At 69.8% G+C, this 57,671-nt stretch carries 39 protein-coding genes and 1 tRNA gene (2 of these 40 cut by a window edge); 10 read left to right on the top strand and 30 right to left on the bottom strand.

The window, feature by feature from the left end; genetic code table 11:
• The 17 genes from HEP73_RS13905 to HEP73_RS13985 all read right to left on the bottom strand — a co-directional run.
• Positions 1-915, bottom strand: partial view of a family 43 glycosylhydrolase gene (locus HEP73_RS13905; RefSeq protein ID WP_185820432.1) — the 5' portion only. Its footprint begins 678 nt before the window's first position; 915 of the gene's 1,593 nt are visible here — the first part of the coding sequence; it begins with the start codon at positions 913-915; its stop codon lies off the left edge, out of view.
• Entirely contained in the window at positions 912-5,246 is a 4,335-nt protein-coding gene (locus HEP73_RS13910; RefSeq protein WP_185820433.1) for an Ig-like domain-containing protein, read from the bottom strand. The genes HEP73_RS13905 and HEP73_RS13910 overlap by 4 nt, the downstream gene beginning before the upstream one ends.
• Positions 5,243-8,077, bottom strand: a complete 2,835-nt coding sequence (locus HEP73_RS13915; protein WP_185820434.1) for a TonB-dependent receptor domain-containing protein — start codon at positions 8,075-8,077, stop codon at positions 5,243-5,245. Before HEP73_RS13915 ends, HEP73_RS13910 begins: the two co-directional genes overlap by 4 nt.
• A 313-nt stretch (positions 8,078-8,390) precedes the next feature.
• The gene (locus HEP73_RS13920) at positions 8,391-10,760 is read right to left on the bottom strand and encodes a glucosidase family protein (RefSeq protein WP_185820435.1); all 2,370 of its coding nucleotides are present in this window, start codon (positions 10,758-10,760) and stop codon (positions 8,391-8,393) included.
• A gap of 660 nt (positions 10,761-11,420) precedes the next feature.
• Positions 11,421-11,729 carry a flagellar basal body rod C-terminal domain-containing protein gene (locus tag HEP73_RS13925; protein ID WP_185820436.1) on the bottom strand — a complete coding sequence of 103 codons (309 nt, stop codon included), beginning with the start codon at positions 11,727-11,729 and terminating at the stop codon, positions 11,421-11,423.
• A gap of 40 nt (positions 11,730-11,769) precedes the next feature.
• Entirely contained in the window at positions 11,770-13,314 is a 1,545-nt protein-coding gene (locus HEP73_RS13930) for a DUF5597 domain-containing protein (RefSeq protein WP_255423797.1), read from the bottom strand.
• Between the two features lie 143 nt (positions 13,315-13,457).
• A complete protein-coding gene (locus tag HEP73_RS13935) occupies positions 13,458-15,791 on the bottom strand; it encodes a S9 family peptidase (RefSeq protein ID WP_185820438.1) in 2,334 nt (777 codons plus the stop codon).
• 114 nt (positions 15,792-15,905) lie between these two features.
• On the bottom strand, positions 15,906-17,477 hold the full coding sequence (locus HEP73_RS13940; protein ID WP_185820439.1) for an APC family permease: 1,572 nt from the start codon (positions 17,475-17,477) through the stop codon (positions 15,906-15,908).
• Between the two features lie 451 nt (positions 17,478-17,928).
• Positions 17,929-19,755 (bottom strand): DUF885 domain-containing protein, encoded by a 1,827-nt coding sequence (locus tag HEP73_RS13945; RefSeq protein ID WP_185820440.1) that lies wholly within the window; start codon positions 19,753-19,755, stop codon positions 17,929-17,931.
• Positions 19,752-21,581, bottom strand: a complete 1,830-nt coding sequence (locus tag HEP73_RS13950; protein WP_185820441.1) for a DUF885 domain-containing protein — start codon at positions 21,579-21,581, stop codon at positions 19,752-19,754. The genes HEP73_RS13945 and HEP73_RS13950 overlap by 4 nt, the downstream gene beginning before the upstream one ends.
• A 64-nt stretch (positions 21,582-21,645) precedes the next feature.
• A complete protein-coding gene (locus HEP73_RS13955) occupies positions 21,646-22,854 on the bottom strand; it encodes a M24 family metallopeptidase (protein WP_185820442.1) in 1,209 nt (402 codons plus the stop codon).
• Positions 22,851-24,443, bottom strand: a complete 1,593-nt coding sequence (locus HEP73_RS13960; RefSeq protein ID WP_185820443.1) for an aldehyde dehydrogenase family protein — start codon at positions 24,441-24,443, stop codon at positions 22,851-22,853. The genes HEP73_RS13955 and HEP73_RS13960 overlap by 4 nt, the downstream gene beginning before the upstream one ends.
• A 1-nt stretch (position 24,444) precedes the next feature.
• Positions 24,445-25,350, bottom strand: coding sequence for a dihydrodipicolinate synthase family protein (locus HEP73_RS13965; protein WP_185813247.1), 906 nt, complete (start codon positions 25,348-25,350; stop codon positions 24,445-24,447).
• Positions 25,351-25,354: 4 nt separating this feature from the next.
• Positions 25,355-26,695 carry an NAD(P)/FAD-dependent oxidoreductase gene (locus HEP73_RS13970; protein ID WP_185820444.1) on the bottom strand — a complete coding sequence of 447 codons (1,341 nt, stop codon included), beginning with the start codon at positions 26,693-26,695 and terminating at the stop codon, positions 25,355-25,357.
• Positions 26,688-26,924 (bottom strand): (2Fe-2S)-binding protein, encoded by a 237-nt coding sequence (locus HEP73_RS13975; RefSeq protein WP_185823428.1) that lies wholly within the window; start codon positions 26,922-26,924, stop codon positions 26,688-26,690. The genes HEP73_RS13970 and HEP73_RS13975 overlap by 8 nt, the downstream gene beginning before the upstream one ends.
• Positions 26,925-26,932: 8 nt before the next feature.
• Positions 26,933-28,033: an NAD(P)/FAD-dependent oxidoreductase gene (locus HEP73_RS13980; RefSeq protein WP_185820445.1), complete on the bottom strand. Its 1,101-nt coding sequence runs from the start codon at positions 28,031-28,033 to the stop codon at positions 26,933-26,935.
• Positions 28,030-28,971 carry a 4-hydroxyproline epimerase gene (locus HEP73_RS13985; RefSeq protein WP_185820446.1) on the bottom strand — a complete coding sequence of 314 codons (942 nt, stop codon included), beginning with the start codon at positions 28,969-28,971 and terminating at the stop codon, positions 28,030-28,032. The genes HEP73_RS13980 and HEP73_RS13985 overlap by 4 nt, the downstream gene beginning before the upstream one ends.
• Positions 28,972-29,148: 177 nt before the next feature.
• Between HEP73_RS13985 and HEP73_RS13990 the strand changes: the two genes are divergently transcribed.
• The 4 genes from HEP73_RS13990 to HEP73_RS14005 all read left to right on the top strand — a co-directional run bounded on the left by HEP73_RS13990 (position 29,149) and on the right by HEP73_RS14005 (position 32,974).
• Entirely contained in the window at positions 29,149-29,856 is a 708-nt protein-coding gene (locus tag HEP73_RS13990; protein WP_185813251.1) for an AraC family transcriptional regulator, read from the top strand.
• A gap of 162 nt (positions 29,857-30,018) precedes the next feature.
• On the top strand, positions 30,019-31,371 hold the full coding sequence (gene ftsY, locus HEP73_RS13995) for a signal recognition particle-docking protein FtsY (RefSeq protein ID WP_185820447.1): 1,353 nt from the start codon (positions 30,019-30,021) through the stop codon (positions 31,369-31,371).
• A 232-nt stretch (positions 31,372-31,603) separates the two neighbouring features.
• Positions 31,604-32,665, top strand: coding sequence for an A/G-specific adenine glycosylase (gene mutY / locus HEP73_RS14000; RefSeq protein WP_185820448.1), 1,062 nt, complete (start codon positions 31,604-31,606; stop codon positions 32,663-32,665).
• A 30-nt stretch (positions 32,666-32,695) separates the two neighbouring features.
• Positions 32,696-32,974, top strand: a complete 279-nt coding sequence (locus HEP73_RS14005) for an oxidative damage protection protein (RefSeq protein ID WP_185813254.1) — start codon at positions 32,696-32,698, stop codon at positions 32,972-32,974.
• Positions 32,975-33,109: 135 nt separating this feature from the next.
• On the opposite strand, the gene HEP73_RS14010 is transcribed toward HEP73_RS14005, so the two are convergent.
• On the bottom strand, positions 33,110-33,565 hold the full coding sequence (locus HEP73_RS14010; RefSeq protein WP_185820449.1) for a DUF6491 family protein: 456 nt from the start codon (positions 33,563-33,565) through the stop codon (positions 33,110-33,112).
• Between the two features lie 176 nt (positions 33,566-33,741).
• On the opposite strand from HEP73_RS14010, the gene HEP73_RS14015 reads away from it, so the two are divergent.
• A complete protein-coding gene (locus HEP73_RS14015; protein ID WP_185820450.1) occupies positions 33,742-35,547 on the top strand; it encodes a vWA domain-containing protein in 1,806 nt (601 codons plus the stop codon).
• A 95-nt stretch (positions 35,548-35,642) separates the two neighbouring features.
• Here the strand turns inward: HEP73_RS14015 and HEP73_RS14020 are convergent, their stop codons facing one another.
• Both HEP73_RS14020 and HEP73_RS14025 read right to left on the bottom strand, forming a co-directional pair.
• On the bottom strand, positions 35,643-36,560 hold the full coding sequence (locus HEP73_RS14020) for a M48 family metallopeptidase (protein WP_185823429.1): 918 nt from the start codon (positions 36,558-36,560) through the stop codon (positions 35,643-35,645).
• A gap of 75 nt (positions 36,561-36,635) precedes the next feature.
• Positions 36,636-38,543, bottom strand: coding sequence for a formylglycine-generating enzyme family protein (locus HEP73_RS14025; RefSeq protein ID WP_185820451.1), 1,908 nt, complete (start codon positions 38,541-38,543; stop codon positions 36,636-36,638).
• A gap of 103 nt (positions 38,544-38,646) precedes the next feature.
• On the opposite strand from HEP73_RS14025, the gene rnd reads away from it, so the two are divergent.
• Positions 38,647-39,732, top strand: a complete 1,086-nt coding sequence (gene rnd, locus HEP73_RS14030; protein ID WP_185820452.1) for a ribonuclease D — start codon at positions 38,647-38,649, stop codon at positions 39,730-39,732.
• A 277-nt stretch (positions 39,733-40,009) separates the two neighbouring features.
• Here the strand turns inward: rnd and HEP73_RS14035 are convergent, their stop codons facing one another.
• The gene (locus HEP73_RS14035) at positions 40,010-40,414 is read right to left on the bottom strand and encodes an H-NS histone family protein (protein WP_185820453.1); all 405 of its coding nucleotides are present in this window, start codon (positions 40,412-40,414) and stop codon (positions 40,010-40,012) included.
• Positions 40,415-40,673: 259 nt separating this feature from the next.
• Between HEP73_RS14035 and HEP73_RS14040 the strand changes: the two genes are divergently transcribed.
• Positions 40,674-40,749 (top strand) — tRNA-Ala (locus HEP73_RS14040).
• A gap of 130 nt (positions 40,750-40,879) precedes the next feature.
• Here the strand turns inward: HEP73_RS14040 and HEP73_RS14045 are convergent.
• From HEP73_RS14045 to HEP73_RS14060, 4 genes are all read right to left on the bottom strand, one after another.
• Entirely contained in the window at positions 40,880-41,047 is a 168-nt protein-coding gene (locus tag HEP73_RS14045; protein ID WP_185813261.1) for a hypothetical protein, read from the bottom strand.
• Between the two features lie 230 nt (positions 41,048-41,277).
• Positions 41,278-41,796: a chemotaxis protein CheW gene (locus HEP73_RS14050; protein WP_185813262.1), complete on the bottom strand. Its 519-nt coding sequence runs from the start codon at positions 41,794-41,796 to the stop codon at positions 41,278-41,280.
• 10 nt (positions 41,797-41,806) lie between these two features.
• Entirely contained in the window at positions 41,807-43,468 is a 1,662-nt protein-coding gene (locus HEP73_RS14055) for a methyl-accepting chemotaxis protein (protein WP_185820454.1), read from the bottom strand.
• Between the two features lie 484 nt (positions 43,469-43,952).
• Positions 43,953-48,320 (bottom strand): DEAD/DEAH box helicase, encoded by a 4,368-nt coding sequence (locus tag HEP73_RS14060; protein WP_185820455.1) that lies wholly within the window; start codon positions 48,318-48,320, stop codon positions 43,953-43,955.
• 235 nt (positions 48,321-48,555) lie between these two features.
• On the opposite strand from HEP73_RS14060, the gene HEP73_RS14065 reads away from it, so the two are divergent.
• From HEP73_RS14065 to HEP73_RS14075, 3 genes are all read left to right on the top strand, one after another.
• A complete protein-coding gene (locus HEP73_RS14065) occupies positions 48,556-48,894 on the top strand; it encodes a hypothetical protein (protein ID WP_185820456.1) in 339 nt (112 codons plus the stop codon).
• Positions 48,895-48,910: 16 nt separating this feature from the next.
• Positions 48,911-49,225 (top strand): DUF3175 domain-containing protein, encoded by a 315-nt coding sequence (locus HEP73_RS14070; protein WP_185813266.1) that lies wholly within the window; start codon positions 48,911-48,913, stop codon positions 49,223-49,225.
• 119 nt (positions 49,226-49,344) lie between these two features.
• Positions 49,345-50,718 carry a sensor domain-containing phosphodiesterase gene (locus tag HEP73_RS14075; protein WP_185813267.1) on the top strand — a complete coding sequence of 458 codons (1,374 nt, stop codon included), beginning with the start codon at positions 49,345-49,347 and terminating at the stop codon, positions 50,716-50,718.
• 256 nt (positions 50,719-50,974) lie between these two features.
• On the opposite strand, the gene pnp is transcribed toward HEP73_RS14075, so the two are convergent.
• From pnp to infB, 5 genes are all read right to left on the bottom strand, one after another.
• A complete protein-coding gene (pnp, locus tag HEP73_RS14080; RefSeq protein ID WP_185820457.1) occupies positions 50,975-53,083 on the bottom strand; it encodes a polyribonucleotide nucleotidyltransferase in 2,109 nt (702 codons plus the stop codon).
• A 164-nt stretch (positions 53,084-53,247) separates the two neighbouring features.
• A complete protein-coding gene (gene rpsO / locus HEP73_RS14085) occupies positions 53,248-53,508 on the bottom strand; it encodes a 30S ribosomal protein S15 (protein ID WP_003467392.1) in 261 nt (86 codons plus the stop codon).
• Between the two features lie 215 nt (positions 53,509-53,723).
• Entirely contained in the window at positions 53,724-54,650 is a 927-nt protein-coding gene (gene truB, locus HEP73_RS14090; RefSeq protein ID WP_185820458.1) for a tRNA pseudouridine(55) synthase TruB, read from the bottom strand.
• A 245-nt stretch (positions 54,651-54,895) separates the two neighbouring features.
• A complete protein-coding gene (gene rbfA / locus HEP73_RS14095; protein WP_185813270.1) occupies positions 54,896-55,303 on the bottom strand; it encodes a 30S ribosome-binding factor RbfA in 408 nt (135 codons plus the stop codon).
• Positions 55,304-55,417: 114 nt separating this feature from the next.
• On the bottom strand, positions 55,418-57,671 hold the 3' portion of the coding sequence (infB, locus tag HEP73_RS14100) for a translation initiation factor IF-2 (protein WP_185820459.1). The gene runs 461 nt beyond the window's last position; the window shows 2,254 of its 2,715 coding nt (coding positions 462-2,715); the start codon falls outside the window, past its right edge; the stop codon is at positions 55,418-55,420.

Raw genomic sequence — 57,671 nt, forward strand, 5'->3', positions numbered from 1 at the left:
GCCCTTGAACTGCACGATGCCCGAATGCGAGGTGGTGGAGGACACCGGCGGCAGGATCACCCCGCGGTAGGTCCATGGCCCCAGCGGCGACGGCGCGCTGCCGTAGGCGATGCAGGCGTGATACAGCGTCGGCGTGCAATCCGAGTCCGGCCCGGCACGATTGCCGGCGTAGGCCATGTAGTAAGTGCCGTTGCGCTTGAAAAGCCACGGCGCCTCGAAATAGCCGTCCAGCGTGGTCACCGCCACCGCCGCGCCCTTGGGCGTGACCATGTCGCGCTCCAGCTCGATCCCGAACAGCTTGCCGAAGGTGCCCCAGTACAGATACACGCGGCCGTCGTCGTCGACCAGTACGGTCGGGTCAATGTTCTGGATCGTGTTCTTCACCGGCAGCGACTGCGACAGGATCGGCCCTTGCGGATGCGCATCGCGCCACGGCCCCAGCGGGCTGTCGGCGACCGCCACGCCGATCGCGAACGGATCGGCGTTGGGCGAGTGTTTTTCCTCCACCGGCGCGTACAGGTAGTAGCGCCGGTCCGGTCCCTGCACGATCTGCGCGGCATAGGCGCGGCCCGCGGCGGCCCAGGCGAAGACCTGTTCCGGACGCAGCAGCGAGGGATAGTGCGTCCAGTTGCCGCTGCCGACATCGTCGGTCGCCAGCATTTGCCAGCGCTGGATCACGAAGTCGTTGACGTCGGGCGGCGCCTCGTCGCGGCCGGCGATGATGTACAGCTTGCCGTCGGCGACCAGCGGCGCCGGATCGGCGGAATAGTCGCGGCCGTCGGCCAGGATCGGATTGCCGGCGCTGTGCACGCTGCGCGCGGGCAACGGTGCCGCCTGCGCGACGGCAACGGCAAGCGCCAACAGCAGGCAGGCACCGATGCGCCGGGCGACACGCGCGGCGCGGCGCAGGCTCATGGCGCCACCGCCGCGTCGACCACGATCTGCAGCCGCACCGGCAACTGCCCGCTGCCGCCCCGCCCCTGCGCGCTGCCGACGATGCTGCTGGTGCCCGGCGCGGCATACGCGGCCGGCGCCAACGGCGGCCACTGCACCGGCACCCGTTCGCGCGAGCCGTCGTTGTACTGCACGCCGACGAAGGCCGGCAGCGCCGGCACCTGGCCGGCACGCACGTGCAGCGGCGGTGGCGCCTGCACCGTGTTGATCTGGCCCGGCGCGGTGGCGCGCACCCAGATGCTGGCGGTCACCGGCAGGCCGCCATCGGCCAGGCCCTGCACCTGCACGCGGCCTTCGCCGGCCAGCGACGACGCGTCGAGCTGCGACCAGCGCACGCCCAGCCAATCCCAGCTGCCGTCGGCGAAGTAAGCGGCGATGCGCTGCGGCAGCGCCGGCGTCTCGCCCGGCGCCACCCGCACGTCGATCGGCTCGACCGCATCGGCGCGCTCGGCGAACACCTGCCATTCGTCGATGCCGACCGCAGCGTGGCCGTCGCCCTGCACCGCGGTTTCCAGCACCGCACGCAACGCGCTGGTGGTCACCGCTGCGAACGCCACGCGGCTGGCTTCGCCGCGCGCGGCGAGCGGATAGCCGCCGCGCACCCCGATGTCGCGCCACTGCTCGCCATCGCGGTATTGCAGCTTCCACGCGCGCGGCGGCGCTACGCCGCCATTGGGTTGGTCGTCCCAGAAGTAGACGGCGGCGCCGTTCAAGCGCTGCGGTTGCCGCCATTGGTACTGCACCCACACCGAAACCGGTTGCGCGCGGCCCCAGCTGCCCCAGCGCCGATCCGCGGACGGCGCTTGATCCGGCGCCGGCAGCAGCCCGTCGTTGAGCGCCTGCAGCCGGTGATGGCCGGCGGTGACCTGCGCGCTGGCCTCGGCCTCGCCCTGCACTTCCAGGCCCTGCCCGGCCGGCGTCGGCGCGGCGACCACGGCCACGTCGGCATGGCCTTGCAACGCGCCGTCGTCGGCCTGCAAGCGCAGCGTGTAGGCGCCTGGCGCGGTGAAGCGCACGCTGCTGCTGGCCGCCTGCGGTTCCTCGAAGATCGCCGCGCCGCCCGGCGGCGCCTGCAGCACGCTCCAATGCAGCGCCAAGCTGCCGTTCGGCAGCGCGTCGTCGCCGACGCGGCCAACGACACGCAGCGCGCCGCCGACACCGTCCTGCTGCCAGGCCTCGACCTGCGGCGCCCGATTGGGGTCGGCCGTCGGCACCCGCGCGCCGCTGGCATAGGCCTGGATTTCCTTGATCCCGGTGCGCAGCGCGCCGGCATGGGTCACCAGCACGCGCAGCCGCTGCACGCGCAACGCGGGGAAGCGCACGCGGTTGCGGTTGCCCAGCGCGATCGGCGCATCGCGCACCTGGCCGGGCACGGTCTTCCAGGCATGTCCGTCGAAATACTGCAGCACGTACAGCCACGGCGGCGCGTAGCCGGCGCGGGTGCCGGAAGCAAAGCCGTGCTGTTCGCCGGGCGGCGAGGAGCTGCGGTAGAAGTACAGGCGCACGTCGTCCAGCAGTTGCGGACGGCCCAGGTCGAGTTCGATCCAGTCGCTGCGCGACGGCGACCCGGCGGTGCCCCAGAACGGTTCGTTGGCGGTGCTGCCGTCCACCGCCGCACTGGCCGCGAAACCGTCGGCGGCATAGCTGGCGCTCACCATCGCGCCTTGCGCGAGATTTCGCGCGGTTGCCGGCAGCGTGGTGTCCACGCCGGCGTTGGCCAGTACCGCGGTGATCCGCGCATCGGCGGCGAAGCGCACCTGCGCCGGCATCTGCACGGCGATAGCCTTCGAACCGAGCACACGCAGCTGCGCGGCATCCGCATTGAGCGCATCCGGCAGCGCCTGCACGCGGCCGCTGGCCGGGTCGTAGAGCACATGCGCCAGGCGATCGACGGTGAATGCCAGCTTCCCGTCCAGATACAGCGAATAGCCCTTGGGCACCGCGCCGCCGTAGTGGCGGCCGTCGCGGTCCCAGACGATGGACAGGTCGCGGTCGCGGTAGCGCACCGCGTCGGCGGCGAAATGATCCCAACCGATGTCGATCGGATACAGCTCGATCTGCGCGTCGCTGCGCGGACGCAGGCCCATCGCGTCCTCGATCACGGTGAAGTTGGTCGCGCCGAGCTGGGTGTGGTGGATCCACGAGCGGTAGCCGATGCTGCCGCCGTCGGCGGCGCTGCCCTGCGCCCAGAACTCGTTCTGGTCCGGGTAGCGGTTGTCGCCGTCGATGTAGTGCGCCCAGGCGTTCCAGTACAGCAGCTTGCGGTAGCTGCCCGCGTCCAGGTACGGACTGGGATAGTCGCGCAGCGCGCTGCCGAGCAGGCGGAAGGCGACGGTGGAGTTGATCACCGAGAAATTGTTGCTGCCGCCGGCGCCGCGCGCCTGCCGGTCGGCCTGGTTGGCGGTATAGAACGGGAAGATCGGGTACTGCCGCGTATCGGCGAACAGGCGCAGCGCGCGCACGTACTTCGGATCGTAGTCGGCATCGCCCTGCTTCGGCATCAGGCCGACGCTGAACGGGTAGTAGTTGTTGGTCTCCTTCCAGTCCACCGGCAGCCGCGCGCCATCGGCCTGGCGCTGCTTGAGCAGGTCGCCGTGCAGTCCCATGCCGTCGGCGGTGGCGCTGTGGTCCTGCCACAGCACGGCGAGCACGGCGCTGCGGATCTTCGCCGCCAGCGCCTGCATGCGCACCGCGGTGCCCGCATCGCCGGCGAGCTGCGCGGCCTGCGCCGCGGCCAATGCGTTGGCGTAGACGTAGGCGCTTTCGCTGCGGTCCATGCGGATCTGGCCGTGCTGCTTGGCCCAGTCGAAGGACACCGCATCGGCGTCGTTGCCGGTCATCGCTGCCCAGTCGTACTCGATCAGGCCGTTATTGTTGCGGTCGTAGGCGCGCAACAGCGCGTCCACGTCGGCGCTGGCGTAGCGCGCCAGCTGCGCCGCCACCGCCGGCGGCCCGCCGTGCAGCTGGTAGGCGCGCCAGGCGGCGGCGCTGAGGTATTGGGCGTAGGAATTGGACCAGTTCTCCGGCGCGCCGGGATTGTCCACGTACTTGCCGCCGCCGGCGGTCTCGCCGGCGCCCAGCCACGAGCCGTAGGCGTAGCTGGGATCGCGCAGGTACTTGAGGTCGTCGATGAACATGCCGGTGGTCAGCACGATCGCATTGTCGTAGCCGAGCACGCCTTCGATCGCCACCGGGAACTGGTAGTCGTTGCCGGGCACCGCGGCGTCGAGGAAATTGAAGCGGAGCAGCCACCAGCGATAGAACAACGTCTTGTCGATGTTGTCCTCGGGCGTGTCCAGGTACGGCAGGTTGTCGGCCCACCAGCGGTTGTAGGCGACCACGTGCTCGCGGTACGCCTGCTGCGGCGACTGCGCGGCGATGCGCCGGTATTCGCTCAGCGACGCCGGCAGTTCGCGCGTGACCAGCCCGAGCTGCACCTTCAGCGTGGCCGCTTCGCCGCTCGCCGGCAGCGCCACGCGGCGCGCGATGGAACCGCCCTCGACCGCGAAGCCGTCGCCCGACAGGCGCGGGAACACCGTGGTGATCGCGTTGTGGGTGGCGAACGCACCGGTGAGCTCGGCGCCGTCGGCATGCGTGGCCATCGGTGAGATCGCACGCAGGGTCAGCGTGCGCGCCACGCCGTCGCTGCTGGACAGCGTGGCCTCGGCCACGGCCACGTTCTGCTCGCTGATGAACTTGACCAGGCGCAGCCGCACGCCTGCGCCGGCATCGGCGTAGACGCTGCTGAAATAGCTCGGCGTCTGCCGCCGCTGCGCGCTGTCCTCGACCAGGTGCAGCGGCTTGCCGTCGATCTCCGCCTGCAACCGGAACAGCGCATCGTGGCCGGTCTTGTGCGCATAGGCGACATCGCCGACGAAACCCGGCTGCTGCGGCTGGTGGGTGTACATGTACGCGGCGCGGCCGCGGCTGAACAACCAGTTGTTGTCGTCGTCGAACCCACCGCCGGTGCCGCTGCGCGCGAGCATGCGGTCGATCCAGAAATCCTTGCCCGGCGCCGTGCCGGCGCCGGCCGCCAGATCGGCGGCGAACACCCGCTGCAGATGCCCGCCCGGCGCGAAGGCCACGCCGCTGTCCGGAATCGGTGTCGGCGTACCCTTGAAATGCGGATAGCCGAGCGCGGCGTTGCTGGCCTGCAACGCTTCGCCATCCGCGGCGGCGATGGCGCTCGCCGCCACCGCGCCGCACGCCGCGCCCAGCACCACCGCGAGCAATGCGGCGGCGGCGCGCGGCCGCCGCCATGCCGCGGCCACGCCGCCTGCCCGCAACCTCAAAACTCGGTCCTGAGCCGCGCCCAGAAGTAGCGTCCCAGCGTGTCGTAGGTGAACGCGTCGGTATTGGCCGCGCTCGCATAGCCGTAGTACTGCGGCGGCTTGCGGTTGCCGACGTTGTTGGCGCCGGCCGACAGCGTGGTGTGCAGGCTCTCGAACTTCCGGCTCAGCGAGACGTCGTGGTAGGTGACCGTGCCGACCTTGAAGTAGACGCAACTGCCGTCGGCGGCGGTGTTCACGCAGAAGTCCTCGTAGGCGCTGCCGACCGTGGTCGGGCCGAGCAGGCGGGTGTTCCAGCTCGCGTGCCACGGCCCGTTGTCCCAGCCCAGGTTGAAGCTGGCGCGCCAGCGCGGCATGTTGCCCCAGCTGGACATCTCGCCGACGTAGTTGTGGTCGTCGCCGCTGAACTTGTAGCTGGACAGGAAGGTGGCATCGACGCCGGCCTGGAAGTTGCCCCAGGCGGTATCGCGCAGCGCGTACTTGATGCCGATGTCGTAGCCGCGGATATCGACCTTGCCGCTGTTGATCGCGAACGGCACGGTCACGTTGACCAGTTGCCCGCTGGCGTTGCGCTGGATCAACGGGCAGTACGCGTTCTGGCCGTCGTAGCAGTTCTGCAGCACCAGGTCCAGGCCGGAGCTGTTGATCATGTCGTCGAGGGTGACCCGCCAGCTGTCCAGGTTCAGCGACAAGCCGTCCGCCCAGCCAGGATCGTAGACCGCGCCGACGTTGTAGGACCGGCCCTGCTCGGGCTTGATCGCGAAGCCGGCATTGGCCGAGCCGGTGGTCAGCACGTTGAACGAGGAGGTGTTGACGAAGCTGCCGTTGGTCGGCACGTTGGCGCAGGCCGCGGCGTTGCCGCCGCCGGTATAGCCGTTGCACGGGTCGGTGTAGGTGCCGGTATCGTCCACCACCGATTTGAACGGCGAGCCGTACAGGTCGCCCAGCGCCGGCGCGCGGAACACTTCCGAGCCGGTGGCGCGGATCAGCAGGTTGTCGATCGGGCGCCATTCCAGCGCGACCTTGCTGTTGGTGGTGTTGCCCCAGTAGTCGTACTTGGAATAGCGCGTGCCCAGGTTGAGGTTCAGCGCCTGCGCGCCGGGCACGTCCTTGAGCAACGGGATCAGCACTTCGGCGTAGGCTTCCTTGATCGTCTCGTCGTGGCCCTGGTTCATGATGCAGCCGTCGTTGTAATCGCAACTGCCTTCGGGATCGGCGGCGGCGACCGGATTGCTGGTGCCCTGCGAGAACCCGTTCTTGCGGAACGACAGCCCGAACGCGGCCTGCACCATGCCCGCCGGCATCGCGAACAGGTCGCCGTTGACGCTGGCCTCGGCGAACTTCATGGTGCTCTCGTCGATCAGGTCGACCGCGCTCTGGGTGGCCTTGATCCCGGCGATGGTCGCCGGATCGTCCGGGTTGAACACGTTGATCGGAGTACAGCCGGAGATCACGTTGCCCGGCGTGCCGCACTTGACCACGCCGTCGCTGTCCAGGAACGAGGCGCCGACCGCGTTGTTCAGCGCCGAGGTGATCGAGAAGCCGTTGCGCACCAGGGTGTCCTTGTAGCGCGCATAACCGGCCGCCGCATCCCATTGCCAGCTGGTGTCGGCGAACTTGCCGCGCAAACCGGCCACGATGTTGGTCTGGTACATGGTCGAGGTGTAGACGCGGGTGTTGGCCGCCTCCGAGCGCAGCAGGTAGCGCGACAGCTGGCTGCCGAACGGGTTGTAGTAGTTCTGCGTGGCGTTGGGCTGTTCCAGGCCGTAGGCGGTCAGCTGCGAGGTGGTCTCGCTGCGGGTCCAGAACATGTCCAGGTAGCCCTGCACGTTCGGGGTGAAATCGAAGCTGGCGTGGGCGGAGAAGTTGGTGCGCTGCACCGGGGTGATCAGGTACTGGCCGTAATAGGAGTTATAGCCGTCGGTGGCGATGTTGTTGGTGTGGAAATCGCCGGCATCGACCGCGCCTGGCGCCAGGCCGCTGTTCGGAGTCAGCACGCTGCCGTCGCCGAGGATGGCGCGGGTGCCGTTGCCGCGGCGTTCCACCACTTGGCCGTTGAGATAGTTCACCGCGGTCTTGGCGTAGCTGCGGTCTTCGTCGTACAGCGCGTTCATCGAGCTGCGGCTCAGACCCAGGATCAGCCCGCCGCGCTCCCAGGTCTTGCCCCACTCCACGCCCACCGATCGGCGGTTGCCGTCGCCGTGCGTGCTCTGGCCGTAGTCGACGGTCGCGGCGGCGCCGTCGTACTTGTCCTTGAGGATGATGTTGACCACGCCGGCGATGGCATCGGAGCCGTACACCGAGGACGCGCCGTCGGTCAGCACCTCGATGCGTTCCACCATCGCCGCCGGGATCGCGTTGATGTCCACGCCGGGCGCGGCGGACACGCTACTGGCCGGTCCGGCCATGCGGTGGCCGTTGACCAGCACCAGGGTGCGCTCGGCGCCGAGGTTGCGCAGCGAGACCAGCGCGCGGCCGTGGCTGAAGCCGGAATTGAGCGAGATGTTGGGCATGTTGCCGGCCATCGCCGGCAGTTGCTGCAGCAGCTGGCCGAGCGTGTCCTGGCCGCTGTCCTCGATCCGCTGGCGGTCGATGGTGATCACCGGGCTGGCGGTCTCCGCATCGACGCGGCGGATATGGCTGCCGGTCACCGTGACCTTTTCCAGCGTGGTGGCGGCCGCGCCATCGGCGCTGGCGTCCTGCGCCAGTGCGGCCGGCGCGGTGGCGGCCAGCGCCAGTGCGGTACAGATCGCCGCTGTCAGCGGGCCCGGCCGCTGCGCGCGGCGCCACGAAGACGGGAAGAGCGGCGCAGCGCGTTCAGACAAAGACGACATCGGATTCTCCTGGGCGGCGACGCGTGGCGATCGGCAGGGCCGGCATGCCCTTCCCCGGGCTGCCATCCCCATCGCCAGCGGTCGTTGGCGGGGCGGAACAGGGCGTCGTATGCAAGGCGCGACGGCAGCGCGAGCTGCCGCCGTCGCCGCTGCGTGCGGCGCTGCATCGTGCAGGAATCTCCCCCGGAGACTTCATTGCACCGACACAATGTGCGCGTACTGTGATGGCGTCGTCTTGTCGTATTTATCGGTTAAACGTGCGGAATATCGCACTGCGCGACGCGCAACGGGACATTTCCGACTTTTTCGCCACTCAGCCGTAGGCGGCCGAAATCGTCATTTCCCGCGCCGCGCCGGCGGGCACCTGCACGCGCTCGTCGCGCGGCCCGGACAAGGCCACCGCCCGCCCGTCGATCAGCACCTCGCGCAGCTGCGTGCCGGCCGGCACGCGCAGGGTCAGCCAGGTCCGCGCCGGCGCCTGCGCCGGCAGGGTCAGCGTGCCGTCGATGCGCTTGCGCGCCGGATCGCCGCGCAGCGTCAGCGACACCGCGCCCCAGCGGGTCGGCGCGGCGGCGATCGCGATCTCCTCGCCGCTGCCCAGCCACTCGCGCGGCAGCGCACGCGCCAGGAACAGTTCTTCGCCGGCGCTGTCCTCGAACACCAGCATCCAGCGCAGCAGCAGCGGGATGGTCATCTGCGCCGGGATGCAGAACAGCGGCATGCCGCCGGTGATGCCGCTGACCTCGCCCGCGGTCCAGCTGCCGCGCGTGTGCACGTGGTAGCGGTGCGCGTACAGGAACAGCAGGTATTCCTCGATCCGGTCCAGGCGCAGCAGTTGCTGCGCGTAGCCGTAGGAAATGAAACCGAGCAGATCGCGCCCTTCCGGCGTCGGCGGCGCGATGTTGCCGACCACGCCGAGGCTGGTGCCGCCATGGCCGCGCACGCAGTCGATGACCAGGTGTGCGAGGTCGGCAGGCAGCACGTCGGCCTGCAGCAGTTCGGCATAGGCGCGGTGCGGCCAGCCCTGCTCGCTGGGACTCTCCTGTTGCAGCGACTGGCGGAAAGTCAGTTTCACTCCCGGCAGCGGGCCGATGTAGGCCGGCTTGAGGTCGCGGCGGATATTGGCGCGCAGGGTCTTGTGCAGTTGCGCGGTCAGTTGCTGCGCGCGCCGCTGCCACTGCGTCGCGACAGCTTGCGCGCCCGGCCCGGCGATCGCGGTCCACACCGCGGCGATGTCCTGCCAGCCGCGGATCGCCAGCGCGCTGTTGGCGTAGTACGGCTTCCACCACAGGGTCGGATCCGGGAACAGACACGCATCGGATTCGTTCCAGCCATGGATCAGGCCGTACCCGGGCGTTTTGGTTGGCAGCTTCAGGCTGGCGTCGTGCAGCTCCAGCAGCACCTGCACCGTCGCTTCGATCTTGCCGCGGTGCTTGCGCAGCAGCGCCGCATCGCCGGTGTAGCGCAGGTAGCGCGCCAGCAGCGACAGGGTCAGGCCGAACTGGCCGGTCTCCGCGCCGCGCATGTTGACCATGCCGTCGGGCTGCACGAAGTCGCTGAAGTAGCCGTCCAGCACCGCCGCGGCCTGGGCGAAGCGGCCCCACTCCAGGTTCGCGTACAACGAACTGGTGAAGGTGTCCTGGAAGCCGTCGTATTCGTTGCCGTAGTAGTCGCGATCGACCGCGCCGTACTTCGGATAGGTGCCGCCGGGGCGCACCACCAGTTCGCGGGCGAAGGCGAAGCGCGCCATGTCGCTCCAGCTGGTGTCGGGCAATTGCGCCTGCACGGTGTCGGCGAGCAAGCCCTGCCAGTAGCCGGCGAAGGCGAGCAGGCCGCGGTAGAAGTCCTCGGCGCTGCGCGGGCCGCGCCGCGGCGGGTAGTCGGGATAGCTGTAGCCATACACCACCTTGATCACCTTGCCGTGCTCGACCAGCGCGCTGCGGTGCCAGGTCTGCACGATGAAGCGGTCGGTGGCGAGCACGTCGGCGAACAGCAGCACGTCGTAGTAGCGGCCCTCGCCGGCCGGCACCACCTTGCGCACCGCCGGCATCCAGCCGCCGATCAGGCCTTCGTGGCGGCGCGCGACCAGCTCGGCCTTGCCCAACTCGGGAAAGGCGTGCAGCGCACGATAGGCGCGGGTGCGCCCGTCCGGATACACCGGCATGGTGTCGGCGCATTCGCGGGTGCCGACGAAGGTGGTCCACGGCAGGCGCCCGTTGTAGTCCTTGGGATCCAGTTGCGAGGCCGGCGGCGGCGCCGCATCGCGTACTTCGTCCATGCGCGGATCGCCGTCGCGCAGCAGGCGGTCGGCGAGCAGGTCGGCTTCGGCCATTGCGACGTCGGCCAGCTTCATGCCGAAATACGGCGCCTGCGCGCTGGGGTAGACCGCTTCGGTGCGCTTGCCGAGCACCAGCGCGCCGCTGGGGCCGAGCAGGGTCAGGTCGCCATCGGCGCTGCGCAGGTCTTCGTACACCTGCCACTGCGCGCCGGCCTCGGTGAAGCGGCATTGCAGGGTGTGGCCGGCGAGCGCATCGGCGGCCAGCGGCTGCAGGCGTGGCGCCGCCGGCGTTAGCGGCGTGGCCGGCGCGGCGTTGGCGGGTGCGGCGATGCCGCCGGCCAGGGCTTCGACACCGGCGACGGCGCCGACCGCCAACCCCTGACGCAGGAAATCTCTCCGATCCATGTACCGTCCCCCGATGAGCAATAGCGCATCATCGTGCGCCGCAGGGACGGCGACGTCTTGTGCGCTGTGTCGAGGATCGGTGCGGAAAATTGCATAGCGTTGGGTGGCGCAACGGTGGCTGCACCGGGCTTCGCGGGTACTTTCAGGGTTAAACAGGAGCAGGTGCGCGAGGCTGCGCCCGGACCCTCATCCGCCCCTGCGGGGCACCTTCTCCCGAGGGGAGAAGGAACGGCGGGCTAGCCCCTCTCCCACCGGGAGAGGGGTTGGGGTGAGGGTACGGCGCGAAGCGTCTTGCGGAGTTTGGGTGCACGAGGCTTCGCCCGGACCCTCATCCGCCCCTGCGGGGCACCTTCTCCCGAGGGGAGAAGGAACGTCCGACTAGCCCCTCTCCCACCGGGAGAGGGGTTGGGGTGAGGGCCGGCGCGAAGCGTCTCGCGGAGTTGGTGCGCGAGGCTGCGCCCGTACCCTCATCCGCCCCTGCGGGGCACCTTCTCCCGAGGGGAGAAGGAACAGCCTTAGCCCTCTCCCACCGGGAGAGGGGTTGGGGTGAGGGCCGGCGCGAAGCGTCTTGCGGAGTTGGGTGCATGAGGCTTCGCCCGTACCCTCATCCGCCCCTGCGGGGCACCTTCTCCCGGAGGGAGAAGGAAGAGCGGCGTGGCCTCAGGCCAGGACGTCGAGCAGGCTGCCGATGGTGTCGTCTGCCGCGCGCAGCACCCGCGCGTTGGCCTGAAAGTCGTTGCGTGCGGACAACCCGCCGACCATGTCGTCGACCAGGTCGATGCCCTCGCCGCCTGCCGCCTGCACCTGCACGCTCACGCCGCCGCCGGGCGCTTCCTGGTTGGCCGTGACCTGGCGCTGGAAGCCTTCGGTGGCGGCGTTGGCGACATTGTTCGCGCGCGCCTGCAGGCCGGAGGCGGCGGCGCGCATGCCGGACAGGGCGATCGAGGACACCGAGGCGATGGAACTCATGCGCGTTTGCTCGTCGGGCGGCCGCATTGCGGCCGCAAGGTCAGTAGGTTCCCACGGTCACCCGCAGCACGTAGGGATCGCTGCGCCGGAAGTTGAGCCCGTAGTCGGTCTCGTCGCCGTTCAACAGGCGCACGAACCGCCACTGGCCATCGACGTAGCGGCCCTGCTCCACGCGCAGCAGTTGCCCGTACTTGCCATCGGCACGGTCGCGCACAAATTCAACGCGGGAATTGAATCCTGTGACCAGGAACACGTTCGGCTGCAGTTCCTGCACCAGCGCGCGGCCATCGTGCTGCGGCGTGCCGGGCAGGAGCGCCGGCGCCTCGCCCCAGCCCGGCGCGCCGAACGACACCTGCGCCTGCCAGGGCCCGAAGCGCAGGCTCTGCTTGGGCACCCCCGCCTTCTCCACCGCCGCCTGCAAGGTGCCGGCGAAGGCGCCGGCGGCCAGTTCGCGCTGCAACGGCGCGAGCAGGCCGAAACCGGCCGCGTGCGCGGCGATCGCCGCCTGGTTCTCCGGCGTGTCCTCGTTGCCGTCGATGCCGAACACCGAGAACCCGATGCCGCCGCGGCCCAGCACGTGGAAGTGGTACGGCGCAGTGGCTGCCTCGAAACCGGTCTCCGAGACCCAGGCCGGGTTGTCGGCGCGCGCGTACTGGCCGACCACCTTGGTGTATTCGTCGTAGTCGCTGGTGTAGATGTCGGTGCCGATGAAGTCGATCGCCGGCGTGGCCAGGCGCCACAGGTCGAACACGTTCCAGGTGGCACCGCCGGCCGGGTATTCCTCGCCGGGCTTGGTGCGGCCCTTGTAGCGCAGCCAGGTGTTCACGTACAGCGGCAGCGGGTACGCCGCCTTGCCTGCGGCGGCGACCTGCTGGATGTAGCTGGCGTTGCTCCAGGCGCTGAACATCTCCTCGGCATCGCTTCCGAACACCTGACTCCAGCTGCCGGCCGGCTTGCCCAGCCGCTGCAGCACTTCCGCCGGCACCGCGGCATCGAACGCGCGCTCGCCGGCGGCGCCATGGTCGCGCACGGTGCCGATCGCGCCGGGCTCGTTCTGCACCTGTACCGCGATCACCGTGTAGCGGCCGGCGTCGATCTTGCGCAGGTGCTGCATCAGCGCGGCGAATGCGCGCGCGTCGGCCTGCACATTGGCCGGTGCATGCGGCGACAACACATCCACCGGCTCGCCCTTGGCGTCGCGCATGCGCGGATACGTGGCCGGATCGCGCTTGATCCATTCCGGCACGTAGTGCATCTGCCCGTTCTTCCAGGTGCCGAACCACAGCACGATCAAGCGCAGCCCGCGCGCGCGGCTCTGCTCGACCAGCGCATCGACGTTGCGGTAGTCGTAGCGGCCCGGCTCCGGCTCGAACTGTTCCCAGTACACCGGCGCCTCGACCGTATTGGCATGCAGCGCCTGCACCGCGTCCAGCGCCTGCGGCAACACCTGCGGCCAGGCGCTGGAGTTGTGCAGCTGCGCGGCCATGATGCTGTACGGCGCGCCATCGACGAACAGCGCGTGGTGGCCGTCGCGGCTGACGTAGCGGGGCATGTCTTCGGCGTGGGCGAGCAGCGGCAGCAGCATGGCCAGCACGGCGTAGCGCACCAACGAGGCCGTTTTTTGTAGGAGCGGCTTCAGCCGCGACACCGACGCCGAATGGATTCTGGTTTCGGAAACATCTGTCGCGGCTGAAGCCGCTCCTACAAGGGCATGCGGACGGCGTTCGATCATTTCGCTCCTCCTGCGGAAATCGCATTCCAGCGCGGCGTCTGCGCGCCCAGCAGATGCCGCACGAAGAAGTCGTACTGGCGCCGCTGCACGTAGTCGATCGGGCCAGTAGAGCGACCTACCGTGTGCTCGCCGCCGGGCACGTTCAACAGGTCGAAATCCTTGCCGGCCTTGATCAAGGCATCCACCACCTGCGCGGTCGAGGCCGGATCCACGTTGCTGTCCTGCTCGCCGACGATCAACAGCAATTCGCCACGCAGTTTGGCCGCGTTGTCCACGCCGGAGGCGGCGGCGTAGCTGGCGTCCACCGGCCAGCCCATCCACTGCTCGTTCCAGCTGATCTTGTCCATGCGGTTGTCGTAGCAACCGGCGAACGCCACGCCCACCTTGTAGAAGTCCGGATGCCGTTCCAGCGCGCCGAGCGTGCTCTGCCCGCCGGCCGAGGCGCCGTAGATGCCGACGCGGGAGATGTCGTAGGACGGATCCTGCGCGGCCAACGCCTTGTGCCAGGCGATGCGGTCGGGGAAACCGGAATCGCCGAGGTTCTTCCAGGCCACGTCGTGGAACGCCTTGGAGCGGTTGGCGGTGCCCATGCCGTCGATCATCACCACGATGAAGCCCAGGTCGGCCTGCGCCTGCATGCCGATCTGCTTGTCGCCGCCGGAGTGGTAACCGAACGGCCAGAAGGTCTTGGGCACGAAGCTGTCGTGCGGGCCGGCGTAGATGTTCTCGATCACCGGGTATGTCTTGTGCGGGTCGTAGTCGCGCGGGCGCACCACCATGCCCCAGATGTCGGTGCGACCGTCGCGGCCCTTGGCCACGAAGGTCTGCGGCGCGCGCCAGCCGGCGGCCTGCAGCTTGCCGATGTCGCCGCGCTCCACCACCTGCAGCAGCGTGCCGTCGATGGCGTGCAACTCCATCAGCGGCGGCAGGTCCGGGCGCGAATGGGTGTCCACGTAATGGCGGCCGTCGTCGGCGATGGCCACGTCGTGGTCGGCGTCGGCGGTGGTCAGCCGGGTCAGGTGGCGGCCATCGAAATCCACCGCGAACAGCTGCCGGTAGTACGGGTCCTTGCCCGCATCCATGCCGCTGGCGGAAAACCAGATGCGGCGCTGCGCGTCGTCCACGCGCAGCACATCACGCACGATCCATTCGCCCTTGGTGATCTGTGTCTTGACCTTGCCGCTTTCGCCATCGAACAGATAGAGATGGCGCCAGCCGTCGCGTTCGGAGATCCACAGGATCTCCTTGCCGAGTCCGTCCACATCGTGGCGATAGCTGCGGTCGGCGTAGACGAAGGTCTTGGCGTCCTCGCCCACCGCCACGCGCGCGCGGCCGCTGGCCGCATCCACCGCGATCGCGCGCATGCGCTGGAAGCCGCGCTGCACATAGTCGAACACGAAGCTGCGGCCGTCGGTGCGCCACTGGATCGGCGACAGTTGGTACGGATTGGCGAACAGTGCATCGTCGATGGCGATGCGCCGCGCGCCGGCGCCCGTGGACACGCCGGCGAGATCGAACAGCACCGGCCGCTCGATATCCACCGCGTCGCCGGGCTTGGGATACAGTTGGGTACGCACGCGCGGCTGGCCGCCGCCGGGCGGCGCCGCCTCCACCCGCGTCACCCGCCGCGCGAAACCCGGACGCACCTTGTACACCGCAATCCGCTGCGAATCAGGGGACCAGGCCAGCGTTTCCGGATCGTAGAAATCGTCGGCGCGGCCGTCGGCGCTCAGGCGCAGCACATGGCCGTCGGCGACGCTGCGCAGCACGATATCGTGGCCGTCGGCGAACGCGTCCCAGCGCCCGTCCGGCGAACGCCGCGGCGTGTTGTCGGCGGCCACCGCCGGATCGCGGACCACGCCGAAGCCGCGCGGCCGCGGCTGCGGGCCGGCATCGGCGCGCGCGCAGACATAGTCGGCAAGCGTGCAGCGCCACGGCGCGTAGTCGATCTGGAACACGATCGCGGCGTTGTCGCGTCCGGCGTCGGCCGCATAGCTGAAGCGCTCGAACGGCAGCCGCAGCGCCGCGTACTCGGTCCCGGCCGCGGCGCTCAGCCCGCGCGCCAGCCGCAGCGCATCGAACGCCGGCTGCTTGCGCTGAGTGGCCACGTCCTCGAGCACGAAGGCGAAGCCGCCGGGCACCGTCTTGCGGTAATAGAACGTGCCGTCGTCGCGCCATTGCGCCGGCCACGCGACGTTCTCGGTCAGCGTCATCCACGCCTCGCGCAGGCCGAGCGAGCGCTGGTAGTCGGCGGCGCTGGGCGCGGCCTGGGCGTGGCCGGCAGCGATGGACGCCACGGCCAGCACGATCGATGCAGCGAATCTGTTCATTACGTTCCCATTCCCCCCTGAAACAGCTTTTTTTGTAGGAGCGGCTTCAGCCGCGACAGGATGTGTCAGCAAGTCTGTCGCGGCTGAAGCCGCTCCTACACAAGCGCGCACACCCTACTCCCCGTCGTCCTCCTCCAGCGCCAGCTCGTCGCTGCGCAAGCCGGTGCGCGCGCCCCAGTGGTAGCAGCCGAACGCGATCACCGCCACGCTCAGCGTGTCCCAGGGATGCGCGATCTGGCCGGTGCCGCCGAAGGTGCCCAGATAGGACACCAGCAGCACCAGCACGAAGAACCCGATCAGCCACAACGCGCCGCGCACCTGCCGCCACAGCTGCGCGCGTCCGGCCGCGCTCGGCAGCCGGTACAGCACATACAGCGCGAACATCGCGACCTGCAGGCCGAGCAGCCACGACAACGTGTTCCAGGTGGACCAGTAGACGATCAGCGCGGCGACGATGAACGACAGCGGGCCGAGCACGGCGAAGCCGCGCAGCAGGAACGGCCGCGGCAGCTGCGGCGCACTGCGGCGCAGCGCGGCCACGGTCACCGGCGCCACCGCATAGCTCAGCACCAGCGCCGCCGACACCACCTGGATCAGCGTCTCCCACGACGGGAACGGCAGGGTCCAGAACACCGACAGCGCCAGGCTCAGCCACAGCGCCGGACGCGGGATGCCGGACTTGGCGTCGACCCGGGTCAGCACCGACAGGAAGCCGCCGCTGCGCGCCCAGCCGTAGACCACGCGCGGCGTGGCGTTCATGTAGATGTTGCCGGTGCCGCTGGGCGAGATCATCGCATCGCAGATCACCAGCGCCGCCAGCCAGCCCATGCCCAAGGCCAGCGCGATGTCGTGGTACGGCAGCGCGAACGCCTTGTCGATGCCGCCCCAGCCCTGGGTCAGGTACGCGGCCGGCACGCTGCCCAGGAACGCCAGCTGCAGCAGCACGTAGATGACCGTGGACAGCGCCACCGACAGGATCAGCGCGATCGGGATGTTGCGCTGCGGATCGCGCACCTCGCTGGCCACCGACACGATCGGGGTCAACCCCAGGTAGGCGAAGATGATGCCGCCAGCCGAGATCGCCGCCTCCACGCCGGCCGCGCCCGATGGCGCGAAGCCCTGCACGTGCAGGTTCTGCGGATTGAAGTGCGCCATCAGCAGCACAATCACCAGCACCGGCACCAGGAACTTGAACACGCTGACGATGTTGTTGGCGGTAGCGAAGGTCTTGACGCTGAAGTAGTTGAGCAGGAAGAACGCCACCAGCAGCGCCAGCTGCAGCAGCCAGCCGGCCACGCTGGGATGGGTGCTGCCGGCCTGGTTCAACGACGGGAACCAGGCCGCGGCGTACTGCCGCGCCGCCTCGACCTCGATCGCGATCAGGCTGGAGAACGCGATCAGGGTGATGAAGCCCATCAGCCAGCCGAGCAGCGCGCCGTGCGAATACTCCGGGTAGCGCACCACCCCGCCGGCACGCGGCAGCGCCGCGCCCAGTTCGCAATACACCAGACCCAGCAGCAGCACCGCCACGCCGCCGGCGATCCACGACACGATGCCGGCCGGGCCGGCGATGGCCGACACATGGCTGGCCGAGAACAGCCAACCGGAGCCGAAGATCGAACCGAGCCCGATGAAGGTCAGGTCGGTCAGGCTCAGACGCTTGTGGAACTTGCCTTGTGTGGTCATGGTGCCCCCGTTTGAAAGGTTGTAGCCGATTCCCAACTACCTGCAGCTGTCCCCTTCTCCCTGCGGGAGAAGGTGCCCCGAAGGGGCGGATGAGGGTACGAGCGCAGCCTCGTGTCGTTTCGACCGTATGAGGCTTCGCGCCGTACCCTCACCCCAACCCCTCTCCCGGAGGGAGAGGGGCTTAAAGCGATGCGCCCAGGTGCTTCCTGCTCCAATTGCAAACGTCCCTGCCCCCTTCTCCCCCCGGGAGAAGGTGCCCCGAAGGGGCGGATGAGGGTTCGGGCGCAGCCTCGTGTAGCTTCGACTGCATGAGGCTTCGCGCCGTACCCTCACCCCAACCCCCGCTCCGCGCCCCGGCCCGCGCCAGCGGCGCGGGCGCTCCAGAGCACGCGCGCCATTGGCGCGCAAGCTGTGCCCTGTCGCCCCGACGGGAGAGGGGCTTTGGTCATGACTATTGCTTTGGCGCCTCCTGCGCCCACGGCGACTTCCCGCCCTCGGCAATGAAACGATCGATGCGCTGCTCCAGCACCGGCAGCGGCACCGAGCCGGTTTCCAGGATCGCGTCGTGGAAGGCGCGGATGTCGAATTTCTCGCCCAGCGCGGCCTCGGCCTTGCGCCGCAACGCGATGATCTTCAGCTCCCCCAGGTAGTAGGACAGCGCCTGCCCCGGCCAGGCGATGTAGCGGTCCACTTCGGTGGTGACCTCGTGCTGGCTCAGCGCGGTGTTGTCGCGCAGGTAGGCCTGCGCCTGCTCGCGGGTCCAGCCGTAGTGGTGGATGCCGGTGTCGATCACCAGCCGGCATGCGCGCCACATCTGGTAGGTCAGGTAGCCGAAGCGGTCGTACGGCGTGTCGTACAGGCCCATCTCCTGCCCCAGGTACTCCGAATACACCGCCCAGCCTTCGCCGTAGGCGGAGATGAAGGTGTAGCGGCGGAAGTCCGGCAGGTTGTCCTGCTCGGCCGCCAGCGGCATCTGCAGCGCGTGGCCGGGCGAGGACTCGTGCAGGGTCAGCGCGGTCAGGTTGTACAGCGGGCGCGACGGCAGGTCGTAGGTGTTGACCAGGTAGATGCCGGGGCCGCCGCGGCCGCCGGTGTAGAACGGCGCCAGTTCCGCCGGCACCGGTTCGATCGCGAAGCGGCGCCGCGGCAGGCGGCCGATGTAGTCGCCGACCTTGGCGTCCACCCGCTTGGCGATCCAGGCCGCGTCCTTCAGCAGTTCCTCCGGGGTCTTGGCGTAGAACCGCGGATCGGTGCGCAGGTAATTCAGGAACGCGGGGAAGGTCTGCTGCCCGGCTGGCGTCTTGAAGCCGCTGTCGGCGATGGTCTGGTCCATCTCCTTGCGCAGGCGCGCCACTTCCTTCAGGCCGACCTCGTGGATCTGCTCCGGGGTCATGTCCAGCGTGGTGTATTCGCGGATCTGCGCACGGTAGTAGGCCGCGCCATCGGGTACCGACTCGATGGCCAGCGCAGGACGCGTCTTGGGCAGGTATTCCTCGCGCATGAAGCGCAGCAGCTTGGCGTAGGCCGGCGCCACCTGCTTGGCGATCGCCGCTTGCGCTTGCGCACGCAACTGCGCCTGCACCGCGGCGGGAATCGTCGCCGGCATCTGCTTGAACGGGGCATAGAACAGGTTGTGCTCGCCCTGCGCCTGCGCGACTTCGGCGATCGACTCGGTGCGGCCGTCGAGGGTCACCTTCGGCTGCGCGAAACCGCGCGCCAGGCCGGCACGCATGTTGGCGATCTGCTCGTCGAAATAGCGCGGAATGTCGGCCAGCTGGCCGAGGTAGCGCTGGTAGTCCTCGCGGCTGTGCAGGGTGCTGCGCGCGGTGAAGCCCAGGTCGCTCCAGAACGCGCTGTCGCTGTTGAACGGCATCTCCCAGGCACGGAAATGCTGCTGGTCGAGCAGCACCTGCAACTGCTGCCGGTAGACCTGATAGTTCACCTGGTCCTGCGCCGACAGCTGCGTCGGGTCGATCGCCTCCAGCTCGCGCAGCGCCTGCTGCCAGTACGCGGTGCGCTGCTCCTGCGTGGCCGGATCCACCTTCGGCAGATGGTCGGCGGCCTCGCCCTGGCTGTCTTCGTCGTCGGCGCCGGCGGACTGCTGCTGGCGCCATTTCCACTCGCGCAGGTACAGCGCCTTGAAGCGTGCGCCGGCGTCGCTGCTCGCCGCGGCGGCCGCAGGTCGCGCGGGTTCGGCGGCAGTCGCGGCGCCCTGCCCTGCCAGCGCGCACAACATGGCCAGCAGCAGCGGCGCTCGGAGTCGGGAGTTCGGGCTCATTGCGGTTTCTCCGAAGTGGCGGATGCGCCGGCCTTGGCCTGCGCGATCCAGGCGTCGATGCGCGCGTCGAGCAGGTCCAGCGGCATCGCGCCGCCGCCGAGGATCTGGTCGTGGAAGGCGCGGATGTCGAAGCGTGCGCCGAGTTCGCGCTTGGCCTTCTCGCGCAGCGCCAGGATGTCCAGCTCGCCGAGCTTGTAGCCCAGCGCCTGGCCCGGCCACACGATGTAGCGGTCGGTCTCGGCCTGGATGCTGGGTTCGTCGTCGGACGGATGCGCGTGGAAGAAATCGATCATCTGCTGCCGGGTCCAGCGCTTGTAATGCACGCCGGTGTCCAGCACCAGGCGGTTGGCGCGCAGCAGTTCGCCGGCCAGGCGCCCGTAGTCGCTGTACGGGTCCTGGTAGAAGCCCACGTCCTTGCCCAGACGCTCGGCATACAGCGCCCAGCCTTCGACGTAGGCGTTGTAGCTGGATTGCTGGCGGAACGGCGGCAACGGCAGGCTCTGCGCCAGCGAGATCTGCAGGTGATGGCCGGGCACGCCTTCGTGATACGCGGTGGCCTCGATGTTGACCAGGGTGCGCTGCGCGTAGTCGCTGGTGTTGACCATCACCAGCGCCGGCTTGCTGCCTTGCGCATCGCTCTGCCAGTACTCGGCGCCCGGCGCGGTGCTGCGGAACTCGGCCATCGCGCGCACTTCCAGCGGCGTCTTCGGCAAGGTGCCGAACAGCTTGGGCAACTGCGGCTGCATCTGCGCGATGTCGTCGCGGTAGCGCTGCAGGATCTGCTCGCGCGAACTGGCGAAGAACTTGCGGTCGCGCGCCACCGCCTTGCGCAGCGCGGCCAGGTCGGTATAGCCGAGCTGCTTGGCGATGGCGCTCATCTCGCCCTCGATGCGCGCCACTTCGGCCAGGCCGATCTGGTGGATCTGCTCGGGCGATTTGTCGGTGGTGGTCTGGGTATGGATCGCGTAGCGGTAGCGGCGCTCGCCATCGGGCAGCGACCACAATCCTTCCTGCGCGCGGCCCTGCGGCGCGTATTCGTCGGCGACGAAATCGGCCAGCTTGGCGTAGGCTGGACGCACCTGCTGGTCGATCGCCGCGAGCATCGCATCGCGCAGGCGCGCGCGCTCGGCCGCCGGCACCGCATCGGGAAAATTCTTCAGCGGCAACGCGAACGGACTGTCGGCGCCGGCCGGCGCGGCGATCGCGCGCACCTGCTCCGGGATCCGCTCGAGCAGATATTTCGGCTGTACCAGCCCGTCCTTGGCACCGGCGCGCGACAGCGCCACGACCTGGTCGAGCAAGGCCGGGATCGCCTGCAGGCGCTTGATGTAGTCCTCGTAGTCCTTGACGCTGGCGAACGGGAACGCCTGCGCGTAGCCCGGCAGCGTCAGCTGGATGCCGCCAACCGGCTCCAGCGGCATCTCGTCGTTCTTCAGCGCGATCGCTTCCAGCCGATCGCGCAACTGGCGCAGCATCATCTGCAGGCTCAGTTGGTCCTGCGCCGACAGCGCCTTGCCGTCGATCGCCTCGAAACGCTTCAGGAAATCCGCGGTCGCCTGCCGCTCGGCCTGCAACGCCGCCGGCGAATAATCGCTCCAGCGGTCGTTGTAGCGCGTGTCGCCGATGATGCTGGCGAACTCCGGATGGTGTTCGAGCTGGTACTGCCACTGCGCGTCGAGCAAGGCGGCGAAGGCCTGGCCCGGCTGTTGCGTCGGCGCGCCCGCCGCGGCCGCCGGCTGCGGCGACGCGGGCGGCGTGGCCGGCTGGCAGGCGGCCAGCAACGCCGCGGCCAGCGCGCAGGGAACGAACAGGCGGGCGAATCTCATCGGCGGACTCCGGTAAGCGAATGGAACCTCTGCGGCGGCGCCGCGCCGGCGGCCGGCGCCTGCATCAGGCGAACGGCCGGTCGATCGCCGGCGACGGCGGCGTGAACCACTGCGCGCCGTGTTCGGTGACGTAGAAATGGTCTTCCAGGCGCACGCCGAACTCGCCCGGCACCACGATCATCGGTTCGTTGCTGCAGCACATGCCCGGCGCCAGCGCCAGCGCATTGCCACGTACCAGGTACGGCGCCTCGTGGATGCTCATGCCGCAGCCATGGCCGGTGCGGTGCGGCAATCCGGGCAGGCGATAGTCCGGGCCCAGGCCCGCCGCCTGCAGCACATCGCGCGCCGCCTGGTCCACCGCGGCGCAACTCACGCCCGGACGCACCGCGGCGAACGCGGCCGCCTGCGCATCGTGCTCCAGCTGCCAGATGCGCCGCTGCTTCTCGCTCGGCTCGCCGAAGATGTAGGTGCGGGTGATGTCGGAGTGGTAGCCGTGCACGGTGCAACCGGTATCGATCAGCACCAGTTCGCCCGGCCGCAACGCCTGCACCCCGGGGATGCCGTGCGGGTACGCGGTGGCATGCCCGAACTGCACGATGCAGAAGGTGGAACCATTGTCGGCGCCGAGCGCGCGATGCGCCTGGTCGATGAAGCGCACCAGTTCGGCGGTGGTGATGCCTTCGTGGATCAGCCCGGCGGCCAGCCGCTGCACCTGCAGGGTCATGTCGCAGGCCTGCTGCATCAACGCCAGTTCCGCCGCCGACTTGCGCATGCGGCAGCCATCGACGATCGGCGTCGCGTCGCGGATCGCGACCCGGTCCAGCACCGCGCTCAGCCCGCTGTGCACGGCGAAGGCGATGCCCGGATCCAGCGCCAGCGCCTGCGCGCCGAGTTCGCTCAATGCCTCGGCGACCAGCCCGTGCGGGTCCTCGTGCTCTTCCCACAGCCGCTTGCGCACCGGGATGCGCAGCACCGCGTCCAGCGAGCCTTCCTCGAATGCCGGGCAGATCAGCAGCGGATCGCCTTCGGCGGTCAGCAGCATCGCCACCAGGCGCTCGCTGGCGCCCCACGCCACGCCGGTGAAATAGCGCAGCGAGGCGCCGGCGCCGATCAGCAGCGCATCGGCGCCCTGCGCGCGCAGAAACTCGCGCGCCCGCGCCAGGCGCTGCTGGTATTCCTGCGGCTGGATCGGCGGCGCCTGGGTCGGCCATGGCGCCAGCTGCGCCTGCGCCATGGCCAGGCTCAGCCCGCCGATCTGCGCGGATGCGCTCATGCCGCGCGCTCCACGTCGGCGACGCTCCACTGGCCGTCGATCAGGCGCTGCACGCCGCCGGGATTGCGGTCGCGCAGCAGTTCCGGCAACAGCGCATCGGGCAGGCCGTCGTAGCTGTGCAGCGCGGCGAAGCGGCGGATCGCCGCCGGCATGCCGACCGCGGTGAAGCCCGGATGGCCCGTGCTCGGATACGGACCGCCGTGATTCATCGCTGCACTGACCGCCACGCCGGTCGGCATCTTGTTGCAGATCAGGCGCCCCACCCGCGGCCGCAGCGCGGCGGCCAACGCGGCGAACAGCACGTCGTCGCTGCCATCGGCGGCACGGTACACGGTGCCGGTGAGGTTGCCCTCCAGGCTGTGCGCCAGCGCGGTCATCTGCGCCAGGCCGGCGGCGCGCACCACCAGGCTGACCGGGCCGAACGCCTCGGTCTGCAGCGCTTCGGGCTGTTGCAGGAAGTCCTGCGCCGACACCGCCAGCAGGGTCGGCGCGTGCCGATAGCCCGGCTCCGGCGCGGCGTCGCCGCCGGCCAGCACGCTGGCGCCGGCATTGCGCAGCGTGGCCACGCCGCGCTGCAGGTGCTCGAGCACGCCGCGCGAGAACAGCAGGCTCGGCGCGGCGCCAGCGAAGTGCGCGCTGGCCGCGGCGACGAACGCATCGCCGTCCTCGCCCTCGGGCACCATCACGATGCCGGGATTGGTGCAGAACTGGCCGCTGCCCATCGTGCACGAGGCAAAGAATTCCTGCGCCAGCGCGGTACCACGTTCGGCCAGCACGCCCGGCAGCAGGAACACCGGGTTGACGCTGGACAGCTCCACGTAGGCCGGTACTCCGGCACGGTCGGCCGCGGCCTTCAGCGCCAGTCCGCCGGCACGGCTGCCGGTGAAGCCGATCGCGCCCAGCCGCGGATCGCCGGCCAGTTCCAGGCCCAGCGTGTTGTCGAAGTGGTACAGCAACTGCACCGCCGCGGCCGGCAGGCCGTTGTCCAGCAGGGCCTGGTGCGCGAGCTGCGCCAGGCGCTGGCTGGTGGCCGGATGCGACGGATGCGCCTTGGCGATGACCGGATTGCGCGCGGCGATGGCCGAGGCGAAATCGCTGCCGGCCACCGCGTTGAACGCGAACGGAAAATTGTTCGGGCCGAACACCAGCACCGGCTTGTGCAGCGGCCCCAGCTGCGCGCGCAGCCCGGCCGCGGTGTCGATCACCGGCTGCGTCCAGCTATGGCTGCGCACCGCCTGCGCGGCCTGGCGCAGCTGCCCGCTGGCGCGCGGCAACTCCACCTTGGCCAGGCGCGGTTCCACCGGCAAGCCGGTCTCGGCATGCGCCAGCGCGACCAACTGCTCCACGTCGGCATCGATCGCCGCGGCGTAGCTGTCGAGGAACCCGGCGATGCGCTCGGGCGCCGCCGCGGCCAGCGCGTCGGCGACCAGCACCGCCGCGCTCAGCGCCGCTTCCAGATCGGCGGCGCCGCTGATCGGGAACTCCGGTCCGAACGCGTTCCCGTCGCGCGGGTCCTCGGCGCGGAAGCTGCCGCGCGCTTCCAGCGACGGCTGCCAATGGCCGGCAAGCAACAGCGGCTGCATGCTCATCTCAGAGCCCGGGGTGGGTGGCGATGGCGTGGTCGATCACCTTCAGCGCCGCTTCGCGCTCGGCGCCGTCGACCACCAGGCGCGGTGCGCGCACGCGCTCGCTGCCCAGGCCGACCTTCTCCTGCACCAGCTTGATCAGCTGCACGAACTTGGGCACGGTGTCCAGGCGCAGCAGCGGCAGGAACCAGTCGTACAGCGCCTTGGCCGCCGGGTAGCCACCGTCGCGGGCCAGCTCGAACAGCTTCACCGACTCCTTCGGATACGCATTGACCAGGCCGGCGATCCAGCCCTTGGCGCCCATGCTGAGGCCTTCGACGATCGCATCGTCCATGCCCACCAGCAGCACCAGGCGATCGTTGAGCAGCTCGCCCAGCGCGGCGAAGCGGCGCACGTCGCCGGAGGATTCCTTGACCGCCTGCAGGTTCGGGAATTCGGCGGCCAGCTCGGCGATCTGCGCCGGGCTGAAATCGGTCTTGTAGGCGACCGGGTTGTTGTACAGGATCACCGGCAGGTCGGTGGCGGCGATGACCGCACGCGCATGCGCGCCCATCTCGCGCCAGTCGGTGGAGTAGACGTACGGCGGCAGCACCATGATCCCGCCGCAGCCGACCTGCTTGGCCGCCTGCGCCAGGCGCACGGCTTCGTCGGTGGACAGCGCGGCGATGCCCGGCACCACCGGGATGCGGCCGTCCAGCGCCTGCACCAGGGTCTTCAGGACCGCGACCTTGTCGTCGAAGCTGAGCGTGGCGGCCTCGCCGAGCGAGCCCAGCGGCACGATCGCGGTGCAGCCGGCGTCGACCATGACCTGCGCATGCTTGGCCAGGAACGCGTGGTCGATGCTGCCATCGGCGTTGAACGGGGTGGTGATGGCCGGCAGCACGCCGTACCAGAAAGAAGCCTTGCTCATGGGATTACACCTTGTCGAGGGTTGTGAGTGGAGGTTGGGAAATAAATGGATCGGGAAGCGATTGGGCGAGCGCGTCCAGGCGCACCGGGAACAGCGGCGGCCGGCGGCCGTCGTCGGAAAAATCGTCGTGCCGCGGCGCCAGCCCCAGCTCGGTCAGCGCGCTGCCGCAGATGCGGCCCTGGCAGGCGCCCATGCCGCAGCGCGAGACCAGCTTGGCGTCGCGCAGGTCGGCATGGCCGCGCAGCGCCGACAGCGGCACGTCTTCGCAGCGGCATACCAGCGTATCCGGTGCGGCCAGCGCGTGGATGCGCGGGTCCAGCGCGAACTGGCGCTGCAGCAGCGCGGCGAACGCGCGCGCGCGCCGCCGCTGCGGCTGCAATGCCTGCGCGGCGGCCTGCTGCCCCGCCGCCAGGTGCCCGGCGATGGCGCCTTCGACGCGCGCGCAATCGCGCCCGCCGATGCCCAGCGCCTCGCCGGCGGCATACACGCCGTCGACACTGGTACGCAATTGCGCGTCCACCGCCACGCACGGATGCGCGCCGCTGCGCGCCAGGCGGCAGCCGAGCAGTTGCGCCAGCTCCACGTTCGGCACCAGTCCGTAGCCGACCGCCAGCTGGTCGCACTCGAGACTGCGGCGGCCGCGCGGGCCGTCGATCTGCACCGACCGCAGTTGGCTGTCTCCGTGCGCCGCCAGCACCACACTGCCGCTGTGGTAGCCCACGCCGGCCAGCTGCGTGCGCAGGACCAGCGCCTGCAGCGCCTTGTCCGGCCAGCGCCACGGCAGCTGCGCGGCGAAACCGGCCAGCGCGCGCAACGGCGCCTGTTCGACGATGCCCAGCACCTGCGCGCCGTGGCGGCGCAGCGTCGCCGCGCTGGCCAGCAGCAGCGGCCCGCTGCCGGCGACCAGCACGCGCTTGCCGGCCAGCGGCCAGCCCTGCTTGGCCAGCGCCTGCGCGCCGCCGGCGCCGGTGACGCCGGGCAGGGTCCAGCCGGGGAACGGCAGCAGCAGTTCGCGCGCACCGGTGGCCAGCACCAGCGCGTCGTAGCCGATCCAGCGCGCGCCCTGCGGGCCATCGGCCAGCAGTTGCCGGTCCTGCGCCATCAGCAACTGCGTCTGCGACAGAAATTCGATCTTGCTCGCCGCCAGTTGCGCCAGCACGCGCGCGGCCAGCGTCGGCGGCGCATGGGCCACGTCGTGGCGCCAGATCTGGCCGCCGGCGCGCGCCTGCAGGTCGACCAGCGCCACGCGCCGGCCATGCCCGGCGGCGGCCAGCGCCGCCGCCAGTCCGGCCGGACCGGCACCGGCCACGACCACGTCGTAATGCAGCGCGCGCGGCTCAGCCATCGGTCCACACCTGCATGCCGTCGCGGGCCGGAGTGATGCAGGCGCGCAACTGGCCGACGCCGTCGATGCGCACCCGGCATTCGCTGCACACGCCCATGCCGCACAGCGGCGCGCGCGGCTGGCCGTTGCGCGAGCGGCGGAAATGCACCGCCACCTGCGCCACCGCCGCGGCCACGCTGCTGCCGTCCAGCACCTCGAGGGTCTGGCCATTGACCTGCAGGCGCAGCATCGGCGCGCTCACGACAGCGCCCGCGCCGGCGCGAACGGCGCCGGGTCCAGTGCGGGCGTGCGCTGCAGCAGCAGATCCAGCAACAGCCGCGCGCTGCCCAGCGCGGTGGTCACGCCCAAGCCTTCGTGGCCGGCCGCGACCCACACGTCGGCACGCTCCGGCACCGCGCCCAGGTAGGGACGGCCGTCGGGCGTGGCCGGACGCAGCCCGGTCCAGACCCGGATCGCCTGCAGCTGGCGCAACGCCGGCAGGAACGCGAACGCGCGCTCGAGCATGCGCTGCAGCATCGGCATCGACACGCTGCGGTCGCTGGCATCGAACTCGCGCGAGGAACCGATCAGGATCTGCCCGGTCGGCCGCGGCTGCACGTTGAACGCCACGCTGCTGCCGTCGCTGCCGTGCGCGCTGTCGGCATAGCCCAGCTCCAGCAATTGGTGCCCGACGAAGCCAGGATAGCGGTCGGTGATGACCAGTTGGCCCTTGCGCGCGCGCATCGGCAGTTCCGGCAGCAACTCCGGCAAGGCGCAGCCGGTGGCGACCAGCACCGGCCCGCTCAATGTGCTGCCATCGTCCAGGCGCAGTCCGCCGGCGGCCAGCGCCAGCGCGCGGCGCCCGGCGTACAGCTGCGCGCCGGCGGCGAGCGCACGCTCGACCAGGTGCCGCGCCATCCGCGGCGGATACACCACCGCTTCGGCGGCCACGCGCATGCCGCCGGCCAGGCCCGGCACCAGCGCCGGCTCCAGCCGGTACAGCGCCTCGGCATCGATCGCCTCGGCGTGCACGCCGGCCGCGGCCAGGCGCCGGATCTTGGCCGGGATCGCCTCCAGCTCGCGCGCCTGCCGCGCCACCCACAGCGTGCCGCAGCGGCTGAACTCGGCCGCCGGCAATTGCGCGAATTCTTCCCACAGGCGCAGCGAATACGCCGACAGCGCCAGTTCCGCAGGATCGTCGTCCATCGCCACCAGATGGCCCATCGCCGCGGCGGTGGAACCGCCGCCGATCGTGCCCGACTCGACGATCGCCACCCGCAGCCCGGCGGCGGCGGCCGCATCGGCGCAGGCCGCGCCGACGATGCCGGCGCCGACGACGATCAGGTCGAAACCGCTCATCCGGCGCCGATGCCCCAGGCGAACGGATCCTGCGCATCGATCAGCAACTGCGCGCGGGCGGTGATGTGCGCCTGGCCGGTGATCCGCGGCAGCACGCCACGGCTGCCGGGCACGTAGCTGCCTTCGAACAGGCTGCCGAGGATGCCTTCCTGGCGCCACACCTGGCCGGCGGCCAGCTTGCCGTCGGCGGCCAGGCACGCCAGTTTGGCGCTGGTGCCGGTGCCGCACGGCGAACGGTCGTAGGCCAGGCCCGGGCACAGCACGAAATTGCGCGCATCGGCGCCGGCGTGCGGCGCCGGGCCGTTGATCTCGATATGGTCGATCTCGCCGCCGTCGGCGCCGCGGATGCCGGCCGCCTCCAGCGCCAGCCGCAGCGCCTCGGTGTAGGCGGTCAGCGCGCGCTGGTTGCGCAGCTCCAGCGCGCACGGGGTCTGCTCGGTGATGAAGAACCAGTTGCCGCCCCAGGCCACATCGCCGCGCACGCGGCCATAGTCGGGCACCTGCACCTCGATGCCGGCGGCGTGGCGGTAGCTTTCCACGTTGTCCACCGACACCCGGCCGTCGCCGTACAGTTCCACGCCCACCGTGCCCACCGGGGTCTCGATGCGGTGCGTGCCCGGCGCCAGCCGGCCCAGCTCGGCTAGCGTGCGCACCAGGCCGATGGTGCCGTGGCCGCACATGCCCAGGTAGCCGACGTTGTTGAAGAAGATCACCGCCGCGCATGCGTCGGCCGCGATCGGCGGCAGCAGCAGCGCGCCGACCATGGTGTCCGAGCCGCGCGGTTCGCAGGCGATGGCGCTGCGCCAACGATCGAAGCGATCGCGGAACAGATCGCGCCGTTGCGCCAGCGGGCCGGTACCCAGGTCGGGGAAGCCGGCGACGACGACACGGGTCGGTTCGCCGCCGGTATGCGAGTCGATCACATCGAGTGTATGCATAGGTCCATGCTCACATTCCGGGCCGCCGGCGGCTAGCAGCGTTTGCTTGTCATAAATGCGGAAATTCGCACAACCCCGGCGTCCTCGCAGGCCCGACTTAGGCTAGGATCGGTCCTCAGGGGTGGGCATGCCGCGGCGTGCCTGCCGCCGCAGCCTACAACCGCCCGGTGAGTGCAGATGGATACTTTGATTTCCGCGTCGGAAATGCAGACGCTGTTCGATGCGTTGCCGGACGTGGTGTTCTTCGTCAAGGACCGCGACGGCCGCTACACCCACGTCAACCTGACCCTGGTGCGGCGCCTGGGCAAGAAATACCGTGCCGACCTGATCGGCAAATCGGCGCTGGAGGTGTTCCCGCTGCCGCTGGGCGGCAGCTACCTGATGCAGGACCGGCGCGTGTTGTGCGGCGAGATGATCGAGAACCAGCTGGAAGTGCACCTGTTCCCGAACCGCACCCCGGGCTGGTGCCTGACCTTCAAGCGCCCGCTGTGCGAGCACAACGAGGTGATCGGCGTGGTCGGCATCTCGCGCGACCTGGGCCAGCCCGACAGCCGCCATTCGGCCTACGAACGCATCAGCCGCGCGATGGAGCACATGCAGATCCACTACGGCGACAACCTGCGCGTGCAGACCCTGGCCGACCTGGCGGAACTGTCGGTGGCGCAGCTGGAACGGCATTTCCGCCGCGTTTTCCAGCTGACCCCGCAGCAGTTGCTGACCAAGATGCGCATCGAAGCGGCGATGCGCCTGCTGCACGGCGAGGACAGCATCGCCAGCATCGGCCAGGCCTGCGGCTTCGCCGACCAGAGCGCGTTCGCGCGCCAGTTCAAGGCCACCGTCGGCATGACCCCGCGCGACTACCGCTCGATGAAGGGCAAGCTCTGAGGGTCCGGGATTGGGGATTGGGGATTCGTAAGGGCGCTGCGCCTGCAGGAAGCAGGAATGCCGCTGTTGCGAATCCCCAATCCCCAATCCCCAATCCCGGCCCCACAGAGGCCTAACAGGCCCAAGTGGTAGCATTCCCGGTTTCCGGTACACGCGTTATCCATGGTCAGCCTATTCCGTCGCAACAAGCCCCAGGACCACGCTGGCGATAGCCGCAGCACCCAGCGCTACAGCATCGAGGAACTGGCCGCCGCCTTCCCCAAGCCGGCCGGCGCAGCGCCTGCCGCCGAGCCCGCCGCCGCGGAAGCGCCTGTCGCCGAACAGGCACCGCCGACAGCAGCGCCAGTGGCGCGCGACAGCAGCCGTCCGAGCGCCGATACCGCGCCGCTGCCGCCTGCCCCGATCGCCGTGCCGCACCCCGGCGCGACGCCGCTGCCGCCACAGGCGCCGACCGCGCCAGCGGAAGGGCGCGTTCCCGCCCCGGCCGCACCCGCGGTGGCGCCGCCCAGCGCCCCCATGCCCACGCCGGCGCCGGCGAGCGCGCCCGCCGCAGGCGACGACCTGCAGCGCAGCGACGCCGCGCCCGCCGCGCCTGCCGGCAATCCGGGCTGGCGCGAACGCCTGCGCAACAGCGCCATCGCACGCAGCTTCGGCGGCCTGTTCTCGCGCAATCCCAAGCTCGACGACGACCTGCTCGACGAGATCGAGACCGCGCTGATCACCGCCGACGTCGGCGTGCCGGCGACCACCGCGCTGATCGAGAATCTGCGCAAGCGCATGAAGGCGCGCGAATTCGTCGATGCGCAGGCGCTGCTGCGCGCGCTGCGCGCCGACCTGATCGCGATCCTGCAGCCGGTCGCCAAGCCGCTGCAGATCGACCGCAGCGCCAAACCCTTCGTGGTGCTCACGGTCGGCGTCAACGGCGTCGGCAAGACCACCACCATCGGCAAGCTGGCCAAGCGCTTCAAGGACGAAGGGCACAGCCTGATGCTGGCCGCCGGCGACACCTTCCGCGCCGCCGCGGTGGCGCAGCTGCAGGCCTGGGGCGATCGCAACGGCGTCACCGTGATCGCGCAGGGCCAGAACGCCGACGCCGCCTCGGTCGCGTTCGACGCGCTGCAGGCCGGCAAGGCGCGCGGCACCGAGGTGCTGATCGCCGACACCGCCGGGCGCCTGCACACCCAGACCGGGCTGATGAACGAGTTGGGCAAGATCCGCCGCGTGCTCGGCAAGCTCGACCCCGCCGCGCCGCACGAAGTGCTGATGGTCATCGACGGCACCACCGGCCAGAACGCGCTGTCGCAGCTGCGCCAGTTCCACGCCGCGGTCGGCGTCACCGGGCTGGTGGTGACCAAGCTCGACGGCACCGCCAAGGGCGGCGTGGTGTTCGCGCTGGCCCGCGAGTTCGGCATCCCGATCCGCTTCGCCGGTATCGGCGAGCGCCCGGAAGACCTGCGCGTGTTCGACGCCGAAGCCTTCGTCGACGCCTTGCTGCCGGAAGCGCTCGGCGCCTGATCTTGAGCCCCTCTCCCACCGGGGCGACAGGGCGCGGCTTGCGCGCCACTGGCGCGCGTGCCCTGGAGCGCCCGCGCCGCAAGCGCGGGCCGGGGCGCGGAGCGGGGTTGGGGTGAGGGTACGGCGCGAAAGCGTCCCGCCGACCCCAACTACACGGAGCTTCGCTCCGTACCCTCATCCGCCCCTTCGGGGCACCTTCTCCCGATGAGAGAAGGAAATACTCGATGCCAGCATGCGCCAGCTCCCAGACACCTTCGCCCCCCGCCTGCTCGCTTGGTTCGACCGCAGCGGCCGCCACGACCTGCCCTGGCAGCATCCGCGCAGCCCGTATCGCGTATGGCTGTCGGAAATCATGCTGCAGCAGACCCAGGTCGCGGTGGTGATCCCGTACTTCCTGCGCTTCCTGCAGCACTTCCCGACCCTGCCCGACCTGGCCGCGGCCGGCACCGATGCGGTGATGGCGCAATGGGCCGGGCTGGGCTACTACGCTCGCGCGCGCAACCTGCATGCCGCCGCCAAGCGCTGCGTGGAGCTGCACGACGGCGAGCTGCCGCGCGACTTCGACGCGCTGCACGCGCTGCCCGGGATCGGCCGCAGCACCGCCGGCGCGATCCTGAGCCAGGCCTGGAACGACCGCTTCCCGATCCTGGACGGCAACGTCAAACGCGTGCTGACCCGCTACCACGGCATCGCCGGCTATCCGGGCCTGCCGGCGGTGGAGAAACCGCTGTGGGCGATCGCACAGGCGCACGTGGCCGCGGTCGCCGACGGGCGCATGGCCGACTACACCCAGGCGCAGATGGATTTCGGCGCCACCCTGTGCACCCGCGCCAATCCGGCCTGCGTGCTGTGTCCGCTGCAGGACGACTGCGTGGCGCGCCGCGATGGCCTGACCGAGTCGCTGCCAACGCCCAAGCCGGGCAAGACCCTGCCCGAACGCGAGGCGCTGGCGCTGCTGCTGGAAAACGCCGCCGGCGAGCTGCTGCTGCAACGGCGCCCGCCGAGCGGCATCTGGGCCTCGCTGTGGACGCTGCCGCAGGCCGAGAGCGAGAGCGAGTTGCGCGCCTGGTTCGAACGCGAGACCCGCGGCCGCGACTTCGACGCGGCCGAGCCGATGCCGCCGATCGTGCACACTTTCAGCCACTATCGTCTGCACCTGCAGCCGCTGCGCCTGCGCAAGGTCGCCTTGCGCGACGCGGTACGCGACAATGACGACCTGCGCTGGGTCGCGCGCGCCGACCTGTCCGCGCTCGGCCTGCCCGCCCCGATCCGCAAACTGCTCGACGGCCTCTGATCGTCGCCCACCGCGCCACCAGGAACCGCCATGTCCCGCACCGTCTTCTGCCAGTACCAGCAACGCGACGCCGAAGGGCTCGACTACGTGCCGTATCCCGGCGAACTCGGCCAGCGCGTGTTCGCGCACATCGGCAAGGCCGGCTGGCAGGCGTGGCTGGCGCACCAGACCATGCTGATCAACGAGAACCGGCTGTCGCCGCGCGATCCCAAGCACCGCGCCTTCCTGGAAACGGAGCTGGACAAATTCCTGTTCCAGGGCGGCGCGCCCAAGCCCGAAGGCTACGTGGAACCCGAACAGGAATCCTGAGCCGCCCAGACCCAGCTCACTGTAGGAGCGGCTTCAGCCGCGACAGAACCCATCCGCAAAGCCCGCTGCGGCTGCAGCTACGCCTACAAGCTGCAACCACCCGTTCGAAACCGATCGAAACCCGTGACGCCTGCGCTACTGCGCCGGCGCCGGCTGCGCCCGCTCCTGCACCTTGGCCTCGCGCAATTCCTTTTCCGAGATACGCAGCGCCTTGATGTCGAGCGGGCGGATGCTCTGGATGCGGCACGGCAGGCGGATCGCGCCCGGGCTGCCGCCGATCACCAGCACGTCGTCGAAACGCGCCGACACCCGGTCGCTGAAGTGGGTGATGGCGATCGTCGGCGCGAAGTCCAGATCGGCGCAGCGGCCGCTCAGTTCCAGCAGATAGGCCTGGTTCGGCCGCGTCCACACCGCCAGCGCGCTGTCGCCGAGCGCGGTCCAGCCGCTGATCCGGTTGTAGTACTGGAAGTCGCGCACCGGCGCGGCGGCATGCGCGCGGTACAGCGCCAGGCGCTCGTCGTCGCTGATCCGGTTGGTGGCGCAGCCGGCCAGCGCGGCCAGTCCGAGCAGTGACAGCAAGAGGCGTTTCATGGCGAATGCTCCGATGGCGATGCGCGAATGATGCACCCGCGCCATGCGGTGCCGCGTGCGCGCACGCAGCGCGTTCAGCCACAAGGCAACATGGCGGACCGAAGCGCGGCCGCGGGCCAAACCCCGTTGCCGGCCGTCACGCGTTTACAGCCTCGGACCCACACCGAGCGCCCATCATGCAGCCACGCCCGCACCGCACCGTTCTGCCTTCCCTGATCCTTGCCGCGCTGCTGGCAAGCTGCAGCACCACCAGCGACGATCGCGTCGCCGCACGCGCGCCGGCAGTGACAGATGCCAGCGCCTTGCCCGAGGCCTACGCCGCCAGCGAAGGTCTGGCCGAACCCGCGCCAGCACCGGCGCGGATGCTGGCCCCGCCATCCCCACCGGCGCCGCCGGCGCAGGCCGCGGCACCGGTCGCGCCGTCGGTGGCCGGCGACACCTACATCGCTGACACCCGCGTGCGCATGGCCAAGCCCGCGGCGCCGATCCCGCCGCTGGACCGCGAACGCTACGAACACCCAACCGACAACCCGGTGCACAGCGCGCGCGAACAACCGCTGTCGACCTTTTCGATCGACGTGGACACCGGCAGCTACGCCAACGTGCGGCGCATGCTGCGCGACGGCCAGCGCCCGCCAGCCGACGCAGTGCGCGCGGAAGAATTCATCAACTACTTCGACTATGCGCACCCGGCGCCGCGCGACCGCGACACGCCGTTCCGGGTATCCACCGAACTGGCGCCCGCGCCGTGGAATCCGCAGCGGCAGCTGCTGATGATCGGCATCAAGGGCTACGACGTCCCGCGCCAGGCATTGCCGCCGGCGAACCTGGTGTTCCTGATCGACACCTCCGGCTCGATGGAAAGCGCGGACAAGCTGCCCCTGCTCAAGCAGGCCTTCGCCATGCTGGTGCCGCAGCTGCGCGCGCAGGACCGGGTCTCGATCGTGGTCTACGCCGGCGCGGCCGGATTGGTGTTGCCGCCGACGCCCGGCGACCGCCACGCGGAGATCCTCGCCGCGCTGCAGCGGCTGCAGGCCGGCGGCAGCACCAACGGCGGCGACGGCATCCGCCTGGCCTATGCGACCGCACGGCGGAGCTTCATCGCCGGCGGCAGCAACCGGGTGATCCTGGCCACCGACGGCGACTTCAACGTCGGCACGGTCGACCGCGGCGCGCTGGAGACCCTGGTCGCCGACCAGCGCCGCAGCGGCGTGGCGCTGAGCACACTCGGCTTCGGCCGCGGCAACTACAACGACGCGATGGCCGAACGCCTGGCCGACGTCGGCGACGGCAACCATGCCTACATCGACTCGGCGCGCGAGGCGCACAAGGTGCTGGTGCAGCAGATGCAGGCCACGCTGCTCACCATCGCCCGCGACGTCAAGATCCAGGTCGAGTTCAATCCGGCGCAGGTCGCCGAATACCGCCTGATCGGCTACGAGAACCGGCTGCTGGCGCGCGAGGATTTCGCCAACGACAAGGTCGATGCCGGCGAGATCGGCGCCGGCCACAGCGTCACCGCGCTTTACGAGATCACCCCGGTGGGCAGCGCGCCGCCGCGCCTGCCGGCCTTGCGCTATGCCGCACCGGCGCAGGCGACGCAGACGCCGCTGCATGCCGGCGAACTGGCGCAGTTGCGGCTGCGTTACAAGCTGCCCGGGCAGGAACGCAGCCGCCTGTTGCAGAGCACGATCGCGACCGCCGCGGCGACGGCGCAGCCAAGCGCGGATTTGCGCTTCGCCGCCGCGGTCGCCGCCTACGCCGACCTGCTGCGTGGCGGCACCCACATCGACGGCTGGGACTGGGCGCAGGTGGCCAACGCGGCGCGCGCGGCGACCGGCGAGGATCGCAGCGGCGACCGCCGCGAGTTCGTCGAACTGCTGGCAGCCGGGCAACGCCTGGCCGCGCCCGAGGAGGCGCCGGCAACGGCAGAGGTGGCGGCAGAGACAGCGGCAACCGCGGTGCAGGTATCCACGCACTGAACGCAAGCGCACGCGGACTGCGCATGCCCCGGCATGCTCAGTTGCAGCCGGGGGACGGCGGGCGCCAGCTCAGTCTTCCGCGGACACCGCCACGCTCAACGCTGCGCCGTCTTCGCCGATTCGCAGAAGCGCTGCCGGTACTCCATCGCCTTGGGCATCAGCGCCTGCAGGTTCTGGATCCGCGTACCCGGATTCGGGTGGGTGGAGGAAAACTCCGGCGGCGCCTGGCCGCCGCTGCTGGCGCTCATCCGCTCCCACAGCGGCACCGCTTCCTGCGGATCGAAGCAGGCCGCCGCGGCCAGCATCAGCCCGACCTCGTCGGCCTGGGTCTCGTGGCTGCGCGCGTATGGCAACAGGTAGCCGTAACCCATCGCCGCCATCGCCATCTGCTGCTGTTGCGGATCCATGCCGCTGGCCGCGCCGGCCATCTGTCCGATCTGGGTCAGCTTCTGCTGCGCCATGCGTTGCGCGCCGTGGCGCAGTAGCGCATGCGCGATCTCGTGGCCCATCACCACCGCCATCGCATCGGCGTTCTTGGCCACCGGCAGCAGGCCGGTGTAGACCGCCATCTTGCCGCCGGGCAGGCAGAACGCGTTGGCCTGTTCGGACTCGATCACGTTGACGTCCCAGTCGAAGCCGCGCGCGTAGTGCTTGGCCTGCATGCCGTGCTCGGCGGCCAGCGCGTCCTCGACTACATCGACCTTGGCGATCAGCCGCTGCGCGATCGCGCGCACCTGCTGCGCCACCTGCGACTGCGGATCGACCGGATGTTCCTGCGCCAGGATCTCCTGGTACGCCTGCAGGCCCAGCGCCTTCTCGTCCTCGACCCCGAGCGAATTGTCGATCAGCACCTTCTCGCCGGTGTACGGATCCTCGCTGCGGTTGGAGAACCAGTAATACCCGGCGTACACCGCGAAACCCAGCAGCACCAGCCAGCGCACGCCGCCCAGCGGCCCGCGGCGGCCCCGCCCTGTTCCCCGCCCTGGCGGCCAAAGACGTTGCTCATATCCAATCCCCTTGCTGGCTGGTGGGCGGCGATGGCGCCTGCCTGTCCGCGGCACTGTAGCGACGGGCGGCGCGAGGCCGCGTCAAATTCCGCGCACCAGGCGGAAACCGACTCTGGCACTGGTGGTGTCGGAGTCCTGCATCAGCCGCCAGGCGGCACGGGTCTGTTCCGGCGCGTTGGCCCAGTTGCCGCCGCGCACCACCCGCGAACGGCAACCGGGGTTGTACCAGGCGGCGCCGTCGGCCGGCGCGCGGCGGTAGCTGGAATGCCAGCAATCGGCGACCCACTCGCTGAGGTTGCCGCCCATGTCGTGCAGGCCCCAGGCATTGGCCTTGAAGCTGGCGACCGGCGCCGGCCCCCAGAAGCCGTCGGCATAGCCGACGAAGGCGTTGTTCCAGTGCCGGCCGCTGGGCGAGATGTCGCCGCCGCCGGTGAAGTTGCCGGCGCCGCGCGGCGGGGTGCCGGCGTTGCCCCAGGGATAGCGGCCGCGGCCGCCGGCGCGCAGCGCGTATTCGAACTCGGCCTCGCTGGACAGCCGGTAGTGGCGCCCGGTCTGCTGCGACAGCCATGCCGCGTAGGCCTCGGCATCGCGCACGCTGACGTGCATCACCGGGCTGTTCGGCGCGGCGCGCGCGCCGTTGTAGCCGGACTGCCAGTCGGTGCCGCTGCGGCGCACGAAGTTGCCGCTGCGCTCGTCGTAGACGATCGAATGCCCACGCCGGGTCGCCCGCGGCCGCGCGCCGCTGACCTCGACGAAGCGGCGGAACTCGGCCACGGTGACCTCGGTGATCGACATCGCGAAGCCGCGATCGAAGCGCACGTAATGCAACGGCTGCTCCGCCGGCATCGCGCCCGGCTCCGTCTCGCTGGCGCCCATGCGGAAGCCGCCGTGCGGCACCACGATCATCTGCGGCCCGCGTTCGCCGTTGCTCATGCCGTCGGTGAACACCTGGCCGGGGCGGAAGCTGCCGTAGTGGGTGGCCAGGTCGATGCGCTCGCGCAGCATCGCCGCCACCGCATCGCCCGGATCGGCGATGCGCAACACCTCGCCCAGTTTCTCGCGCGCCGCCTTCAGTCCGGCCGGCGTGGCCAGGTCGCGCAGGCCGGCATCGCGCAGGCCGGCGATGCGCGCGCTGCGCACGCTTTCCACCCGCGCACGCGCGTCGCGCACGGTGGGGGCGGCGTCGCGGATCCGCGCCGCCCGCGCCAGCCAGCTGCCGGCGGCGGCGAAATCGGACACCGTCGCGGCCGCCTCGGCGCGCCGGATCAGCGCGCTCTCCACCGCCGCCACGCCCTGCCGCGCGCGCGCGTCGTCGGCGTCCAGTTGCAGCGCATCGCGGAAGTTGGCCAGCGCGCCGTTGCCGTCCTCGCCGAGCCGGCCGGCGCGCAGATCGTCTTCGCCGGCACGGTTGTAGGCCAGCACCCGCTGCGCGGTCTCCACCCGCTGCTGCAGGCGCCGCACCGCCGGATCGTCGGCATCCAGCGACAGCGCCACCATCGCGATGCGATCGGCGCGCTCCAGCGCCTGTTCCTGCTGCTCCGATGCGCGCAACAGTTCGTCGCCGCGTTGCAGCAGCCGGCGCCGCGCGGTGCGCAGGCCGTCGCGCGCGACCGGGTCCTGCGGCGCCAGCGCACGGATCGCCAGGTACAGCGGGATCGCCGACTGCGCGTCCTCGAACAGGCGGTCCTCGGCCAGCGCGCGCGCGGCGTCGCGGCGCGCCTGCGCCAGTTGCGCGCGCTCGAGCGTCGGCAGCGGCGGCTGCCAGCGCGCCACCGTCTCGGCCGCATCCTCGCCGCCGATGGTGACGCTGGGCGCCTGCACCGGCTTGCCGGCCGCGGTTGCCGGCGCCTGCGCAGGCTTGGCGGGCGCCGGTCTGGCGGGCTGCGCCGGCGGCGCAGGCGCCGGCCCGCTGCAGCCGCACGCCAGCGCGGCCAACAGGGTCCAGGCGATCACGGTGCCGCTCGTACGCACGCTTCCTCCCAACGACATTGGACTCCCGATGGCATCCGCGCCATCCCGTCCGTGCGGCCGGCGGGCCGACGTTAGGCTATTCTCGCCTGCCTGAGCAAACCCTGCATTCGACGGAAACCACGTGCCCTATTGGATCAAGCAACCCGCCGAGCTGGCCGAACGGCTGGCGCAGCGCCCGGCCAGGATCGGCCTGGATACCGAATTCGTCCGCGAACGCACCTACTGGCCGCAACTGGCGCTGGTGCAGATGGCGGTGGCCGACGAAATCCTGCTGATCGACCCGCTGATTCCCGGCATGCCGCAGGCGCTGGCGCCGTGGCTCTCGGACCCGGCCATCCTCAAGGTCATGCACAGCGCCAGCGAAGACCTGGTCGCGTTCAAATGCGCTTGTGGCGCGCTGCCGCGGCCGTTGTTCGACACCCAGATCGGCGCCGGCCTGGCCGGCATTGGCGCCGGCATGGGTTACCAGAAGCTGGTGCTGGAAATCACCGGCGTGCACCTGGCCAAGGGCGAAACCCGCTCGGACTGGCTGCGCCGCCCGCTGTCGCCGGCGCAACTGGACTACGCCGCCGACGACGTGCGCCACCTGTTCGCGATCCACGACGCGCTGCAGGAACGGCTGCAGCTGCTGGACCGCAGCGCCTGGCTGCACGAGGACGGCGAGCGCCTGCTCGGCACCGTGGAGCACGACGAAGGCGAACGCTGGCCGCACCTGGGAATGCGCTCGGCGCAGTTCATGGACCGGCCCGCGCAGCAGCGGCTGTTGCGCCTGCTGCGCTGGCGCGACGTGCAGGCGCGGCACAGCGACAAGCCGCGCAGCTGGATCCTGGACAACGAACTGGCCGCCACCCTGGCGCGCTTCCCGCCTTCCGACCGCGACGAACTGCAGGCGATGCTGGACAAGCACCCCAAGGCGCCGCGCAAGCTCGGCGACGCGCTGTGGCAGGCGCTGACCACGCCGCTGCCCGACGAAGCGGACGCGCCGCTGGCGCTGGCTTCCAGCGACGACAACAAGGCGGCGTTGAAGCGGCTGCAGGATGCGGTGTCCGCACGCAGCGCCGAACTCGGCCTGCCCGACGGCCTGCTCGCCTCGCGCAAGCATCTGGAAGCCTTGCTGGAAAGCGGCCAATGGCCGCAGCCGCTGGCCGGCTGGCGCCGGCGCGAACTGGAAGCGACGCTGCAGCCATTACTCGGCAACGCGGGCTGAGCGATTCGGAGGTATCTGTAGCAGCGGCTTCAGCCGCGACGGTCGTTACCGATAACGTCTGTCGCGGCTGAAGCCGCTCCTACAGGGGTCCACAGCGGCACCACGGTCACAGTGGGGACCATGTCGCCGCCGGCCTTCGGTTATTCCAGGCGCATTCCCTTCAGCGCCCGCTTCTCCGCCACGGTTCTTATCCGCGACAAAGCGCGGGCAACGCCAATGCCGCGCATAAAACCATCGCGCATAAAAAAGGCCAGGAACCCTGGCCTTTTTCGACCGATCAGTATTTGACCAGCGGGAACTTCAGATCCGGATGGCGCGCCTTCCATTCGTTGTAGGCGGCGGTGCCTTCCCATGCGGCGAACGCCTTCGGCGTGCGGCCGCGGCCGGACCAGGTCTCGCCGGTGTGCGGCAGCTGGTACTTCGGCTTGACCTCGCTGCGGCCGCCGGCGGACTTGGCGCTGGCAGCCTTCGGCGCGGCGCTGGTCACGTAGGCGGCGATCTCGTTGCGCTGCTTGGCGCTGAAGAACTCGGCGAACTGCTCGAGCAGCGACAGGACGTTGGCGTGCGCAGCGCTGGTCTCGCCTTCGCGCGCCTGCTTCTCCTGCTCTTCCAGCTTGCGAATCTCTTCGTGCAGCTTGGCCTTGGCTTCGGCGAGTTGTTGCAAGTTGCGAACTTCCGTCATTTTTTCAAAGACCCGTGGATAAAAGATTTGGAACGGACGGAATATTTCATCCGGAACGACGAAATCGTCTGGCGAGGATTTCGGCCCACGATTATATCGACTCTGCCTGGCGGTTGCCCGGAAACGGCGTCGCATTCCCGCGTTCAACGGCGGCGGACCGGCAGGTCTGCGAAGGCCCCGCGCGCGCCGCACCGCCGTCGCCCCGCATCGCCCCTCTTGGCACACATGCCCCGGGCCAGTTAGACTATGCGTCTGATGTGGGGCGGTAGCTCAGCTGGGAGAGCGTCGCGTTCGCAATGCGAAGGTCGAGGGTTCGATCCCCTTCCGCTCCACCACTTGTTCAGACGAAAAGCCTCGGAGTCGCCTCCGGGGCTTTTTTGTGTCTGCACGTTTGCGTCTGCGCGCTGGCGGCAACGCCGTTGGCCACCACGCAGGCCGCGGCGATGGCGGCGCGCGAAACGCGGCTCAGCCTGTCTTCTGGCCGTCGCCGGACTTGGGCCCGCGCTCGTGCGCCTCGCGCAACTTCTCGTCCTCCAGGCCGGGGCGCTGCTTGGCCACATCGTCCTGCGCGCGGTCCTGCCGACCGTCCTGGATGCCCTGCTGCTGGTCGGGCTGCTTGTCGTTGTCTGCCATGGTCCGGATCTCGCGATGGCGGGCGGATGCCCTGTCGCGCAGACACTAGCGAGGCGGCCGTTATGCGCATATCACGGCGAGCGCCTGTCGCTTCGGACGATGCCGCTTCTGGCCGGCACACCACCGCCTGCGGTGCCCGCGGCCGCAGCGCCCGCGTTGCGCAGGCGCCGAGTCCACGCCGCCATGGAGCGTCCAACTGCCGCGCGGTGCAGTGGCGCGGCTGTGCCGCCTCAGGCCGCGGCCGGCAACGCCACGTCGGCGATCTCGTCCACGCGCAGCAGGCGCGCGCGATCCAGCAGGATCACCAGCCGGTCTTCCAGCTTGCCCATGCCCTGCAGCAACTCGTCGCGGATGCCGCTGCCGAACGAGGGCGCCGCCTCGATCTGTTGCGCCGGGATATCCAGCACGGCGCTGACCGCATCGACCAGCAGGCCGAACGCCTGGATCGTGCCGCCCTCCGCGGCGCTGACGATCACGATGCAGCTGCGCCGGCTGATGCGGCTGGGCGCGCGACCCAGCCGCAGTTGCAGGTCCACCACCGGCACCACCGCGCCGCGCAGGTTGATCACGCCGCGCACGCAGGCCGGCATGGTCGGGACCGGCGTCGGCGCACGGTATTCGATGATCTCGTGGATGCCGTCGATGTTCAGCCCGAACAGCTCCTGTTCCAGTTGGAAGGTCAGGAACTGCGACGGCGCCTCCTGCGTCTGCAGCGGCACCGCCGCTGCGTTGTCCAGATGCGTAGCCATGGTCTGCTCCTCAGAAGCTGGCGAACTGGGATTCATCCGGATTCGCCATCGCGTACGCCGGCTGCGCCACGCGCGGGCGCGCACGCTTGGGTTCGACGCGGCTGCTGCCGACGGCCTTGGCGCTGGGCTTGTCCACGGCGCGCGGCGGGCGCGGCGCTTCGCTGTGGCCCAGGCGGAAGAACGCCATCGACTGCTGCAGGTATTCGGCCTGCGAACTCATTTCCTCGGCGGTCGCGGCCAGCTCCTCGGACGCGGTGGCGTTCTGCTGCGTGGTCTGGCTCAACTGCACCACCGCCGAATTGATCTGCGCCACGCCGGAGGACTGCTCCTGCGACGCCGCGGCGATCTCCTGCACCAGGTCCGAGGTCTTCTTGATGCTGGGCACGATGGTCTCCAGCAGGCGCCCGGCCTTCTCCGCCAGTTCCACGCTGGAGCCGGCGACCTCGCCGATCTCCTGCGCGGCCACCTGGCTGCGTTCGGCCAGCTTGCGCACTTCCGCGGCGACCACCGCGAAGCCCTTGCCGTGCTCGCCGGCGCGTGCCGCTTCGATCGCCGCGTTCAGCGCGAGCAGGTTGGTCTGGTAGGCGATGTCGTCGATGATGCCGATCTTCTGCGCGATCTGCTTCATCGCCGCCACGGTGGCGACCACCGCTTCGCCGCCTTCCACGGTTTCCTTGGCGGCCTGCGCGGCCATGCCATCGGTGATACGCGCGTTCTCGGTGTTCTGCCCGATCGAGGCAGTCATCTGCTCCAGCGAAGCGCTGGTTTCCTCCACGCCCGCGGCCTGCTCGGTCGAGGCCTGGCTCAGCGACTGCGCGGTCGCGCTGACTTCCTCCGACGCGCCGGCCAGGGTCTGCGCGCTGGCGTTGACCTCGCCGACCACCTGCTGCAGTTTCTCGACCATGCGCCGCATCGCCAGCAGCAGTTGCCCCGCTTCATCCTTGGAGGTGGTTTCGATCACGACGCTCAGGTCGCCGTCGGCCAATGCATTGGCGACATCCACCGCCTTGCCGATCGGCCTGGTCACGCTGCGGCTGATGAAGAAGCCCAGGCACACACCGAGCAATACGCCGACCACAATGATGGCCGTCAGCATCCTGGCGCCATTGGCATAGATCGTATTGGTCTCGATACTCGCGGCCGCCGCGTTGGCTTCCTTCATCTTGGCCAACTCGGTCATCAGCGCGTCCACTTCGTCGGAGGCGCTTCGCGAGGCGGCGGACAGCGCAACGATTTCCGGATTGGCGTCCTGCAGCGGTTGCTGCACGGCCTTGTCCAGGAACGCGCTGCGACGCGCCAGGTATACCTTCCACGCTTCATCGAAGCGAGCCAGCTTGGACATGGCATCGGGGCTGTCCATCGTGCTGCGCGCCTTGGCCATGTAATCGACCATGCTCGCAGTGTACTTGTCGATGCTGGCGAGGTGCTTGGCGCGCTCTTCCTGCGTGGTGGCCAGTTGCAGGTTGGCGCGCGCACGGCCGGCATAGATCAGGTTGATGTTGGCTTCCTTGATGTTGGAGAGGCCGAGCAGCTCACGTTCGTACAGCGCCTTGGCGTAGTCGTTGATGCGCCCGGAGTCGCGGATGCCGATCGCGCCGATGCAGGCGCCGATGGCCGCCACGATCAAGAACGCGCAGGTGAGCCTGACGCCGATTTTCATATTGCCCAACATGATGTCTTCCCCGATTGTTTGCTGACGACCGCGCCACGACGACGCGTCTGGATGTCCTTCCCGCTGCACCTCGTGGATCGGGAACGATGGCGACGGCGTATGCGATGCGACCGAGATGACCCGACGCGGCGCTGCATTCGCCCGTTGCCTGAAGGCTATCGGCAGCCCGGAAAGTCGCCTTTAATCGACGCAGCAGCTGCAGAATTCGGCACACAAGCGCGCGTTTGTAACGCTTTTGTGAATACGGGCAGAACCTTTAGGAACGTTGTTCTAGCGTTGCAGAACGAGGCTCGGCCAGACTCGGAGGTGCATGCAGTACTTGTCCTGCATGGCGGATTCCGCCCGTTTGCAGACAGATTCGAACTGGGATGCAAACCTAGGATATTTGTAGACAAGACGTGAAAATTTCACCCGCAGGCAACGTCGCCGTGCAGTCCCTGAATGAAATACGTTACTGAACAGGGGTGTTGGCGAGCGTCGCGCGTCAGCGCAAGCCGGCAAGCATCGCGGCGATCGCATCCCGAGTGCCCGATCCCGCCGTCTCGGTCAGCCGTTGCCGCGCCACCGCGCTGTCGGCCGCGCTCAGGTCCTGCAACGGCTCGAACCGCTCCGCCACCCATGTCGCCACCGGCACACCATCGCGATACAGCACGCGCGCACCGGGCACGCGCGGCACCCGGTTGCCCGGCAACACGCTGCCAAGCAGGTTGGCCGGATCGGCCGCGGCCACGCACAACCAGGCGCCGTCGTGCGGCTGACGCCGCACCTGGCGCAGCAGGCCGATCGCCTCGGGCAGCGCGAACTGCTCGCCGGACAGCCCGCTGATGAAGCGCCCGCCGCGGATCTCGCCGCGCGCCTCCAGGCGCTGATAGACGCGCAGCAGCTCGCGCCATGGCGGCAGCCACGCTGCCTCGCGTTCGAGCAGGCGCCAGCAGATCACGCCGTAGCGGCGCAGCAAGGTCCGCGCCAGGTGGTCGAGTGCCTCGCCGCGCGCCGCGGCGTCGCCGGCATCCGCAGCGAAGCGCAGCAGCGCCCAGCGTCCCGCATCCTGGATGCCGTACAGCGGCACCCGGCGCCGGCGCCGCGCCAGCGCCGACGGCCGCTTCGATGCCGGCACCAGCAATGCGCGCAGACCAGCGTAGCTGTCGCAGTGGATGCGGCCTGCGGCCACCAGCTCGGCCAGCGCCTCTTCCAGTTCGGTGGACAGCAGCCGCGTCGCATCGGCGATCTCGTCGAAGAACGAGGCGCCGTGCGCCGCCAGGTAATCGGCGACCTTCTGCGCGCGCGAACCGAGCGTGCCCGGCTCGGCCGCCGCCGGCGCCAGGCGCGACCACTGCGCGGCGCTGCGCCGCGGCAGCAGCAGGATCGGCGTGCTGCGCAGCGAGCCGGTGCCGCCCGTACCGACTGCGCTGGCCGCGGTCGGACGCAGCCGCGTCCACAGCGTGCGCCCGGCACTGCACAGTTCGTCCAGCCAGGCCGGCGCGTAGTCGCGCACCCGCGCCGGCAGCAGGTCGGCCTCCCACAGCGCCGCCGGCGCCTCGAAGCCCTCCAGTTGCGCCAGCACGCTGGCCAGCGCTTCCGCGCCGGCGACCCGGCCTTCGCCGTCCAGGTGCTGCCAGCGGAACAGGAAGCGCGCGTAGTCGCGCGGCGCCACCGGTTCGATCTCGCGGCGCAGCCGGCCCAGCGTGTAGCGGTGGATGCGCGCCAGCAGATGGCGCTCGCACCACTCGTCGGCGCCGGACTCGGGAGTGAAGCGGCCGGGCAGGATGTAGCCGTCCTGCTGCAACGCCAGCAGGGCCGCCTGCACCTCGCGCAGCGGCATCTGCAGCGGCGCGGCCAGCGCCGCCGCGGTCACCGGCCCCAGGGCCGCCAGGCGCGAGCGCAGCAGTTCGCGCAGCGCGTGGTCGCGCTGCCAGTCGTCGATCGCGTAGCCTTCCGGCACGGCGATGCATGGCTGCGCGGCGGCCTGCGGATACAGCGGCGCGATCAGCGCCAGCGACTCGGCCGCGACCCATAGCGCGACGCCGTCGCCGCCGGCGCCCTGCAAGCGGGTGGCACGCGCATCGGCGGCCAGCTCGGCCAGCCAGTTCGGCCACGCCGGGTGCGCGGCGGCCTCGCTGTCGGTCAGCACGCCGAGCGCGACCAGCGCCTCGTGCATCTCGTCGCGGCTGCGCGGCTGCGGCCAGGCTTCCTCGCGCACCGCGGCGATCGCCTCCGGATCGAGCCGGCCGAGGTCGTCGGCGCTGTCCGGATCCTGGTAGCGGCGGCTGTGCACGGCCTGGGTCCGGCGCTCTTCCAGCGGCGCATCGTCGAGGAACGCGTACGGCCGCGCGTCCAGCGCCTCGGCCGCCAATGGCGACGGTGCCGCCAGATCGCGCGCCAGCACACGTACGCTGCCGTCCTCGATGCCGCGCAGCAGCTGCAGCCAGCCGTCGCTGTCCATCGCCTCGTGCAGGCAGTCATGCAGGGTCTGCGCGACCAGCGGGTGTTCGGGGATTTCGCGCTCGCCGACCAGGTTCTCGGCGCAGGCGACCTGGTCCGGGAACACCGTGGCCAGCAGGTCTTCCGACTTCATCCGCTGCAGCTGCGGGGCGACCTTGCGCCCGCCGGTGAAGCGCGGCAAGGCCAACGCGTTGGTGGCGTTCCAGCGCCAGCGCACGCCGAACAGCGGCGCATCCAGCAAGGCCTGCACCAGCACCTCCAGCGCCGACGCCGCATGCAGATAGCGCGCGACCTCTTCCAGCGCGAAGCTGTGCCGGGTCGACAGCGACAGCACGATCGCGTCCTCGGTGGCGGCTGCCTGCAGTTCGAAATTGAAGGTGCGGCAGAAGCGCTTGCGCAGGGCCAGGCCCCAGGCGCGATTGATGCGGCTGCCGTATACGCTGTGGATCACCAACTGGGTGCCGCCGCTGTCGTCGAAGAAGCGCTCCAGCACGATGCAGTGCTGCGTGGGCAGCGCGCCCAACGCGGTACGCGCGCGGCCCAGATAGTCCACCAGTTGCTGCGCGGCGGCGGCGTCCAGCGCCACTTCTTCCTGCAGCCAGGCCAGCGCCTGCGCCGCACCGCCCTGCTCCAGGCACCGCTCCAGCTGCGCGCGCAGCCGCGACACGCCGGCCGACAGTTCGTCGCTGCGCCCGGGCGCCTCGCCGAGCCAGAACGGGATGTTCGGCGGCGCGCCGCGCGCGTCTTCCACCCGCACCTTCCCCGGTTCCACGCGCAGGATGCGATAGCTGGCATTGCCGAGCTGGAACACGTCGCCGCTGAGACTCTCCACCGCGAAGTCTTCGTTGACCGTGCCGATGGTCTCGGCCTGCGGCTCCAGCAACACGTTGTAGTCGCCGGTCTCGGGAATGGTGCCGCCGGAGGTCAGCGCCGCCATGCGCGCGCCGCGGCGCTCGCGCACGCGGCGATGCACCGCGTCGCGATGCAGATAGCCGGCGCGTGGACCGAGCCGCGTGCTGAAACCGTCGCACAGCATCCGCAGCACCGTGTCGAAGCGCTCGCGCGGCAGCGTCGCGTACGGCCAGGCGCCGCGCACCAGCGCGTACAGCGCGTCCTCGTCCCATTCCTGGCAGGCCACCTCGGCCACCAGTTGCTGCGCCAGCACGTCCAGCGGCGCGTCGAGGATGCGCAGCGCATCCAGTTCGCCGCGGCGCACGCAGTCGAGCAGTGCCGCGCATTCGACCAGATCGTCGCGCGACTGCGGGAACAGCCGCGCCTTCGGCGTGCCGCCGACGGCATGCCCGGAACGCCCGGCGCGCTGCAGGAAACTGGCGATCGAACGCGGCGAGCCGAGCTGGCACACCAGGTCCACGTCGCCGATGTCCAGGCCCAGTTCCAGCGAGGCGGTGGCGACCAGCACCTGCAGTTGGCCGGCCTTGAGCCGCTGCTCGGCGAGCAGCCGCGCCTCGCGCGCCAGGCTGCCGTGGTGCGCCGCCACCGCATCGTTGCCGAGCAACTCGCCCAGGTGCCGCGCGGTGCGTTCGGCCATGCGCCGGGTGTTGACGAACACCAGCGTGGTGCGATGCGCGCGCACCAACTCGGCCAGGCGCGCGTACACCTGCTGCCACTGGTCGTTGGACATGGTCACGCTGAGCGGCGTCGGCGGCAGCTCCAGCGCCAGGTCGCGCGCACGCGCATAGCCGATGTCGACGATCGCGCAATCCGGCTGCCCCGCGTGCACCGCCGCGCTGCCGACCAGAAAGCGCGCGACCGCATCGATCGGCTTCTGCGTCGCCGACAGGCCGATGCGCAGCGGCGGCGTCGCGCACAGCTGCTGCAGCCGCTGCAGCGACAGCGCCAGGTGGCTGCCGCGCTTGTTCGCGGCCAGCGCGTGGATTTCGTCGACGATCACCGTGCGCACGTGGCGCAGCGCGTCGCGCCCGGACGCCGAACCGAGCAGCACGTACAGCGACTCGGGCGTGGTCACCAGCACATGCGGCGGACGCCGCCGCGCTTGCGCGCGCTCGCGCTGCGGCGTGTCGCCGGTGCGCACCGCGGTGCGGATCTCCACGTCGGGCAGGCCCAGCGCAGCCAGCTCGGCGCGGATGCCGGCGAGCGGCGCCTCGAGATTGAGCTGGATATCGTTTGAAAGCGCTTTCAGCGGCGACACGTACAGCACCTGTGTGCGATCGGCGAGCCCGCCATCGCGCAGGCCTTCACGCAGCAGCGCATCGAGCGCGGCGAGGAACGCGGTCAGGGTCTTGCCGGAACCGGTGGGCGCCGCCACCAAGGTATGCCGCCCGCCCTGGATCGCCGGCCAGGCGGCCAGCTGCGCAGGCGTCGGCGCGGCAAAACAGCGCTCGAACCAGTGGGCGACGGCAGGATGGAAGCGTGCTTGCACGAACGACATGCGGTCTCCTGCGACGCACCGTCGCGATCGAATGCACTGCGGCGAAAAGAGGGAATGTCCGGATTGTCCTCGGTACGACAATCGAGTCAATCGCGTAATCGAAAACATGGTGACGTTACCAACGCAGATCAAGCGCGCCTGCGCGGCGCAGCTGTTTTCAAGGGACTTTCGGTTAATGGTTCAGTGAAAACGTCGCTGTCTACCACGCACCCCGACATGCGCGGTTATGTTGTCGATGACGTCACGCCTGCGCATCCAAGGTTCGCGCAACGGACGTGAAATTCGCTTCGGGGAGCCTTGCATGCAGCATGGCAGCATGATCGAACAACCGCGCCGATGCCGGCGCCGCCACGCCGTCGCGGCACATGCCTGCGCGCAGGCGGCGGCATTGCGCAACGCACGCATGGTCCGCGCTGGCGTCAACGCGCAACAGCGCATCGCGACGCGCCTGCGCGGCATCGGCGGACATCGCGGCAACGTCCGCACTGGCGACGATCGTTTCTCCGCTCCATCCATTCGCTCGCCATCGGCGGCATGGCGATTCCGCGTCGACTCCACCTCTTCACTTCACTAGCCAAGGAGCATCACCAATGGCACACAGCAGCTCGAATGTTTCCACCGCACACTGGGTGCAGCGCGTCAACGAGAGCAGCGATGCGCTGGAGCTCACGCCCAGCGTGTTCGAACGCGACGACCCGGTATCCATCGCCCGTTCGCTCAAGCACTCCGCCGACCAGAGCGCGCGGCGCCGCACCGGTCCCTACCGCTCGGCGATGTCGATGCTGACCTTCTACATCAACCGCGCCGGCAAGCAGCTGCCGGCCCAGCGCCGCGAGGTGCTGGAACAGGCCAAGGACGAACTGCGCAGCCTGTACGGCAAGCCGCGCAAGGGCGCCACGGGCTGAGCGCCGCGACACGGCATCGCGCGACGCATCGTGATGCGCACGGCAATTCCGTACCTCGCTAGCGCACCTCTGGCGCGTGCCGATTGCCCTGCGCCGAACCATGAGCGCATGATCGCGGCATGACCAAGGAACCCGACGTTTCGGACTGGGTCCAGCGCCCTGCCGATACCGCTGCCGAACGTGGCCCCGTTGCCTCGGCGATGAGCGAGGATGCGCTGCTGCTGTCGCGGATCATCCTCGCCCAGGGCGAGATCGCCGCCGCCGGCAGCGACCCGCTGCAAGTGGTCGATGTGGTGACCCGCCGCGCGCAGGAGCTGACCCGCTCCAACGGCGCGGTGGTGGAGATGTGCGACGGCAACGACATGCTGTACTGGTCGGCCAGCGGCACCGCCGAACAGCATCTGGGCCTGCGCCTGCCCAGCAACGGCAGCCTGTCCGGATTGTGCATGCGCAGCGGCAAGGTGCTGCAGTGCGACGATTCGGAACAGGACCCGCGGGTCAATCTCGATGCCTGCCGCAAGGTCGGCCTGCGCTCGATGCTGGTGGTGCCGCTCAGCTATGGCGATCGCGGCATCGGCGTGCTCAAGGTGATGTCGCCCTACCCCTGCAGCTACACCCCGCAGGACGTGCGCACGCTGGAAATGCTGGCCACCCTGGTCGGCGCGACGCTGGCGCTGGCGATGGACCGCGCCGCGCTGCAGACCGACATCGCGCGCCGCCAGAACGCGGAGAAGCATGCCTTCCGCGAGAAGGCCGCGATCGCCACGCGGATCCGCGAGGTGGTCGCCAATGAGCGCCTGCAGATCGTGACCCAGCCGGTGCTGACGCTGTCCACGCAGCGCATCGTCGGCGTGGAAGCCTTGTCGCGGTTCCCGTCCAATCCCGGCCTGGCGCCGCTGCGCTGGTTCGACGACGCGAGCAAGGTCGGGCTGGCGCTGGAACTGGAGCTGGCCGCGGCGCGCAAGGCGCTGCAGTTGCTGGCGCAGTTGCCGGCGCCGCTGTACCTGGCGATCAACGTCTCCGCACAGACCCTGCTGCACCCGCAATTGGAGGCGCTGCTGCACGGCCACGACCTGTCGCGGGTGGTGCTGGAGATCACCGAGCAATTGCAGGCGCCGGACTATCCGCGCCTGTCCGAGCATATCGGCGCGCTGCAGCGGCAGGGCCTGCGCATCGCGCTGGACGACGCCGGCACCGGCTTTGCCAGCCTGCGCCACCTGCTGCACCTGTCGCCGGACATCATCAAGCTGGACCTGACCCTGACCCGCGGCATCGACGCCGAACCGCGGCGCCAGCGGCTGGCGCTGGCGATCCTGTCCTTCGCCGCCGAGACCGATGCCAGCGTCATTGTCGAGGGCATCGAGACCGAGAGCGAACTGGCCACGCTGCAGGCGCTGGGCGCGCGCTACGGGCAAGGCTACCAACTGGCGCATCCGGGGCCGCTGTCGGCGCACCTGGCGCGCTATGCGGCGATCGGCGACGAGGCGGACTGAGTTCCTCGCTAGAACTTCTGCATAGCTCTTGTAGGAGCGGCTTCAGCCGCGACCGAAGTCTTCCTTTCTTCCTGGTAACGCCCGGTCGCGGCTGAAGCCGCTCCTACAGGGGGATACCAGGTGATCGCGGGAATCGCGAGGGACCGCGGCCTGCCGCATTCCGACCGCTCACGGAGCGCATCGCGCGCAAACGCCGCGCATGAAAAAAGCGGGCCGAAGCCCGCTTTTTCCTTGGTGCAGCGTTGACGCCGACGGCTTACTCGGCCGTCACGCCCTCGCCTTCTTCCACGGCCTTCATCGACAGGCGGATGCGGCCCTGCTTGTCGACTTCCAGCACCTTGACCTTGACCAGATCGCCTTCCTTCAGCACGTCGCTGACCTTCTCCACGCGGTCGCTGGAGATCTGCGACACGTGCACCAGGCCGTCCTTGCCCGGCAGGATGGTGACGAACGCACCGAAGTCCATGATCTTGGCGACCTTGCCTTCGTAGATGCGGCCCGGCTCCACGTCCGAGGTGATCTGCTCGATGCGCGCCTTGGCGGCCTGCGCGGCGATCGCGTTGACCGAGGCGATGACGATGGTGCCGTCGTCCTGGATGTCGATCTGGGTGCCGGTTTCCTTGGTGATCGCCTGGATGGTCGAGCCGCCCTTGCCGATCACTTCGCGGATCTTGTCCGGGTGGATCTTGATCGTCAGCAGGCGCGGCGCGTAGTCGCTCAGCTCCGAACGCGGGGTGGTCAGCGCGCTGGCCATCTCGCCGAGGATGTGCAGGCGGCCGGCCTTGGCCTGCGCCAGGGCCTGCTTCATGATCTCTTCGGTGATGCCTTCGATCTTGATGTCCATCTGCAGCGCGGACACGCCTTCGGCGGTACCGGCGACCTTGAAGTCCATGTCGCCCAGGTGATCTTCATCGCCCAGGATGTCCGACAGCACCACGAAGTCGTCGCCTTCCTTGACCAGGCCCATCGCGATGCCCGCGACCGGTGCCTTCACCGGCACGCCGGCGTCCATCAGCGCCAGCGAGCTGCCGCACACCGAGGCCATCGACGAGGAACCGTTGGACTCGGTGATTTCCGAGACCACGCGGATCGTGTACGGGAACTCTTCCATGCTCGGCATCACTGCCAGCACGCCGCGCTTGGCGAGCCGGCCGTGGCCGATCTCGCGACGCTTCGGCGCGCCGAAGCGGCCGCACTCGCCCACCGAGTAGGGGGGGAAGTTGTAATGGAACAGGAAGTTTTCCTTGTACTCGCCGCTGACCGCGTCGATCACCTGGCCGTCGCGGGCGGTGCCCAGCGTGGTGATGACGATCGCCTGGGTCTCGCCGCGGGTGAACAGCGCCGAGCCATGGGTACGCGGCAGCACGCCGGCCTTGACGCTGATCGGACGCACCGTGTCCAGCGCACGGCCGTCGATGCGCACCTTGGTGCTCAGCACCGAGCCGCGCATGGTCTGGTATTCCAGTTCGCCGAATTCCTTGGACAGGTCGGCAACGACCCAGCCTTCGACGGCGGCGCGCGGCGTCAGCTGCGCCAGCACGTCCTTCTTGATCGCCGAGATCGCGTCGCGACGCTGCAGCTTGTCGCGCACCTGGAAGGCCGAGGCCAGCTGATCGCCGACCGCTTCCTTCAGCGCCGCGATCATGCCTTCGTTCTTCGCCGGGGCGACCCAGTCGGACGGCTTGGTGCCGGCTTCGACGGTCAGCTCGTTGATGATGTTGATGACCTTCTGCATCTCGCGATGGCCGAAGGTGACCGCGCCCAGCATCACTTCTTCCGACAGCAGCGCCGCTTCCGACTCGACCATCAGCACCGCATTGGCGGTACCGGCCACGACCAGCTCCAGCTGCGAATCCTTCAGCTCGGTGATGGTCGGGTTGAGGATGTACTCGCCGTTCTTGTAGCCGACCTTGGCGGCGCCGATCGGGCCGTTGAACGGGGTGCCGGCCAGCGACAGCGCGGCCGAGGCGCCGATCAGCGCGGCGATGTCGCCGTCGATGTCCGGGTTCATCGACATCACCGTGGCGATGATCTGCACTTCGTTCTTGTAGTCCTCCGGGAACAGCGGACGGATCGGACGGTCGATCAGACGCGAAATCAGCGTCTCCTTCTCGGTCGCACGACCCTCGCGCTTGAAGAAGCCGCCGGGGATGCGGCCGCCGGCGTAGAACTTCTCCTGATAGTCGACCGTCAGCGGGAAGAAGTCCTGACCTTCGCGCGCGCTCTTGGCGGCGACGGCGGTGACCAGCAGTACGGTGTCGTCCATCTTGACGATGACGGCGCCGCCGGCCTGGCGGGCGATCTCGCCGGTTTCGAGGGTGACGGTGTGCTTGCCGTACTGGAAGGTTTTGGTGATTTTTGCCACGGGGTTTCCTTGGATGATGCTGTCTTCGAATGGACCGCTGACGGCCCATGCCGCTGGCGGGTGGCCGGGAGGATCCGGCCGGCGGCGCGGAGCATTCCCCGGGCCACGGTACTACCCAAAACAAAACCGCGGCGCATCACTGCGCCGCGGTGGGGTTCGTTGCCTCAGCGACGCAGGCCGAGCTTCTCGATCAGCGCCTTGTAGCGCTCGCCATCCTTCTTCTTCAGATAGTCGAGCAGGCTGCGGCGGCGGTTGACCATCTGCAGCAGGCCGCGGCGGCTGTGGTGGTCCTTCTTGTGGGTCTTGAAGTGGCCGGTCAGCAGCTCGATGCGCGCGGTCAGAAGGGCGACCTGCACTTCCGGAGAGCCGGTGTCGGCGGCGCCGCGCTTGTTTTCTTCGATGACTTTCTGGGTGTCGATGGACATGGTGTGTTTTCTCTAAAGATGCGGGGCCGGCAGGAACGTGCTGATGAGACGCACCGCCTGGCTCGCCGATTGCGAAGGATGCGCCGGAGCGCAGGGTTGCCGTAAAGGCCGCCGAATTGTACCGGCCCCAGCCCGGACGAACAAGGTGTTAACGCCGCGTCACGGCCTGGCCGGCGCCATGGCGGCCCGCGCCGGGCCGCTCGGCAGGCCGCGGATCAGAGGTTGAACATGCGCTGCGGCGCCAGCAGCCCGCCGCCATCGACCTGGCCCAGCCCCAGCGGCAGGCCGTCGTCGCCGAACACCGCGACCGCGCCCGGCGCCCAGGCGGCATCGCGCAGGCGCTGGCCCATGCGGAAACGCTGCGCCGCAGCAGGGTCCAGGCGCAACGGCGGGAAGTCGACCAAGCCGGCGGCCAGCGGCAGCAGCAGCGCTTCCAAGGCCTCCGGCTCCTGCGTGGCCAGCTGCTGCAGCTGCTCAAGTGTCACCATCTGCGGTTGCCGGAACGGCTCCACCCACAGGCGCCGCAGCCCGGCGATATGCGCGCCGCAGCCCAGCGCCTCGCCCAGGTCGCGGGCCAGGCTGCGGATATAGGTACCGGAACCGCAGGCCACGTGCAGGCGCAGGCGCTCGCTCTCATGGGCGAGCACGTCGATGGCGTGGACCTCGACTTCGCGCTCCGGCGCCTCGATCGCCTCGCCGCGGCGCGCCTTGGCGTACAGCGGCTCGCCGCCCTGCTTCAGCGCCGAATAGATCGGCGCGCGCTGGCGGATGCGTCCGCGCAGCGGCGCCAGCGCCGCCTGCAGGGTCGCCGCATCGATCGGCGGCACCGGCCGGGTGCGCAGCACCGCGCCATCGGCATCGTCGCTGTCGGTGCTCACGCCGAGCACGATCTCGGCTTCATAGGCCTTGGCCGATCCCAGCAGCAGCCCGGCCAGCTTGGTCGTCTCGCCGAAGCACAGCGGCAGCAGGCCGGTGGCCAGCGGATCCAGGCTGCCGGTATGGCCGCCCTTCTCGGCACGGAACAGCCGCCGCGCCGCCTGCAGCGCCGCGTTGGAACTCATGCCGGCCGGCTTGTCGAGCAGCACGATGCCGTCGAGGCGGCGGAAGGAAATGCGGGGCAGTCGGGGGCCGAAGACGGGCATGGGGCAATCGGGACCGGGGACTCGGGACTCGGGACTCGGGAAAGCGAATCGGGAGTCGGACGGTGAGGCCTGCAATGCTGCAGGCCGGACTTGGGGAAATAGCCGCCGAGCTGCAGCGGACAGCGGATGCGACTACGGCAGGCGACGACGCTGGAGCAGCACGGCCACCGATGCACAGAAGACCTGCTTGCCGCTCGTCAACACGACTTGCATACGGCATCGATGCTTGCGCATCGTGCGACCGCTCACTCCTTGGACGGAGCCGGCTCGTTGTCGCCGTCGCCGTCGTGGTCTTCCGGCTGCTGCAGTTCGGGCATGTCGCGCAGCAGGTTGTCGATGCGCTCGCCGCGATCGACCGAATCGTCGTAGTGGAAATGCAGTTCGGGCACGTGGCGCAGCTTCATCGCCCGCGCCAGCTCGCTACGCAGTTGCGGCGCCAACTCCTTCAGGCCCTTGACCGCCTCGACCGAGCGCTCGGGCAGCAATGCGGTGACGAACACCTTGGCATGGGCCAGGTCGCGGGTGACTTCGACATCGGAAACGCTGACCGACGGAAGGCCGTGATCGCGCACGGCCGAATGCACGATCGTGCCCAGGTCGCGGCGGATCTGCGCGGAAACGCGATCGGTACGGTGAAAGGATTTTGTTGCCATGGTCCGGAATCTCTCTGTTCGGAGCGCGGGATCCGGGAAAGGACGGTGACAAGCGACGCGCACCAGGCCGCCGCTTTTCCCAATCCCGATTCCCGAATCCCGACTCCCGGCTTCTTACAGCGTGCGCTGCACTTCGATGCGCTCGAAGCACTCGATCTGGTCGCCCGGCTTGACGTCGTTGTAGGCCTTCACGCCGATACCGCACTCGGTACCGTTGCGAACCTCGTCGACGTTCTCCTTGAAGCGACGCAGCGATTCCAGCTCGCCCTCGAACACCACGGTGTTGTCGCGCAGCACGCGGATCGGCTTGTTGCGCTTGACCACGCCCTCGATGACCATGCAGCCGGCGACCGCGCCGAACTTGGAGCTGCGGAACACGTCGCGCACCTGGGCGGTACCGATGATCTCTTCGCGGATTTCCACGCCGAGCAGACCGGACGCCACCTGCTTCACCTGATCGATCACGTCATAGATGATCGAGAAGTAGCGCAGGTCCACGCCGTTGGTTTCGATGATGCGCCGCGCCGAAGCGTCCGCACGCACATTGAAGCCGATCACCGTGGCCTTGGAGGCCAGCGCCGAGTTCGCATCGGACTCGGTGATGCCGCCGACGCCGGAGTGGATCACGTTGATGCGGATCTGCTCGTTGGACAGCGCCACCAGCGACTGCTTCAGCGCTTCCACCGAACCCTGCACGTCGGCCTTGATCACCAGGTTCAGCGACAGCTGGCCTTCGCCCTTGCCGAGCTGCGACATGATGTCTTCCATGCGGCTGCCCGCCGAGGACACCAGGCGCGACTCGCGGCGCTTGGCCTCGCGCTGCTGCGCCACGTCCTTGGCCAGGCGCTCGTCGTCGACCACGACGAAGTCGTCGCCGGCATCCGGCACGCCGGACAGACCCAGCACCTGCACCGGGATCGACGGACCGGCCTCGGCCGGCTGGCCGCCGGTCTCGTCGAACAGCGCACGCACGCGGCCGTACTGCACGCCGCACACCAGGTAGTCGCCGCGCTTCAGGCTGCCCTGCTGCACCAGCACCGTCGCCACCGGGCCGCGGCCCTTGTCCAGCGACGATTCGATCACCACGCCGCTGGCGCGGCCATCGAACACCGCCTTCAGTTCCAGCACTTCGGCCTGCAGTGAGATCGCGTCGAGCAGCGTGTCGATGCCCGCGCCGGTCTTGGCCGAGACTTCGACGAACTGGGTGTCGCCACCGAATTCTTCGGCGACCACGTCCTGCGAGAGCAACTCGTTCTTGACCCGCAGCGGATCGGCGCCGGACTTGTCGATCTTGTTGACCGCCACGATCAGCGGCACGCCGGCCGCCTTGGCGTGCTTGACCGCCTCGATCGTCTGCGGCATCACGCCGTCGTCGGCCGCCACCACCAGCACCACGATGTCGGTCAGCTTGGCGCCGCGCGCGCGCATCGAGGTGAAGGCCGCATGGCCCGGGGTATCCAGGAAGCTGATGACGCCGCGATCGGTTTCGACGTGGTACGCGCCGATGTGCTGGGTGATGCCGCCGGCTTCGCCCGAGGCGACCTTGGTGCGGCGGATGTAGTCCAGCAGCGAGGTCTTGCCGTGGTCGACGTGACCCATGATGGTGACCACCGGCGGCCGCGAGCGCTTCTCGCCCTGCTCGTCCTCGGTGTGCGCCAGCAGCGCGTCCTCGGCATCGGCACTGCCCGCGCGCACCGGCTTGTGGCCGAGCTCCTCGGTGATCAGCGCCGCTGTGTCGTGGTCGATGGACTGGGTAATGGTCGCCATCACGCCCATCTTGAACAGCGCCTTGACCACGTCGCCGCCCTTCAGCGCGAGCTTCTGCGCCAGGTCGGCCACGGTGATGGTCTCGCCGATCGCCACTTCGCGCACCACCGGTGCGGTCGGACGCTCGAAGCCATGCGCGCCGCCGCCGCTGCGCGAGACCTCGGGCTGGCGACGGCCGCCGCTGTTGCCGCCGCGCGGCTTGCCGCGCACGTTGGAACGGCGCGCGCGATCGGCGGCGGACAGGTGCAGCTGGCCGGCGAAGCGGCTGGTGCTGTCGTCGTCCTCGACGCCGGCGACCATCACGTGCGAGCCGCGGGTCTTGTGCTTGTTGCCGGCGTTGCGGTCGTCGCTGCGCGGCGCGGCCGGCTTCGGCGGATGGTGCGGCGCGCTGGCCGGACGCGGCGCGCGCGGCGCAGCGGCGGCACCGGTGCCGGCACCGGCATTCGGGGTCGCAGCGGCGGCAGGCGCAGCCGCAGACGCAGCTACCGGCGGCGCCGACTGGGCTTCCAAGGCGGCCTGCGCGGCCTTGCGCTCGGTTTCCACGCGGTCGCGCGCATCCTGCTCTTCCTTGCGCTTGCGCTCGATTTCATCGGCGCGCGCA

Origin of the sequence: Xanthomonas sp. GW, assembly GCF_014236815.1 — a bacterium.
Taxonomy (GTDB): domain Bacteria; phylum Pseudomonadota; class Gammaproteobacteria; order Xanthomonadales; family Xanthomonadaceae; genus Xanthomonas_A.

Coding starts and splice junctions, on each gene's coding strand:
- HEP73_RS14055 (WP_185820454.1), bottom strand. CDS start 43,468: ATGTTGGGCAATATGAAAATCGGCGTCAGGCTCACCTGCGCGTTCTTG.
- HEP73_RS14075 (WP_185813267.1), top strand. CDS start 49,345: ATGACCAAGGAACCCGACGTTTCGGACTGGGTCCAGCGCCCTGCCGAT.
- HEP73_RS13990 (WP_185813251.1), top strand. CDS start 29,149: ATGGATACTTTGATTTCCGCGTCGGAAATGCAGACGCTGTTCGATGCG.
- HEP73_RS14065 (WP_185820456.1), top strand. CDS start 48,556: ATGACGTCACGCCTGCGCATCCAAGGTTCGCGCAACGGACGTGAAATT.
- HEP73_RS13970 (WP_185820444.1), bottom strand. CDS start 26,695: ATGGCTGAGCCGCGCGCGCTGCATTACGACGTGGTCGTGGCCGGTGCC.
- HEP73_RS13950 (WP_185820441.1), bottom strand. CDS start 21,581: ATGAGATTCGCCCGCCTGTTCGTTCCCTGCGCGCTGGCCGCGGCGTTG.
- HEP73_RS14015 (WP_185820450.1), top strand. CDS start 33,742: ATGCAGCCACGCCCGCACCGCACCGTTCTGCCTTCCCTGATCCTTGCC.
- HEP73_RS13925 (WP_185820436.1), bottom strand. CDS start 11,729: ATGAGTTCCATCGCCTCGGTGTCCTCGATCGCCCTGTCCGGCATGCGC.
- HEP73_RS13920 (WP_185820435.1), bottom strand. CDS start 10,760: ATGGATCGGAGAGATTTCCTGCGTCAGGGGTTGGCGGTCGGCGCCGTC.
- HEP73_RS14050 (WP_185813262.1), bottom strand. CDS start 41,796: ATGGCTACGCATCTGGACAACGCAGCGGCGGTGCCGCTGCAGACGCAG.
- rpsO (WP_003467392.1), bottom strand. CDS start 53,508: ATGTCCATCGACACCCAGAAAGTCATCGAAGAAAACAAGCGCGGCGCC.
- HEP73_RS14045 (WP_185813261.1), bottom strand. CDS start 41,047: ATGGCAGACAACGACAAGCAGCCCGACCAGCAGCAGGGCATCCAGGAC.
- HEP73_RS13915 (WP_185820434.1), bottom strand. CDS start 8,077: ATGTCGTCTTTGTCTGAACGCGCTGCGCCGCTCTTCCCGTCTTCGTGG.
- HEP73_RS14070 (WP_185813266.1), top strand. CDS start 48,911: ATGGCACACAGCAGCTCGAATGTTTCCACCGCACACTGGGTGCAGCGC.
- HEP73_RS13935 (WP_185820438.1), bottom strand. CDS start 15,791: ATGAACAGATTCGCTGCATCGATCGTGCTGGCCGTGGCGTCCATCGCT.
- HEP73_RS14005 (WP_185813254.1), top strand. CDS start 32,696: ATGTCCCGCACCGTCTTCTGCCAGTACCAGCAACGCGACGCCGAAGGG.
- truB (WP_185820458.1), bottom strand. CDS start 54,650: ATGCCCGTCTTCGGCCCCCGACTGCCCCGCATTTCCTTCCGCCGCCTC.
- ftsY (WP_185820447.1), top strand. CDS start 30,019: ATGGTCAGCCTATTCCGTCGCAACAAGCCCCAGGACCACGCTGGCGAT.
- mutY (WP_185820448.1), top strand. CDS start 31,604: ATGCGCCAGCTCCCAGACACCTTCGCCCCCCGCCTGCTCGCTTGGTTC.
- HEP73_RS13940 (WP_185820439.1), bottom strand. CDS start 17,477: ATGACCACACAAGGCAAGTTCCACAAGCGTCTGAGCCTGACCGACCTG.
- HEP73_RS13930 (WP_255423797.1), bottom strand. CDS start 13,314: ATGCTGCTGCCGCTGCTCGCCCACGCCGAAGACATGCCCCGCTACGTC.
- HEP73_RS14025 (WP_185820451.1), bottom strand. CDS start 38,543: ATGTCGTTGGGAGGAAGCGTGCGTACGAGCGGCACCGTGATCGCCTGG.
- HEP73_RS14035 (WP_185820453.1), bottom strand. CDS start 40,414: ATGACGGAAGTTCGCAACTTGCAACAACTCGCCGAAGCCAAGGCCAAG.
- HEP73_RS13960 (WP_185820443.1), bottom strand. CDS start 24,443: ATGAGCATGCAGCCGCTGTTGCTTGCCGGCCATTGGCAGCCGTCGCTG.
- HEP73_RS13955 (WP_185820442.1), bottom strand. CDS start 22,854: ATGAGCGCATCCGCGCAGATCGGCGGGCTGAGCCTGGCCATGGCGCAG.
- HEP73_RS13945 (WP_185820440.1), bottom strand. CDS start 19,755: ATGAGCCCGAACTCCCGACTCCGAGCGCCGCTGCTGCTGGCCATGTTG.
- rbfA (WP_185813270.1), bottom strand. CDS start 55,303: ATGGCAACAAAATCCTTTCACCGTACCGATCGCGTTTCCGCGCAGATC.
- HEP73_RS13965 (WP_185813247.1), bottom strand. CDS start 25,350: ATGAGCAAGGCTTCTTTCTGGTACGGCGTGCTGCCGGCCATCACCACC.
- HEP73_RS13975 (WP_185823428.1), bottom strand. CDS start 26,924: ATGCTGCGCCTGCAGGTCAATGGCCAGACCCTCGAGGTGCTGGACGGC.
- HEP73_RS13985 (WP_185820446.1), bottom strand. CDS start 28,971: ATGCATACACTCGATGTGATCGACTCGCATACCGGCGGCGAACCGACC.
- HEP73_RS14010 (WP_185820449.1), bottom strand. CDS start 33,565: ATGAAACGCCTCTTGCTGTCACTGCTCGGACTGGCCGCGCTGGCCGGC.
- HEP73_RS13980 (WP_185820445.1), bottom strand. CDS start 28,033: ATGAGCGGTTTCGACCTGATCGTCGTCGGCGCCGGCATCGTCGGCGCG.
- HEP73_RS14060 (WP_185820455.1), bottom strand. CDS start 48,320: ATGTCGTTCGTGCAAGCACGCTTCCATCCTGCCGTCGCCCACTGGTTC.